Below are 55837 nucleotides of genomic sequence, written 5' to 3'. Positions count from 1 at the left end.
CGGGCCCAGGCGCGCGGACGGCACGCCGCCGATGTGGTGCGGCGAGTCCTGATAGATCACCAGCAGGCGCGGGCCCTGCACCGCGTCGAGCAGGTCACGGGTCCAGTCGAGCGGGCTGAGCTCGTCGTGCTGACCGGCGACCGCCAGGAAGGGCATCCGGATCCGCTCGGCGCGGCCCTGCCAGGTCAGCGTGGGGCTGAACCGGTCGAACTCGGCCTCGTCGGTGTGCCCGGTCATGTACATGAACCGCATCTTGTACGTCGGCGACGCCTGCTCGAACACGGTCGTCCAGCCCGGCTCGTGGCAGACCTCGACGACCGCGCAGGCCAGGAACCGGGGCTCGTGGGCGGCCACAACGGTCGCGGCGAACGAGCCGAAGCCGCTGCCGGTCAGCACGACCCGCTCCGGGTCGATCTCGTCGCGCCCGGCCAGCCAGTCCATGCACGCCGGGCCGACCTGCGCCCAGGCGGGCACGCTGAAGTGGGTGCCGAGCATGGCGCACTCGTACTGGCCGGGCCCCTCCATCGCGAGCACGGCGAAGCCGCGGCTGAGGAACCGGTCGCCGTGCAGGGCCACCGTGGCCTCTTTGCAACTGTCCAGGTCCGCGAGCACGACGGCCACGGGCAGGCGGCCGCCACGGTAGCCGGGCGGCAGGTGCAGCCAGGCGGGCAGCGAGCCGCGGTGGGTGCCCGGAAACGGGATCGACACCGCTTCGACGTGGTGGTCGGCGAGTTCGGCGTAACGGCGGTAGCAGGCGCGTTTGCGCTCGTGGTAGCCACGGCTGGGGGCGTCGTCGGCGTGCGCGGGCCACTGCGCCGCGCTCCAGTGCACGGCCGCCATGAAGTAGTTCTCCCGCGCGGTGACCAGGTCGCCCATGGCTTCGGCGGAGCGGGCCCGGTCCTCGCGGTGGCGGGCCGTCGCCGCGAACGCGGGCGCGATGGCGTCGTAGGTGCGGGCCTGGCGGCGGATGGCGGCGAAGTCGGCGGCGGCCTCGGCCCCGCACGCCGCGTTCCAGTGGACCGAGCGGGGGTGGTCCCAGTCCACGCCGCGCTCGGCGATGGCGGCCGCCCACCGCGGGTGCTCGGCGTGCCAGCGTCTGACCACCGGCGCACTCCCGGCCTGGTCACGCTGGTCCACGGTGCTGTCGGCCGCCCTGGTCCGGTCGGCGAGAATCCTGTCCATCCCGGCTCCTCTCCTTGCGACCAATCTGCCCTGACTCGGCCGCTTAAGTGACGGATTCGGGCATATCAGACGCAAATCGGCACACGGGCGGCGCATGTTGATCAGCAGGTCGTCGCCCGAAGCCGTGCCGGCAGCCGACCGCGGCGGAATAGTCGGTCACACCCCGAAGGGTGCCCGCTGAGCAGGCCGGAACCTAACCGCGGGTGCCCCGGTCCCGGGACGGCGGCCAGCGGGACAGACCTCGGCGGGCGCTCGGCCGACCATCTGATGTGGAGGAACGATTTGGCGACCCGTTGCCCCCGCATGTGAGACTCCAGGGGTGACGCTGCCTCCACCGCCGCATCCCTCCGGCTACCCCGGCGCCGCGCCATGGCAGCCGGGCACCCCGCCGCCACCGCCGAAGAAGAGCAACACCCCGCTGATCGTCGGCCTGATCGTCGGCGTCGTGGTGCTGGCTGTGATCGGCCTGTGCGGCGGCGGAGTTGCTTACAACCTCCTCAACGGGGACACCAGCCCGACGCCGGGACCGTCGCCGTCGGCGTCGGCGCAGCGCACCAGGCCGTCGGACCTGTACTCCCCGGAGGAGCCGATCCCCACGAGCGAGGCCGCGCTGCCCGCGCCCGCCGCCGTCGGGGACTGCATCGCCGTCGACGTCAAGGGCACCTTCCTGGGGCTCGGCAACTGCAACGGCTCGCGCGGAACCTACCGGGTCCTGTCGGTCGACAATGCCCAGGGCACCTGCGCCGACCCCGACGGCCCGTGGATCACCAACTCCGGCTACCGGCTCTGCCTGGAGCTGTATCTGGTGAAGAACTTCTGCTACAAGCTCCCGACGGACACCGATTTCGCCGTCGCCGCGACCAAGTGCAAGGACAAGGGCACCGTGCACATCGTCGACGTCGTGCCCGGCGGGGCCGACGGCGACAAGTGCACCAAGGCCTACAAGTGGAACCACTGGTACCGGTTCGTCCACCCGACGGTCGTGTACTGCGTCATGAAGTACTGACGCACCCCGACGACGAAGCCCGCCGGTGCGTGTCACCGGCGGGCTTCGTCGTGTCACCGATCAGGCGAGGTCGTACCGGCCCAGGTTCATGACCTTGACCCAGGCGGCGACGAAGTCCCGCACGAACTTCGCCTTCGCGTCGTCGGCGGCGTAGACCTCGGCCAGCGCCCGCAGCTCCGAGTTGGAGCCGAAGACCAGGTCGGCACGGCTGCCCGTCCATTTGACCTTGTCCGTGGCGAGGTCGACGCCCTCGAAGGCGTTCGCGTCCCCGGCCACCGGCCGCCACGCCGTGCCCAGGTCGAGCAGGTTGGCGAAGAAGTCGTTGGTCAGCGTGCCGGGCCGCTCGGTGAGCACCCCGACCGGCGACTGCTTGGCGTTCGCGCCGAGCACCCGCAGGCCGCCGACCAGCACGGTCAGCTCCGGCGCGCTCAGCGTGAGCAGGTTGGCCCGGTCGACCAGCAGGTACTCGGCCGGCAGGCGGTGGCCCTTGCCGTGGAAGTTGCGGAACCCGTCCGCGGTCGGCTCCAGCGGTGCGAACGACTCCGCGTCGGTCTGCTCGGCCGTCGCGTCGGTGCGGCCCGGCGTGAACGTCACCTCGACCGCGTGCCCGGCGAACCCGGCGGCCTGCTCGACGGCGGCGGAGCCGCCCAGCACGATCAGGTCGGCCAGCGAGATCCTCTTGCCGCCGGTCTGCTCGGCGTTGAACGCCTGCCCGATGCCCTCCAGCGTGTGCAGCACGCGGGCGAGCTGGTCGGGGTCGTTGACCTCCCAGCCGTTCTGCGGCTCCAGCCGGATGCGCGCGCCGTTGGCGCCGCCGCGCTTGTCGCTGCCGCGGAACGTCGACGCCGACGCCCACGCGACCGAGACCAGCTCGGACACCGACAGGCCGGAGGCCAGGACGCGGGCCTTGAGGTCGGCGACGTCGGCGTCGTCGACGAGCACGTGGTCCACCGCCGGGACCGGGTCCTGCCAGATCAGCGTCTCGGCGGGGACCTCGGGGCCGAGGTAGCGGGCGATCGGGCCCATGTCGCGGTGGGTGAGCTTGAACCAGGCACGGGCGAACGCGTCGGCGAACGCGGCCTGGTCCTGCGCGAAGCGGCGCGAGATCGGCTCGTAGACCGGGTCGAGGCGCAGTGCCAGGTCGGTGGTCAGCATGATCGGGGCGTGCCGGCGGGCCGGGTCGTGCGCGTCGGGCACCGTGTCCGCGCCCGCGCCGTCCTTCGGCTTCCACTGGTGCGCGCCCGCGGGGCTCTTGAACAGCTCCCACTCGTACGCGAAAAGGATCCGGAAGAAGCTGTTGTCCCACGCGACGGGAGTGTCCGTCCAGGCGCCTTCGAGGCCGCTGGTGATCGTGTCGCCGCCCCGGCCGCTGCCGAAGCTGTTCTTCCAGCCCAGGCCCTGCTCCTCCAGCGCCGCGCCCTCCGGCTCCGGGCCGACGTGGTCGGTGGTGCCTGCGCCGTGGGCCTTGCCGAAGGTGTGCCCGCCGGCGATCAGCGCGACGGTCTCCTCGTCGTTCATCGCCATGCGGGCGAAGGTCTCGCGGATGTCGCGGGCCGCGGCCAGCGGGTCCGGGGTGCCGTTCGGGCCCTCCGGGTTGACGTAGATGAGGCCCATCTGCACGGCGGCGAGCGGGTTCTCCAGCTCGCGGTCGCCGGTGTAGCGCTGGTCGCCGAGCCAGGTGGTCTCCGGGCCCCAGTAGACGTCGGTGTCGGGCTCCCAGACGTCGGGGCGGCCACCGGCGAAGCCGAACGTCGCGAAGCCCATCGTCTCCAGGGCGACGTTGCCGGTCAGGATCATCAGGTCGGCCCAGGAGATCTGCTGGCCGTACTTCTTCTTGACCGGCCACAGCAGGCGGCGGGCCTTGTCCAGGTTGCCGTTGTCCGGCCAGCTGTTGAGCGGCGCGAAGCGCTGCATGCCCGCGCCCGCGCCACCGCGGCCGTCGCTGATGCGGTAGGTGCCCGCACTGTGCCACGCCATACGCACCATGAACGGGCCGTAGTGGCCGTAGTCGGCGGGCCACCAGTCCTGCGAGGTCGTCAGGACCTCGGCGATGTCGCGCTTCACGGCGGCCAGGTCGAGCCCGGCGAACGCCTGCGCGTAGTCGAAGTCGGCGTCCAGCGGGTTGGCCACGGCCGGGTTCTTCGCCAGGATCTTCAGGTTGAGCTGGTTCGGCCACCAGCCGCGGTTGCCGTCACCCTGGGTCGGGTGGGGGGCACGCCCGTGCGCCACCGGGCAGCGCGACTCGGCCCCCGCCTCGGCGTCGTGGACGACGGCCTCGTGGTTCTCAGACATCGATTTCCTTCCATGACTTGCGGATCAGGTGATCAGGCCCTGACAGCTAGCCGCCCACCGGTGACGCATGGCAGGCGGCTCGGGCCGCATCCGCTCGGCGTCCGAGGGCGCGGCCACGTCCCGTAGTCTGGTCCGCTTTCTGGAATGAGTCAAGAATATGGAAGAGTGTCCGCGTGTCGCCCGATGTCGGTGGTCACCGGCATGATGCGGCGACCGACTCGATCGCTACAGGGGGATCTCGATGGACGACGGCCGCGCCGACTTCGACTTCATCTTCGGCCGGTGGCAGGTGCGCAACCGCAAACTGCGCGACGTCACCGATCCCGGCTGCGCCGAGTGGGTCGAGTTCGACGCCCGCTCGCACGTCGAGCCGGTCCTCGGCGGACTCGGCCACGTCGACCGCATGTGGACCGAGGCCCCGCCCGGCGAACAGCCGTTCGAGGGATACACGCTGCGGCAGTTCGACCCGCAGGCCCGGCTGTGGCGCATCTGGTGGGCGTCCAGCCGCAACCCCGGCCACCTCGACCCGCCCGTGGAGGGCGCGTGGCGCGACGGGCGCGGCGTGTTCGACTGCGAGGACGTGCTCGGCGGTCATCCGGTCCGGGTCCGCTTCGAGTGGGCCCGCGAGGGCGCGGACGCCGCCCGCTGGCAGCAGTCGTTCTCGTACGACCAGGGCGCGACCTGGCGCACCAACTGGATCATGGAATTCACCCGCGCGGCGTGACCCGGACCGCAGGTCCGGGCGGGGCGGCCCCGTGGCCCGCCCCGCCCGCGGCCGTCAGGCGGCCAGCACCTCGCGCAGCTTGACGGCGAACTCCGCCGGCTTGCCCGGCATGCCGAACTCGTCGCCGAGGAAGCCACCGTGGTTGCTGGGGAACACGACCGCCGTGGTGCCCAGCTTCTCGGCGACCGCGACCCCGCCGCGGCTGGCCATCGTGCCCGCGGACTCCTCACCGACAGCGAGCACGATCCGGGTCGGCGCGGCGCGCAGGGCGTCGAAGTCGTGCTCGTAGTGGGTGCAGCTGATCAGGTTCTGGCCCAGCAGCACGTCGTCGCGCGAGCCGTCGTCCTGCGCGGGCATGCCGAACTGGGCCGGGTCCGGCGCGACCGCGTAGCCGTCTGGGAACTCGCCCTGGTGGCCGACCGCGGCGATGAACGCGGCCATGCCCGCGCCGGAGCCCTTGGCGTGGTACAGGTCGGAGATGAACCGGATCGCGGCCAGCGCCTGGTCGCGGTCGGGCAGCGCCTGGGCCGCCGGCGGCTCGTGCGCGACCAGCGTGCGCACGTCCGCCGGGTGCCGGGCGACCAGGGCAAGCGCGTTGACCGCCCCGCCGCTGCTGGCGAAGATGTCGACCGGCCCGCCGAGCTCGGCGATCAGCCGGTGCAGGTCGTCGGCGTGCTCGTCGGGGGTCGACTCCGTCGCGCCGTCGGTGCGCACACTGCGGGACACCCCGCGCGGGTCGTAGGTGACCAGGGTGCGGCCGGGAATGAACCCGGCGAGCGTGCCGAAGCCCTCGGCGCCCATCGGCGAGCCGATCAGCAGCAGGGCCGGTTCGGTGGTGCCGCCGTCCTCGCGCACGTCGTAGTGCAGGACCGCGCCGGGAACAGCAAGGGTGTACGTCTTGGCCTCAGTCATCGGTGCCACTCCTTCTCGGGTCATGTACAGGCAGACCGCCCCGGCCCGCGAAACTCATCGGTCCGCGGCCGAGAAATTTCCCGGCGTCGCAAAACACGCAAATGCCGAAAAGCATAGTCGCGCGGCGGTACGGCGACCGTGCGGTGAGCGGGATCGCCGCCGCGTGAGGTATCAAGACCCGATGAGATACGTGCTGTTCCCCGGACGCCATCACCTGCTGACCCGCTTCCAGGCGGACCGGCTCGTCGCGCTGGCCGCCCGGCACGGCGCGACCATCGTCTGGGCGGTGACCTCGGCAAACCACGACAACACCCGCCGCAACCCGGTCCCCTACCACCGACGCGAGGCCGCGATCGAGCGGTTCAGCGCCGTCACCGGCCTGCGCTCTGTGGTCGTGCCGGTCTTCGACGCCGCGCCGACCCCGCGCTTCGCCGAGGTGACCCTGAAGAACATCACCGCGGCCACCGGTATCGAGCTGACCCCGCACGACACCGTCGTGGCCTGCTCCACCCCCGACGTCGCCGCGATGTACGAGCGGCTCGGCTTCGCGATCGACCCGGTCGAGGCCGGGCAGGAGCCCGCCGCCGAACGGCCCTGGGATGTGCTGCTGCGCCTGGCCGCCGGCGACGAGACGTGGCGTGAGCTGGCCCATCCCGCCACCGTCGACGTCTTCGACCGCTACCGGCTCGTCGAGACCGTACGCACCGTCGTCAACGATCCGGTCGTCGGCGACGAGGGCGGCCTGACCGCGACCCGCGACTACCGCGCCTACGTGGAGGCGTTCGCCGACAGCGCCGCCCGCAAGTGGGCCGTGGCCCGCGAGCACGTGCAGCCCGGCCGGGTCGTCGACATCGGCTGCGGCGCGGGCGCGGTGCTGGAGCTCGCCGACCGGGAACCGGCCCTGCGCGAGAGCGACCTGATCGGCGTCGAGGTCGCCCGGCACCTGTTCGACGAGTGCGTACACCGCAAGGCACAGGGCGTGTTCGCCAACCCGAACGTGTTCTTCTACCGCCGCAACGTGCTCGGCGGGGCCGTGTTCCCGGCCCGCTCGATCAACACGACGCTGACGTTCGCGCTGACCCACGAGATCTGGTCGTACGGCGACCAGGAGAAGTCGCTGCGCGCCTTCGCCCAGGCCATCTACGAGCACACCGCCCCCGGTGGCGTCTGGATCAACAGTGACGTCTGCGGCCCCGACGACCGCGACCGGCAGGTGCTGCTGCGCCTGGAGCACGGCGACGGAGCCAACCCCGGCGGGCCGCGCCACGACCTCGCCAGGCTGCCGTCCGCGCAGGTCGCCGAGTACGTCGCCGGGCTGTCCACCCGCGCCCGGTTCGACCAGTTCACGGTCGACTTCGCGTTCGGGGTGCCGCACACGGCTCAGGGCGACACGGTCCGGCTGGCGCTCGGCGACGCCATGGACTACCTGACGCGCAAGGACTACCACGCGAGCTGGCTGTCGGAGACCCGCGAGCAGTTCTGCGGCCTGGCGTACGCCGACTGGCGGCGGCTGCTGGACGACGTGGGCTTCGAGCTGGACCCGGCGTCACGGACCAGCCGCAACGACTGGATCGTCGCGAACCGGATCGCCCCGGTCGCCACACTCACCGACCTGGACGGCACCCCGCTGGACTGGCCCGTGACACACCTGCTGCTGGTCGCGCGGCGGCCGCTGAACTCGTGACGGCCCTGTTCAGCGGATCCGGCCACCTGCGGTGACCAGCCACTGCCCCGTCTCCCAGTCGTCGGGGCCGCCGTCGCCGCGGTAGCAGAGGTCGAAGCGGATGCCCAGGTCCGGCCACGGGTGGCGGACCGGCACGACGCGGAACACGTCGTCCAGGCCGGGGAAGGTCAGACCCTCGGGGAACATCAGCTCCAGTTCGGCCCGCGTCAGGTCGGTGAACAGGGCGATCTGCCACGAGGTCTGGGTGAGGTGCTGCTCGTACACCAGCTCGAAGCGCGGTTCCCGGCCGACGACGAAGTCGGTGATGTCGGCGTCGCACTCCTCGGCCGTCGCGGGCAGCACGAACGGCCACGGCTCACCGGTCGGGTAGCGGTAGGTCGCCGACGTCGCGGCGACGTCGCGGAGCAGGTCGTCCCACTGGCCGGGGGCGGTGCCGACGGGCAGGTTCACGCCCGTGTGGTCGACCCGGCGCACGTGCCCGGCCAGGCGGCGGGCCAGCTCGGGCAGCTCGATCCGGCCCGGCAGGGTGACCGCCCCGGTGCCGGGGCCGGTTTTCAGGCCGATGACCTGGCCCGTGTTCAGCGCGACCTCGGGCCCGGGCACATCGGCTAGCGCGAACACCGTCACCGGCAGCGCGCCCTCGGGCACCGGCGGGGTCAGCGTCAGCCGGTCCGGGTCACCGGCGTCGGCGTAGAGGACGTCGGCGAGCAGCAGCCGCAGGCCGTCGAGGAACGCGCGCGACTCCACCGTCGCGGGCAGCCGGAAAGTGATCGCGGAAAGTCGGTCCATGCGCCTGACCGTAACCACGTCCGCGCCGTCGGCGGCAGGACAATTTCGTCGGCGGCCGCGCGCCGGGTCGGTGCTGGACGGCCCGTCTACTGTCGATGTGATGAGACAGCGGCTGGGTGCGCTCTGCTGGATGCTGACGATCGTCTACTTCCTGGTGCAGCCGTTCGTCGCAGCGGCCTGGGATCCGGCGTACAGCTTCAGCGCCAACACGATCAGCGATCTCGGCTACGCCCGGTGCGAGCCGTCCGCAGACGTCTGGCGGCAGGCCACGATGCTGTGCTCTCCCCGGCACGCGCTCATGAACGCGGCTTTCGTGCTCGTCGGCGTGTGTACGGCGGTCGGCGCGCTGGCGACCCGGCGCTACTGGCCGCCGCAGCGCCTGGCCGGGGCGGGCCTGGCGCTGATCGCGGTCAGCGGCGTCGGCGCGGTGCTGGTCGGCCTGGCTCCGGGCGACGTGAACATGCCGCTGCACCTGGTCGGGGCCGGGTTGCAGTTTCCGGGCGCGCTCGGCCCGCTGCTGGTCGGGCTGGCCACACCTCGCGAGCGGCGGCGCGAACGCGCCTTCTCGCTGGCCATGGGCGTCGTCGGCATCGTCGGCTGTGTGCTGTTCGCCAGCGGGCAGCATCTGGGGCTGGGCGTCGGCGGGGCCGAACGGCTCGGCTTCGACCCGCTCACGGTCTGGACGGTCGTGCTCGGCGTGATCGTCTGGCGTGCCCGACCCGCCGGGAACCATTCACCGTCTTGATTGCCATGGTTAGAGTCGGCGCAGCGCTCACGCCGACCCGAGGACGCCCCATGGCCGATCCGCTCGACGACCCCGTACGGTCCGCGCTGACCGGGCCGCATGCCCACCTGGCGCAGCGGCGGGGACGTGTCATGCGCTACCCGCCGGAGCTGTCGCGGTTCATCGCGATCCCCCACCCGACCACGGCCCGGGACTGGGCCGACGCCGCCGCGCTGGTCGGCCCCGAACAGGCCCCGGTCGCCGGGATCGTCGTCGCCCCGCACGACGACTGGAAGGTCACCGGCGTCGGTCCCGGGCTGCAACTCGTCGAGGACGGCGCTGAGCCGCGCGCCGACGCGGACGCGGTGCGACTCGGGCCGGACGACCTCCCCGAGATCGTGGCGTTCGTGGCCCGGCACCGTAACGGCCGCGTGTTCACGCCGCGCACCCTGGAACTGGGCGTCTACCTGGGCATCCGCCGTGGCGGAGTGCTGGTGGCGATGGCCGGGGAGCGGCTGCGGCCGCAGGGCTGGAGCGAACTCAGTGCGATCTGCACCGACCCCGCGCACCGGCGGCAGGGCCTGGCCACGCGGCTGGTCCGGGCGATGACCGCCGTGCTGCACGAGCGCGGCGACAGGGCCTTCCTGCACGTACGCCTCGACAATCCCGGCGCGCTGGCCATGTACGAACGGCTCGGGTTCCGGATACGCCGCGAGATCTCGATGGGTGCGGTCCACCTCCCACCGACCCTCTGAACCTGACTGCGGACAAAGCAGAAAGGGCGCCCTCCGCATCGGAATCGATGAGAAGACGCCCTTTCCTGCGGCGCTCAGCGCCTGGCCCACCTGCGGCAGCTCAGCCCCAGCAGCAAGCAGGTGAGACCGACCAGCAGCAGCGACACGACGCCGGGACCACCCGTCACCGGGAGTACGCCGGTCGCCGCCCGGTCAGCGAACAGCCTGAAACGTCACGTTCCAGTTCGTCGTCCAGGTCATGCCCTGGCACATCAGCGGCGCGTCGCCGAGCCGCACCCCGTCGACGACGTACACGTCGGTGCTGGCGTCCTTGTCGAGAGTCGGCAGCGTGGCCGGGACCGTGTTCTGACTGCTGGCCACGACGTAGTCGTCGCAGGTGTCGACGGATGCGGCCGGGATGTTGCCGATCACGATCGCGCCCGGCGTGATGCTGGTGATCAGGGCACGCACGTTGCCGTTCGGGTTGCGGATGGCCAGTTTCACGTGCGAGGCCTCCCCCGGCAGCAGCGGCGAACTCTGCTGCTGCCCACTGACCGTGATCTCCTGGACGGTCTCGGCGCCGCCGTTGGCCACGGCGACGATCGTGGAACCGAAGACGGCCCACGCCGCGGTGGCGGCCAGTACGGTGCCGATCAGGGCCGCGCCGACGATGGCGGTGGTCCGCTTGCTGTTCCTGGCGTGCTTCATGGTGTCCTCCTGGACAGGCTGCATCGGCCCGCGCGCCCACACGACGCGCCGGTTGCTGGTGACGGGTGTTACGTGACGTGGTGCTGTACCGCGGACCCGGAGGTCGCGGGGATGGTGACGGCGGCTCGACCGCCGAGGTCCGGCCACCGAGGTCCGGCCGCCTAGGTCCGGCCGCCTAGGTCCGGCCGCCTAGGTCCGGCCGCCTAGGTCCGGCCGCCTAGGTCCGGCCGCCGCGACGGGGTCAGCCCGTCGCGGGCTCGGCCGCGCCACCTCCGGCCGGTGTCGGCTCGGTCGGCGCGGGTTCGGGTGTCGTGGATTCGGGTGTCGTGGATTCGGGCGTCGTGGATTCGGGTGCGGGCGGCTCGGGTGCGGGTGCGGGTGCCGGTGGCTCGGCCGGTGCCGCGCTCGGTGCCGGAGCAGGGTCGGCGGGTGACCCGGGGCCAGGTGGGCCGGTCGGCGTCGAGGAGGCGGACGCGCCCGGCGTGCCGGAAGGCGACGGCCCTCCGGAGGCGGAGGGGTCGGCAGACACAGCGGGGGCGGGGGTCGGCGTCGGTGCGGCCGGGTCCGCCGTCGGCTCGGCGCTCGGCGTCGGCCACCGACCGGCGTGGCCGTCGACCGGCGCGTGAGCGGCACCCCGCCAGGCGGGCGAGGCAGCGACGGCACCGGCGGTGACCAGCACGGTGGCTGCGGCGAGCGCGCCCGTGAAGGCGAGCGTGCGCCGGCCTCGCCTGGTCAGCGGCTGGTGCGCCACGGGCTGCCTCCTGTGTCGGGTGCCGCTGCGCGGATCGCCGGGGGGCGTCCGGTTGCGGCCACGCGAACAACCCTGCCGCATCAGCCACGGAAAGGGGCATAGTGCACACGGTGCGTAATCGGCGACAGTTACGGCAGCTCGACAGCCCCAATACGCACCCACCCGCCGCCAGGCGAATTACCCAGAAAGGGTGAACCGCCCCAAACTCCATCCACCATCGACGATGGCACCTTGTGATGATCGTCGTCTATGGACAAAAAGTGATGCCTAGCCGCGGTTTCTGACCTCAAACAGCGATCATCGTCGACTGCCGTACGGCAGGCCCGGGTCCAGGCCTCGCTCCTCGCGTTCGGATTACCTCGTATAGCTACACGAAACGGACATTCTTACTACGCTGGGCAGCACACGTGACGCCGTCTGGCTGTACCGGCCCATCGGCCGAAGGACCCGCAGGAGACCAGGTGGACACGCTGCAGTTGCTGCTCAACGCCGTCACCGTCATCTTCATCTCGGCGACGATGTTCGCCGCCGGGCTGGGCGCGACCCTGCCCGCCCTGCGCTCGGCGTTCACCGACGTGCCGCTGCTGGTGCTGGTGCTGGTGGCCAACCTGGTGGTCGTCCCGCTGCTGGGCTGGGGGCTGGCCGCCCTGTTCAGCCTCGCCGCCGCGCCGGCCGTCGCGCTGATCCTGCTGGCGTGCTCGCCGGGCGGGCCGTTCGGGGCCAAACTCGGCATGATCCAGCGCGGCGACGTCACCACCGGTGCCGCGATGCAGGTGCTGCTGGCCGCGGTCGGCAGCGTAACGTTCGCGTTCACGGCCAACGCCCTGCTCACCGCGGCCGACGTGGGCGGCGGCATCACGCTGGACGTCGCCACGCTGGTCCGTACGGTGGTGCTCCTGCAGCTGGTGCCGTTCGCGATCGGGTTGCTGCTGCGGCACAACGCCGCCGACACGGCGCTGGCCTGGCATCCGGGCGCGGTCAAGGTCTCCAACGTGACGTTCCTGATCGTGCTGGCCGGGATGCTGCTGGGCAACTGGGGCGACGTCGTCGCCCTGCTCGGTTCGCGCACGCTGCTGGCCGGTTTCCTGTTCTCCGTGCTCGCCTTCGGTGTGGGCACGCTGCTGGCGACCGGTTCGCCGGAGCGGCGCACCACGATGGGCGCCGTGTCGGCCGTACGCAACGTCGGCCCGGCCCTGGCCGCGATCGGGCTCGCCTTCAGCGACCAGCCCGCGGTGCTCGGCGCGCTCGCCGCGCTGCTGCTCAGCGGGCTCTGCGCGGCCATTCCCATCACTGCGGCCCTGGGCCGCCGCCGCACCGGCAGCCGAGCCTGATCGAGAGGAACGCACCGATGACCGAGCGCAGTCGCCGCCGTCGCGCCGTGACGGCCGTGTCCGTCGTGGCCGCGCTCCTGCTGGGAGCGTGCACCGTGACAGCGGACGCGTCCACGCGTGTACAGGCACCGTCGCCGCAGGCGGAGGCCATCGCGAAGATCGTGAACGAGGCGATGGGGTCCCAGTCGCTGCGCGCCGTGATCGTGAAGGTGACCAAGGGCGACGAGGTCGTCACGACGCAGGCGTTCGGCCAGTCCGTGGAGGGTGTGCCCGCCACGACGGACATGCGCTTCCGCAACGGCGCGGTCGTGTTCGCGTACCTCGGCACGTTGTTGATGCTCTTCGTCGACGAACGCCGGGTCACCCTCGACGACACCATCGAGCGCTGGATGCCCGCGCTGCCCGAGGCCGCCGAGGTGACCCTGAGGATGCTGGCGAACCAGACCTCGGGCTACCCGGACTTCGAGACCGACCCCGCCTGGAACGCGGCCTTCAACGCCGATCCGTTCCAGTCCTGGACGGTGCAGCGCAGGCTCGACTACGCGTTCTCCCGCCCGATGCAGTTCGCGCCGGGCACGAACTGGAGCTACTCGCACACCAACTTCATGGTGCTCGGCGAGATCCTGGCCAAGATCGGCGGCAAGCCGCTGGACGTGCTGCTCAAGGAGAAGGTCCTGGACCCGATGGGCCTGCGGGCCACCACGGCCAGCCAGACCGGGGCGATCGCCGAACCGGTCCTGCACGCGTACGGCTCGGAGCGGCGCGCGGCGCTGGGCATCGCGCCGAAGACCGCGTTCTACGAGGAGGAGACGTTCTGGAACGCCGACTGGGGCACCCCGCCCGGCGCGAACCAGACCTCGACCATCGACGACCTCGCCACCACGGCCGTGGCCGTCGGCACCGGCAAGCTGCTGTCACAGGCGAGCTACCAGGCGATGACCGGCCCGCACCTGCTGGGCTTCGGCCATGCCCAGGCCGACTGCGCGCCGTCCTGCTTCCAGCAGGTCGACGGGTACAACTTCGGTCTCGGGGTGATCCGCTCCGGGGACTGGATCATGCAGAACCCGCTGGTGGGCGGATACAGCGCGACGGAGGCGTACCTGCCGCAGGAGAAGATCGGCATCTCGGTGGCGGTCACGTTCCTGCCGGGCGCGTTCGACTGCAAGGGAGACTACGCCGACTCCAGCGACCACGTGTTCCGGCTGATCGGCGCGTACCTGGCGCCCGCGTTCAGCCCGCCGATGCCCAAACCTTTCCAGAAAGCCTGCTGACGGCCAGGGGCAGGCGCTCTGCCTGCCCCTGGCCGTCGGGTTCGCCGGTCAGCCGGGGCACCTTGCCGTCAGGCGTCGAGGGCCTTGGTGATCTTGGTGATCATGTCGGCCACGACCGGGCTGGGCTCGCTGCGGTGGGTGGCGGCCCCGATCGCGGTGACGACGGCGCCCCGGAAGTTGTCCGCCTCCGCCGGAGAGTGCCCCTTGAGCAGGCTCATCGACGCGGTCAGCGCCGGCAGCACCCGGTCGGCGATCTCCGCCACGGACTTGCCGTTGAGGTCCTTGGCCTTCGGGTGCTTGGCGAGCACGTGCCCGACCAGGCCGGTGGCCGCGCCGAGCGCGATACTGCCGTTCGTGGCCATCTTGTGAGGCGAACCGCCCGCGGCGCCCGCCGCCGCCAGCAGCGTCACGGCGCCGTACGCGGCCAGCCGCAGCGTGCTCTGGTCCTGCTCGGTGAGGGTGATGGTCATGTCGGTGCACTCCTTCGTACGGATCTGGCCGGAACCGGCGGAACCGGTGTCTGTCATGGCTCCACCATCGGCGGCCCGCCTGACACGGCTCTGCCACCGCGCTGACACGGGCGCTGACACGGCGACGCCGAACCCGGCGGAAGTCGGCCGATTCCGGGCTGATCATCATTCGTGGCAGGATCTGCAGCGTGCAGATCGCGATGCTCGGACCGTTCGAGGTGCGCACGGACGACGGCACCGTCGCCGACGTGCCGGGCGCGCGGCTGCGCGGCCTGCTCGCCGCCCTGGCCCTCGAACCGGGCCGGGTCGTGCCGAAAGGCACCCTGCTCGACTGGATCTGGGGCGAGCAGCCGCCCGCCGAGGCGACGAACGCCCTGCACCGCCTGGTCTCCCGGCTGCGCAAGGTGCTGCCCGACGGCGCGATCGAGGGGCTGACCGACGGCTACCGGCTGGCCGTGCCGCCTGACGCCGTCGACGCGGTGCGCTTCGAGCGCCTGGTGGCCCTGGCCCGTGACGAACAGGGCCCGCAGCGCGTACGGCGGCTGCGCGAGGCCCTGGCCCTGTGGCGCGGTGCGGCCATGCAGGACGTCGGCCTGCCCGACAGCGCCGCCTTCGACGCGGCCGTCACCCGGCTCGACCGGTTGCGCCTCAACGCGCTGGAGGACCGGTGCGACGCGGAGATCCGGCTCGGCCACGGCGCGCAGCTGGTCACGGAGCTGAGCGACCTGGTGGCCGCGCACCCGCTGCGCGAACGGCTCGCCGCCGCGCTGATGCGGGCGCTGGCGGCGTCCGGGCAGGACACCGAGGCCCTGCAGGTGTACCAGCGCACCCGCGAGGCGCTGGTCGACGAGCTGGGCGTCGACCCCTCCCCCGAGCTGTCCGCGCTGCACGTGGCGCTGCTGCGCGGCGAGTCCGGCCGCCGGGAGGGCAACCGGACCACCAACCTGCGGGCCGAGCTGGCCAGCTACGTCGGCAAGGACGCCGACGTGGCGGCCGTCGCCGGGCTGGTGGCCGAGCACCGGCTCACCACCCTGATCGGCCCCGGCGGCTCGGGCAAGACGCGGCTGGCCACCGAGACCGGCCACAGGCTGCTCGGCGACCTGCCCGACGGAGCCTGGATGGTGGAGTTCGCGGCCATCGGCGGCGACGGCGACGTCGCGCAGGCCACGCTCGCCGCGCTGGGGCTGCGGGACGCGCTGCTCGGCGAGCCGTCGAGCCTGGAGCCGCGCGAACGGCTCATCGCCGCGATCCGCGACCGGGAGATGCTGCTGATCCTGGACAACTGCGAGCACGTCGTGGCACCGGCCGCCGAACTCGCCCACCGCCTGCTCGGCGAGTGCCGCCACCTGCGGATCCTGGCGACCAGCCGGGAGCCGCTGGGCATCACCGGTGAGGCGCTGTGGCCGGTCGCGCCGCTGGCCGTGCCCGGCCGGGACGCCGGCCCCGACGAGATCGCGGCCGCCCCGTCCGTGCGGCTGCTGCTGGACCGGGCCGGTGCGGTCCGCAGCGATCTCGTGGTCGACACGCACACACTGGTGACGATGGCGCGGGTCTGCCGGGTGCTGGACGGTATGCCGCTGGCCATCGAGCTGGCCGCGGCCCGGCTGCGCACCATGTCGATCGAGCAGCTCGCGAACCGGCTCGACGACCGGTTCCGGCTGCTGACCGGCGGCAGCCGCACGGCCCTGCCCCGGCACCGGACCCTGCGCGCGATGGTCGACTGGAGCTGGGAGCTGCTCACCGACGCCGAACGGGCCGTGCTGCGCAGGCTGTCGGTGTTCTCCGGCGGCGCGGGACTGGAGGCGGCCGAGCAGGTCTGCGCCGGGCAGACCGTCGCACCCGAGGACGTGCTGGAGCTGCTGACCGCGCTGACCGAGAAGTCGCTGCTGGTCGCCGCGGGCGGCAGCGCGCCGCGCTACCGGATGCTCGGGACCATCAAGGAGTACGCCGAGCAGCGCCTCGCCGAAGCCGGGGAGACGGGCCCGGCCCGCCAGGCGCACCTGGCGTACTTCACCGCGCTCGCCGAGACCGCCGACCCGCACCTGCGCCGCGCCGAGCAGCTGGCCTGGCTGGCCACGCTCGACGCCGAACACGACAACCTCACCGCCGCGATGCGGGGCGTGCTGGCGGCCGGGCACGCGCAGGCGGCGATGCGGCTCGCGGCCGGAGCGGGCTGGTACTGGTGGCTCAGCGGGCACCGGGCCGAGGGCCTGGAGCTGATCACCGCGGCCGCCGCCCTGCCCGGCGAGGTCGACGACGAGATCCGGGCCACCGTGTACGGGCACGCCGTGACATTCGCCAGCTCCGGGCGGGCCGCCGACGAGCACCAGGTCGCGGACTGGATCCACCGGGCGTACCGGTATGCCGTACGCACCAGTTCACGCCACCCCGTGCTGGCCGTGGTCGTCCCGCTGGAACGCAAGCTGACCGGGCCGGACGCGCTGCTGCCCGCGTGGGAGTCGATGCTCGACCACGAGGACCCGTGGGTACGCGCCCTGTCCCGGCTGCACCTGGGCAAGTCACGGATCCTGCTCGGCCACGCCGGAGACGACGCGGACACCGACCTGCGGACCGCCCTGGCCGCGTTCGAGGCGATCGGCGAGCGGTTCGGGATCTCGTTCGCGCTGACCGTGCTCGCCGACCGCATCGCCACCCGGGGCGACTTCGCCCAGGCCTGCGCGTACTACGAGCAGGCCGTCGCGGTCGTCACCGAGGTCGGGGCGGTCGAGGACGTCATCCGGATGCGGTCGCGGCAGGCCCAGCTGCACTGGCTGCGCGGCGACGACGGCGCGGCCGCGGCCGCGATGGCCGAGGCGGAACGCCACGCCGCGCGGGTCACCTGGCCCGAGGCTCTGGCGGAGCTGGCCCTGACGAAGGCGGAACTGGCCCGCTGGCAGGGCGACGCCGAGCAGGCCCGCCGCCAGCTCGACACGGCGACGGCCCTGCTCGGCGACAAGGCCGACAAGCTGCGCGCGCTGACCCACGACATGCTGGGCTACCTCACCGACGACCTGACCGAGGCCCGTGCGCACCGCGCCGCGGCCTACCGGGCGGCGGCCGAGACGGGTCACCTGCCGATGATCGCCCAGGTGCTCGTCGGGCTGGCCGACCTGGCCCTGCGCCGCGACCAGCCCGAGCAGGCCGCGCGACTGCTGGCGGCGGGTGACGCGGTGCGCGGGCTGGCCGACCACGCCCTGCCCGACACGGCCCGGATCGAGCTGGCGGCACGCAGCCGCCTCGGGAACCCGGGGTTCGCCGAGGCGGCTGCGAAGGGTGCTGCGACGAGCTGGGCTCAGCTGGCCGAGGTCACGCTCGCTTCTTGAAGGTGGAGCTCGCCCACAGGTAGCCGGCCAGCGCGATCGCCGCACACCAGCTGACGGCCACGATGGTGGCGGTGGTGTCCGGCGTGCCGTTGAGCAGCCCGCGCATCGTCTCGATGATCGGCGTGAAGGGCTGGTACTCCGCGAACTGCCGCAGGCCTGGGCCCATCTTCTCGGCCGGCACGATCGCGCTGCTGAAGAACGGCAGCATGACCAGCGGCACGGCGGCCATACCGGCCGTCTCCGGCGACTTCGCCGACAGTCCCAGGGCGACCGTGAGCCAGCCGGCCGCGAAGCCGAGCAGCACGACCATGCCGGCCACGCCGAGCCACTGCGCCAGGTTCGCCGCCGGGCTGAAACCGAGCGCGAACGCCACCCCGACCAGTGCCGCGATCGCGATCACGTTGGTCAGCACGCTGGCGATGACGTGGCCGGTCAGCACCGCACCGCGCGACACGTCCATGACCTTGAACCGGTTGATGATGCCCTTGGTCATGTCGGAGTTCACCGCCGTCGCGGTGCCGCCGAGCCCGTAGCACACGGCCAGCAGGATCAGGCCCGGCGTGGCGTAGTCGATGTAGTCGACGCCGACGCTGAAGGCGTCACCGAACATGTACACGAACATCAGCATGATGATGATCGGCATGAGCACGGCGTTGAAGACCGAGGTCGGGTTCCGGGCGATGTGCTTGAAGTTGCGGCGCAGCATCACCAGCGCGTGTGACTTGCTCATTTCGCGTCCACCTCCGTGGTGTGGCCCGTCAGGGCGAGGAAAACGTCGTCGAGGTCGGGGGTGTGCACCGAGCACTCCTCGGCGCTGAGGGAGTACTCGTCGAGCCGGTCGAGCAGGGCCCGCAGCGACTTGGTGCCGCCGTCGCTGGGCACCCGCAGGGCCAGCGCCTCGTCGTCGCGCGTCGCGTCGGTCAGCACCCGCGCGGCGGCGTCGAGTTCGGCGGCGGTGGAGAACCGCAGCCGGATGTGGGTGCCGGGGATCTGCCGCTTGAGTTCGTCGGCGGTGCCCTGGGCGACCAGGCGCCCGGCGTCGAGGACCGCGATCCGGTCCGCGAGCTGGTCGGCCTCCTCCAGGTACTGGGTGGTCAGGAAGACCGTCACGCCGTCGGCGACCAGGCCGCGGATGATCTCCCACATGGTGCGGCGGCTGCGCGGGTCCAGCCCGGTCGTCGGCTCGTCCAGGAAGATGATCTGCGGGTTGCCGACCAGCGTCATCGCCAGGTCGAGCTTGCGCCGCATACCCCCGGAGTAGGTCGCGGCGGGTTTGCCCGCCGCCGCGGTCAGCTCGAACCGCTCCAGCAGGTCCGCGACGATCCGCTTGCCGTCGCCGGTGACCGCGCGGTTCAGGTCCGCCATCAGCTGCAGGTTCTCCTGGCCCGTCAGCAGCTCGTCGACCGCCGCGAACTGGCCGGTGACCCCGATCGCCGCCCGCACCGCCTTCGCCTCGGTCGCGATGTCGTGGCCCGCGACCCGGATCGTGCCGCCGTCGGCCTTCATCAGGGTGGTGAGCACGTTTACCGTCGTCGTCTTGCCCGCACCGTTCGGGCCGAGCAGGGAGAACACCGTTCCCGCGCGGACCTCGAAGTCGATGCCGTCGAGCACGACCTTGTCCTTGTACGCCTTACGCAGTCCCGAGACCGCGATCGCTGCAGCTGTCATGACGGCAACTATCGAGAGCCGGCCTGTCACCCCTCTGACATGGCTCTGACACGGCCGCTGACACGACGGGCTCACCCGCGAGGATGATCACCCGGACCGTTAGGCCGATCCGCGTACACCCGAGATCATTTACGCTTTCGCGGGTTCACGACCTGGGAGGTATGGCGATGCGGGGACGCCTCACGGCCGGTGCGACGCTGGTCGCGCTGCTGGCGACGCTGGCGCTGGCGGGCTGCGGGCAGGCGCTGCCCGCGGAGGTCGACGCGGCGCTGGTCGACGACTGGAAGCCGGTCGCCGAGGTCACCGGCTGGACGCCCGAGGCCGGTGCGTGCCTGGCCACGGTGTCCGTCGACATCGCCCTGCGCAGCGCCGCCGTGAAGGACTGCGCCGAACCCCACTACGGCGAGGTGGTGCACGTCGGGAAGTTCCCCGGCGACACCTACCCCGGGCCCAAGGAGAAGGCCGCCGCGCTCTACGAGTGCGACCTCAAGGCCATGCTGTACCTGGGCCGGGCCTGGGGCCACGCGGCGAAGCTGGAGCTGCGGCTGTCCACCCCCAAGGTCGACACCTGGACGAGCGGGGCACGCTGGTATCGCTGCGAGATCAGCGAGCAGGCCAGCACCGAGGACGCCGAGCGGTTCGTCCTGCGTACGGGCAGCCTGAAGGGCGCCATCCCGCCCGCGCTGCTGAACAACTGCGTCAAGGCGGTCATCGCCGACGACGCGGTCTCCCGGATGGACGACATCGCCTGCACCACCGCGCACAACGCCGAGTACGTCGGGGTGTTCCGCGAGCCCGCGACCGCCGCCTACCCGGATGGAAGCGCCAAGACGTGGGACCGGCTGCACAAGACCTGCGGCACGCTCATCACCCAGTATCTGGGCGTCCCGGCCTCCCGCGCCGTGTACTACGGCTCCATCGCCCTGCCTGCCTCCGGCGAGCGCTGGGCGGCCGGCGACCACACCGTGCAGTGCGCGGTCTTCTTCGACAAGACGCTGCGCAAGTCGGCCCGCGACAGCAAGGGCAAGGGCCTGCCGTCCTGACGGGACACCGGCCGCCCTCACTCGTCTGGCCGGGTACGCCGAATAACCATTGCCGACCGCCTTTTCGTGCAGTCCGGCCGACCTTCCCGCTGCCTGGAACCGGTGGTCGGGCGGCTACTGCGATGTGGACGGCCATAAAGCATCGATGACGCTGGACGGCGCAATGCCGGGTGCCGCAGGGTGGGAATCGCGCCATGCCCCACCCGGCTGCCCGGTGGCCGGACGAGTGCTCCGCACCCGTCGCGCCGCGCGTCAGCCGGATCGTCCGCGCCCCGATGGAGTTGCCCATGAGTCATCGATCGTCCCTGCCCCGCCGCGCCCTCACGGCGCTGGTCGCGATCGCGGTCACCGCCGCCGGTCTCGGCACCGCGGCCCCGGCGTCCGCCGCGCCCGACCACACCACGATCGTCACGGCGGTTCCCTCCGCCGCGTCGCCGGACATCAAGGACGGCACCGTCTACGCCATCCACGACGCCGGAACGAAGATCATCGCGGCCGGTGACTTCACGACCGTACGCAACCGCGGCACCGAAGTGGACATCACCCGCAACTTCATCCTCGCCTTCGACAAGGCCACCGGCACGGTCGACACCGCGTTCGCGCCGACCGTCAGCGACCAGATCGAAGCGGTGATCGCCGGACCCACGGCGGGCACGGTCTTCATCGCGGGCAAGTTCAACACCGTCAACGGGGTCACCCGGCGCAAGGTGGCGCTGCTCAACGTCAGCAACGGCACCCTGGTCACGAGCTTCGCGGGCCCGGCCTTCAACGGGGCCGTCAAGGACATCGCCCTGGCCGGCAGCCGGCTGCTGGTCGGCGGCATCTTCACCAACGCGGGCAACGCCACCCTCGCGCGCGGCGGCCTCGCCTCGGTCAACGCCAGCACCGGCGCGCTGGACAGCTACCTGACCACGGCCCTGACCGAGAACCACAACTACGACGGGGTCAGCGGCGCCGTCGCCGGGGTCGGCGCCAGCAAGCTCGCCCTGGCCCCCAACGGCCAGCAGCTCGTGGTCGTCGGCAACTTCAAGAAGGCCGCCGGGGTGCTGCACGACCAGATCGTGAAGCTGACCCTGGGCGCTAGCGCGGCGACCATCACCGACTGGAACACCACCCGGTACACCCCGCGCTGCGCCTGGGGTGCGTTCGACTCCTACATGCGCGACGTCGCGTACGCCCCCGACAGCAGCTACTTCGTCGTGGTCACCACCGGCGCGGCCAACGGCGGCACCCTGTGCGACGCGGCCGCCCGCTGGGAGAACGACGCCACCGGCGCGGACCTGCAGCCCACCTGGGTCGACTACGCGGGCGGCGACACCCTGCTGTCGGTCGGCATCAGCGAGCAGGCCGTCTACGTCGGCGGGCACATCCGCTGGCTCAACAACAGCTTCGGCGGTGACAGCCCCGCCGCCGGCGCGGTCGGCCGGGCCAGCATCGCCGCCCTGGACCCGCTCACCGGCCTGCCGCTGGCCTGGAACCCGGGCCGCCACCCGCGCGGCGTCGGCGTCGCCGAGATGCTGGTGACCCCCGCCGGCATCTGGCTCGGCTCCGACACCGCCTTCATCGGCAACTACCAGTACCGCCGGGAGCGGATCTCGTTCTTCTCGCTGACCGGCGGCAACGCCCCGCACGCGACGACGGTGGCCACGCTGCCCGGCAACGTGTACCGGGCCGGGGTCCCGGTGCCGACCAACGTGCTCTACCGGGTCAACGCCGGCGGTCCTGCGGTCGCCTCGACCGACAGCGGGCCGGACTGGGCCGACGACGGCGGCAGCCCCAGCGCGTACCACAACAACGTGAGCAACACCGCCGGCTACGGCACGGTGCCGATGATGGACGCCACCGTGCCCGTCAGCACCCCCGCGGCGCTGTTCTCCTCGGAGCGCTGGGATCCGGGTTCGGCCCCGGAGATGAGCTGGCAGTTCCCGGTGCCTGCGGGCACCGAGGTCGTGGTGCGGCTCTACCTGGCCAACCGCTACGGCGGCACCGCGTCGGCCGGTTCCCGGGTCTTCAACGTGACGCTGGACGGGACCACCGTGCTGCCGAACCTCGACCTGTCCGCCACCGTCGGCCATGACGTCGGCACCATGCGCTCGTTCACCGTCGTCAGCGACGGCACGATCGACCTCGGCTTCGGCCACGTGGTGGAGAACCCGCTGATCAACGGCATCGAGATCGTGAAGACCGGGCCGCCGCCGTCGGGCAACGGCGACGAGGTGCAGGTCCGCTCGTACGACGGGAACACCACCGTCGGCGCGGCGAGCGCGGTGGCCAACCCGGACAGCACCGCCTGGTCGACCGCCAAGGGCGGCTTCTGGGTCGGCGGCACGCTGTTCTACGGGCTGAACGGCGCGCTGTGGCGGCGCACCTTCGACGGCTCCACGTTCGGCACGGCGACGCTGGTCGACCCGTACCACGACGCGTACTGGGACACCGTGGCGTCGGGCACCGACGCTCCGACGTACGCCGGGGTGACGGTGAACTTCTACGCCGAGATCCCGAACGTGACCGCGATGTTCTACACCGCGGGCCGGTTGTACTACACGCTGTCGGGCCAGAACGGCCTGTTCTGGCGCTGGTTCACCCCGGACAGCGGCATCGTGGGCGCGGACAAGTTCACCGTCGCCGGGGTCGGCGGCATGGCCGACGCGGGCGGGCTCCTGCTGTCCGGCAGCACCCTCTACAAGGTCAACCGCAGCACCGGTGACCTGTCGGCCACGGCCTGGGCGGGCGGGGCGCCGACCGGGTCGTTCACCGTGCGCAGCGGCCCGGCCGTCGACGGCAACGACTGGCGCGCGAAGGCGGTGTTCGTCGGCCCGTAAGCATCGGCGCAGGTGGCGGGGCCCTCCCCAGGCTGGGGTGGGCCCCGCCACCGTGTCGGGCGCCGGACGGGCGAGCCTGGCTAGGATCCACCAGTGCCCACCTCACCCGTCTTCCGCACCGAGCGGCTGCTGGTCCGGCCGTTCGACCAGGCCGACGTGGCCTCGGCGTACGCGATGTGGTCGGATCCGGAGGTCTGCCGCTTCACCGGCGACGACCCGCCCAGCGGCATCGAGGTGATCGCCGCCGACATCCCGCGCTGGCAGGCGGTCGCCGAGCGCGGCGCGGGCTGCGGCTTCTGGGCCGTCACCACGCTCGACGGCGGGTTCGCCGGTGACGTCTACGTACGGCCGTTCGACGGCCGGGCCGGGGAGCACGAGGTGGGCTGGCATCTCGCCCGGTCCTGCTGGGGTCGCGGCTACGCCACGGAGATCGCGGCCGGGGTGCTCGCCCATGCCCGGCGGCACGGCCTGGACCGGCTGGTGGCACTCATCGACCCCGGCCACGCTGCCTCTCGCCGCGTCGCGGAGAAGGCCGGGATGGTCTTCGAAGGACTGTCGGACCGGTACGACCCGGGCGACCCGCCCGTGGCGGTGTACGCCGCCCCGCTGCCGTGACCGGCAACACCTGGCCCGGCCGACCGTAAGCTATTGCCGTCACGTCGGGCCGGTAAACCTGTTTCAGGCCAGATTCACCCGAACGTGTGTCGCCGATCGTAATGAGACGATGGCACCCTTTCCGGGTGACTGGATTTCTGACCCTCCGCCAGCGCCGCGGAATGTGGGCCGCGTTCCTGGTGATGGCAGCGTATGCGCCGTTCACCGCCTGGCTGTCCGACGACGACACCTGGTTCCTGAGCATCGTCGTCGCGTGCCTGGTCGCCACGGTCTTGATCGCCGACGACTCCGCACGCGCCGCCCGCCGGGTCAAGCGCGACTGACGCCGGGCCGGGACACCGCCGTCCCGGCACCAGCTCAGGTTCTCAGGCCTGCGCATCGCCGCCCGCCGGGTCACCGCCGGGCTCACCGCGCCGGGCCAGGCCCTGCCGTTGCCCGTCGTGCACGTCGGCGACCCACTCCCAGCCGGGCTTGGCCGACGGGCCGACGCGCGGGTCGGCGGGATCGCGGCCGTCACGCAGGGCCAGCACGTACGCCCGGTCCAGCGCGAGCCGGGCGCGTGCCTGCCCCGCCCCGCCGACCGACCCGTGGCCGGGCACGACGGCTCCGGCGTCGTCCACCACCTCTTCGAGCAGCCGCAGCGCCGCGAGGTAGTCCTCGACCGGATCGTCGGCGGCCAGGTCGAGCATCGGCACCAGCACATCGGAGAGCATGTCACCGGCGAGCAGGACACCGCACTGCTCGATGAACAGCGCCGCGTGGCCCGGCGCGTGTGCCCGGTGCTCGATGATCCGCACCTGGGGGCCGTCCCACGGCAGCCGCGCCGCACCGGCGGGCAGGGCGGTGATGAGGCCGTACAGGTCCAGCGGCACGTGCTCGGCGATGCCCGTCGGTTCCAGGTGGGCGGTTATCTCGGCCTTGATCCCCGGGTCGGACAGCTGCTCCTGGACGGCTGCCGCGCACCGGGCCGTGCCGTAGCGGGGGGCTGCGCCGAGCCGCTCGTGCCACAGCAGGTGGTCCCAGTCCGGATGCGTCGAGAAGCCCGCCACCACGGCCTGGCCCAGCTCGGACAGGTCGTCGGCGAGGCAGGTCAGCTCGTGGTCCTGCAACCCGGCGTCGACGAGCAGCACGCCGTCGCGGCCCCGCACGACGATCGCGTTGCTCTGGACGAACTCGCTCTCGTGGACCAGCACACCGTCCGCGACCTGCCTCAGCATGGGGTTGGCTCCTTCACGTCCTGGATGGCGTAGCGATGCATCGTGACGCCCTGGGCGAACGACCGCTGCTCGGTCAGTTCGAGGTCGATCGGCAGGTCGTAGTCGTCGAACAGCGGCCTGCCGAAGCCGAGGATCGCCGGATGGGTCCAGAGCAGCAGCTCGTCGAGCAGTCCCGCCCGCAGCAGCTGTGTCGCGAGCGACGCGCCGCCGACGCTGACGATGCCGTCCGTGTTCGCCCGTACGGCGGCGAGCTGTGCGATCGCGTCGTCGCCGCCGATGACGCGGGTGTTGTGGCCGGCGCTGTCGCGGGTGCGGGAGACGAGCACCTTGGGCTTGGCGGTCCAGATCTCGCCGTACTCCCGCAGGTAGTCCGGCAGCGACGCGTCCTCGTGCGCACGAGGCCAGAACTCTTCCATCGCCTCGTAGAAGATCCGCCCGTGGACCATGAGCGCGAGCTCCTGGCACTGCGCGTTGGCGGCGCGGTGCATCTGCTCGGTGATACGCAGCCACTCACCCGCGCCGTTGTCCCCGGGCACCTGCTCGATGCGCAGGTCGAGGGACACGTTCATCGAATAGACGAAGCGGCCCATCCTCTTCCCATCGCTAGTGGTTGCATTATGCAACCACTATAGTGAGGGCCATCGACCTGTCAAGGAGGACGTGTGGAGCCGCGGTCCGAGTCTCCGATCAGCGCCGCCGTCGAGGTGCTCGGCGATCGCTGGGTGCTGCTCGTGCTGCGCGACGTCATGTTCGGCGACCGCCGCCACTTCCGCGCACTGCTCACCGGGTCGGCCGAGGGCATCGCCTCGAACATCCTCGCCGACCGGCTCGTACGGCTCGTCGACGCGGGACTGCTCGCCCGTGGCACGGCGGTGCGGGGCCAGCGCGCCCGCTACAGCCTCACCGAAGCCGGCATCCGGACCCTGCCGATCGTCTGCGCCCTCGGCGACTGGGGCCTGGACTGGCGGCCGGGCGGCGGCGAACTCCACCACCGGCAGCGCTTCCTGCGCGAGCAGGGTCCGGCGTTCGCCGAGGAACTGATGGACGAACTCCGCGTCCGCCACCTCGGCGCCCCGCCGGGGCCGCACGACGGTCCGGGCCCGTTCGCCCGCCTCGACGCGGCGGGGCGGCAACACACCGATCTGCCGTGACCGCCCCGGCGTTCGATTAGTACACTTGTTCTAATCGATCAGCTGGAGGTGGCATGGAGTTCGGGCTCCTGGGCGAGTTCACGATCGGCGACACACCGGCGGCCACCGTCGCCGACCGGCCGCAGCGGCGGGCCCTGCTGGTCTACCTCCTGCTGCGTGCCAACCACAGCGTCGGCTACCCCGAGCTGATCGACGCGCTGTGGGGCCAGCGCCCGCCGCGTACGGCGCGCGCCCAGCTGCACACCATGACCTCCGCGCTGCGCCGGATCCCGGTCGTCGGCGCGGCCCTGTCCACCCGCGACCACGGCTACCAGCTCGACCTGCCCGCCGACCACGTGGACGTGGCGCGGTTCCGCCGACTCGTCATCCAGGCACGCTCCACCGCGGCCGAGGGCGACACGCAGGCCGCGTCGCAGCAACTGCGGGCCGCGCTGGACCTCTGGCGCGGACCGGCCCTGACCGGGGTGCACGCGCCGTTCGCCGAACACGCGCGGGTCCGGCTGGCCGACGAGCGGGTGGCCGCGTTCGAGCAGCTCGCCGTCGTGGAGCTGGCGCTGGGCCGGCACCAGCAGCTCATCGGGCCGCTCACCGAACTCGCGCGGACCTGCCCGGAGCGCGAGGAGATCGCCCGCTCCCTGATGGAGGCGCTGTACCGGGGCGGCCGGTCCCGGGAGGCCCTGGCCGTGGGCGCCCGGCTGCGCCGCCTGCTGTCGCGGGAGTACGGCCTGACGCCCGGCCCCGAACTGCAGGCCCTGGAGCAGCAGATCCGCACCAGCACACCGGTCGGCGCGCCGGTCTCGTCCCGCACCCCCGCCCAGATCCCACCGGCGGTGCGCGGATTCGTCGGCCGCGACGACGAACTGCGGGCGCTGGAGAAGCTGCGCGACAACACCCACAGCGGCGCGATCGCCATCGTCGCGGGCCCGGCCGGGGTGGGCAAGACCGCGCTGGTGATCCAGTGGGCGCAGACGGCCCGCGAGCACTTCCCGGACGGTCAGGTCTACGTCCGGCTGCGCGGTCACGCCGACACTGCGGCCACCGAACCCGCGGCGGCGCTGCGCCGGATGCTGTCGGCGCTCGGGCGGCCACCCGCCGCAGCCGCTCCCGGCACCGACCCCGCCGAACACCTGGAGGCACTGTCGGCCGCGCTCCGCTCGGCCACGGCGCAGCGCCGGGTGCTGTTCGTGCTCGACGACGCCGCATCGGCGGCCCAGGTGCTGCCGCTGCTGCCCGGCGTGCCCGGCTGCGTCACGGTCGTCACCAGCCGCATCCGGCTGCGCGCCGTGCTGGTCTACACCGGCGCGGTCCCGATCGACGTCGAGCCGCTGCCCGAGACCGACGCGCTGCGGCTGCTCGGACGGGCCGCGGGCACCCACCGCGTCGGCCAGGAACCGCAGGCGGCCACCGAACTGGCCCGGCTGTGCGCCGGGCTGCCGCTCGCACTGCGGATCGCCGGGGCCCGCCTGATCGGGCGGCCGCGCGGCGCCGTCGGGGAGCTGGCGCGGGAGCTGTCCGACGCCGACCGCAGGCTGCCCGGCCTGACCCTGCACGGTGAACAGGTCGGGCTGACCCGCGCCTTCGAGCAGTCGTACCGACGGCTGACGGCCGAGCAGGCCGGGGTGTTCCGCGACCTGGGCCCCATCGCCGAGCTGGCCGGCGAGGCCGGGGCCGCGACCGAGCACATCGCCGAGCGGCTGGCACGGCCACCGGACCGGGTGCGCGCGGCGCTGCGGTCGCTGGCCGCCCGGCACCTGGTGATCGAGTGCCGGCCCGACCGGTACACGATGCACGAACTGCTGCGCCTGTACGCCCGGCAGCAGCCCGCCCCGGCGGAGCCGCCCGTGGTCAGCGCAGCGCGGCCAGGTCGTCCCACCGGGTGACCAGCACCGCGGCCAGTGCTCCGATCCCGACCGCCAGCACCGTGCCGACCGTGTCCGGCGTCCCGTCCGCGACGGCCGCGCACCCCAGCCCGACCGCCGCCACCGCCATCAGCAGCACGTTGCGTGCCACGAACGACCCGGTCGTGCCGCGTCCGGCAGCGCCGAAGCAGTGACAGTCCCCGGCGCTGCCCGACCGGACGGTCGCGACGGTGAAGACCGCGAGCACACCCAGCGCGGCCGCGAGCCCGACAACGTCACCACCGGGCGCGGCCAGCGCCACGACCAGGGCCAGTTCCACGACCAGCACCGCGTACGCCACCGGCCCGCGCCAGCGGAAGCCGACGCCGTACGCGCCGATGCCGTCGACGAACTCCCGGCGGCCCCGACCGGTCGCCAGCTTGCCGACCAGCGCGACCGCGAACACGACACCGAGCACGGCACGGGCCGCCAGCACCACATAGATCATGACGGGACCCTCCGGGACACGGGACGGACCACGACCCCGAGCAGGTCGGCCCGCGCGATGACGCCCAGCTGCGCCGAGCCCAGACTGCGCGGGTTGTCACCGGCGACGGTGAACTGCTCGCCCTCCACCTCGGTCACCCGCTTGACCAGCCACGGCGGATCACTGCGATGACGGCGTACGGCCGCGAACACCACGACCTGACCGGCGTGGATCCGGTGCGACCGGCGCACCAGCACCCGCTCCCCGTCGCGCAGCGTCGGGCTCATACTGTTGCCGCGTACGATCACCAGCGCGAAAGCCGCCCTGGCCAGCACCGCGGCCATGCCCAGAGCCGCCCCGCAGGCGGCCGCCACCAAGAAGATCATCGGCTGGCCTCCAGTTGGAACCCGGCCGCCTGGGCCGTGAACAGCTCGGCGTAGAGCCCGTGCGCGGCCATCAGCGACGCGTGCGCGCCACGTTCGGCGACGATGCCGTCCGCGAGCACCACGATCTCGTCCGCTTCGCGCAGCGCGGCCATCCGGTGCGAGACCAGCACGCTCGTCCGCCCCTGCCGCAGCAGGGCGAGCTGCCGGTGGATCCGCTGCTCGGCCAGCGCGTCCAGGCCCGAGCTCGGCTCGTCGAGGATCAGCAGGTCGGCATCGGCGCGCATCAGCGACCGGGCCAGCGCCAGCCGCTGCCACTGCCCGCCCGACAGCAGCACCCCGTGCTGCTCACCGTCGGCGAACGACCGGCTCAGCAGCGTGTCGTAGCCCCGGGGCAGGGCACGCACCGCACCGTCGATCTCCGCGCGGGCCGCGGCCTGCTCGATCCGCGCCCGGTCCGGCAGGTGCTCCACATCGCCGAACCCGACGTTGTCGGCGGCGCTGAGCTCGTACGTCATGTAGTCCTGGAACGTCGCGCCGATGCGGGCCCGCAGGCTGGCCAGCGTGACGTCGCGGATGTCCACCCCGTCCCAGGTGATCCGGCCACGCTGCGGGTCGTAGAAGCGGCACAGCAGCTTCACCAGGGTGCTCTTGCCCGCGCCGTTCAGGCCCACCACGCCCAGGCTGCGGCCGTGCTCGATGGTGAGACTCACCCCGCGCAGGATCCACGGCCCGTCGGGTCCGTAGCGGAACCACACGTCGTGCAGCCGCACCGCCCCGTGCAGCGGCGCCAGCTCCGCGTCGCCCTGCGCCAGGTCGGCCGGACCGGACAGCAGCTCGTCGAAGTGCCGGAACAGCCGCAGCGACGCGCTGACCCGGCCCAACTGGAAGATGACGCCACGTACGGCGGCCTGCACGCCCGCGACCGCCGCCAGGTAGAGCGTCATGTCCCCGAGCGAGATGCGGCCCCGGTACACCCCCAGCACCACGAACACGGTCACCCCGGCCGTGACCGCGGTGGCCAGGACCGCGAGCCAGGCCTGCGCCACGGTCTCGCGCCGCTCGACCGCGTACCGGACGCCGGAGGTGTCCCGCAGCAGCGCCATCGCGCGCCCGTGCAGCAGCCCGCCCGTCCCGTACAGGCGCAGTTCCTTCGCCGCCCGCAGATCGGTGAGCAGCGAACGGTAGAAGAACTGCCGCCGCTGCGGGGCGGCCACACTCTCGGTCGCGGTCGCCGAGCGGCGGGCCAGCCACAGATGGGTGAGCAGCGCCGGAGCCTCGGCGACCAGCAGCGCCACCCCGAGCGGCGGCCACATCGCCAGCAGCACCGCCACGAAGCCGAGCACCGACACGACACCGACGACGGCGTCGATGACCCCGTCGACGATGTCGGTGGGCGCCGACGTGGCGGCCTCGTCGGCCAGCCTCAGCCGGTCCTGCGTCCCGGGGTCCTCGAACGGTCCCAGCCCGCCGATCGCGTTGACCCTGCTGTACAGCAGATCCTGCGAACGCAGCAGCAGCCCGCGCTGCGCGGCCCCGGCGGCCAGCTGGCGCAGCATCGCGGCCACGGCCAGCGCGCCCGCGCCGAGCCCGGTGGCCACCGCCAGGCCGGCGACGGTACGCGCACCCGCCGGGCTCGGCGCGACCAGCGCGTCGATGAGCAGCTTGGACAGGTACGCGAGCCCGGCCGGTCCGGCACCGGCCACCAGTGCCAGCACCAGCGAAACGCTGACCGCCACCGGCGCCGCCCGCCAGCCGAGGGCGAACGCCCGCCGCGCCAGACCCCACCGGCTCATGGACCCACCCGCCCCGCCCCGGCGAGCGAGCGCAGCTCGTCCAGGTCGTGCGCCGCGGCGCGGATCGTGCCGTCGCGGATCTCCAGCAGCGTCGGATAGCCGTTGACGCCGCCGAAGGCCCGCAGCACCGGGTCGGCCCCGTCGACGACGGCCACCGGGCCGCTGCCCGACAGGCCCGCGACCATCGCCTCAGCCGCCGGGTCACCGGCGTCGGCGACCACGAACCACAGCCGCTCGCCGGACGGCAGATCGTGCTCGCCCGCCGCGATCCGCGCGATCGTGGTCTTGCACGGGGCACAGGACGCGCTGAAGAAGCCGGCGACCACCGCGCCGGGCAGCGCGGCGCGGCGCAGCACGGCCCCGCCCGCCGGGACGGTGAAGTCGCCGACCGCCGTCCCGGCCACCGGCAGGTGCGGGTCCTCGGCCACCCCGGCCGGCGCGGCGCGGAGCTTGCGGATGACGGCCAGGCAGAGCAGCAGATTGAGCACGGTGGCCACCGCCAGCACGGCCACCACGCCCCACAACGAAGCGAGCACGGAATCCTCCTCGGGAAGAACAGAGGGCGGGCATCCGTGGACGCCCGCCCCTCGACAGCCGGGTCAGTGCCCAGTGATCAGCACACTGCCTGGGTCCGCTGGTAGCGGTCGAAGACACCGGTGCTCAGGCAGCTGCCGTAGCAGTTGAACTTCGCCTTGCAGTACTTCTGGTACCAGCGGCCGTCGCTGGCGCAGTAGCCGCCGCTGCAGGTCACGGTGCCGCAGCTCTGCCCGTTCTCCGGCACGCAGGCGCCGGCCTCGGCCGTGCGCAGCAGCGCACTGAGCATCCGGTCACCCAGGCCGTTGATGACTCGCGTCATGGTTGCCTCCTGTGGACTGTGGCGTGGGATCTCCACGCGCTCCGTCGATCGTCGGGCGGCCTGCTCCGCGTCTGCTCCTCACCCGCTACGCGGCGGCTATCCGTGCGCCAGGCGCTTGCCCATGCTGATGTCGTCGACGTAGCCGCCGTCGATGAGGAACTCCTCGGCGTGGCGGCCCTCGACGCCATAGCCGTGCCGCTCGTAGAGCCGTGTCGCGCCGGTGTTGGTCGCCAGGACGCGCAGCCCGATCTTCCTCGCGCCCTGTGCGACCGCCCGGGTCTCGGCGGCCGCCAGCAGGGCCGAGGCGACGCCCACCCGGCGGGCGTGCTCGGCGACGATCAGGTTCCACACGCCGAAGACGTGCGCCCCCTCCGGGAACGGGCTCGCCGGGTGGGTGCTCACACTGCCGACGAGCTCGCCGCCTAGCACGGCGACCAGGTGGGTCTCGGGCCTCCGCCGCTCGCTGAAGTACGCCGTCCGATCCTCGGACCGGGTCGAGGCGAGCCCGGACCCGGTGGTCCACGCGGCATCGTCGAGGGTGAGCAGTGCGGCGTCGTCGTCGGCTGCGGCGGGCCGCACCAGCGGCCGCCAGTCGACGGTGAGCTCGTCCTTGGTCGCGAAGCGCAGCAGGTGGCGGGTCATGGTCTCCTCCACCGCCGCGACGGCGTCCGCCGCCCCGGCTTCGACGATCATGTCAAAGTGGGCGGTGGAGGCCACGAGCAGGCAGCGGCCCAGGCTGAAGGTTATGGACCCGCGCTGCTCGTCGAGTGCGGTGGGCACCTTGCGCCCCATGTGGGAGACCAGTTGCTTGAGGTAGCGGTGCGGGCGGTCGGTGGCAACGCGGGCGGTCGTGTAGAGCATCTGATGCCTTTCCGGCAGTGGTGGCTTCGGTGGGTACGCCGATCAGGCAGGAACGAGTTCGTCGGCGCGGTGCTCCACCGTGCGCTCCCGTTCGGCGCTGCCCCGCAGCGCCGCCTCGACCCGGCGGTTGCCGGTCATCGTCGCCGTGACCGCGGTCATGGCCAGGAGCAGGCCGGCGGCCGCGAACAGCGGGCTGCGTACGCCGTAGCCGGTGGCCAGCCAGCCGCCGAGGAACCCGCCGAACGGGGCGGCGCACATGGCGAGCATCCGGGACGTGGCGGCGACCCGGCCCATCAGGTGCGCCGGGACGATCGCCTGCCGCAGGGAGGGGCCGAGCACCATCGTGGCACCCATGCCCGCCCCGCAGACGGCGAGCGCGAGCCCCGCCAGGTACGGGTTCGGTGCGGCGGCCAGCCCCAGAATGGCCAGCCCCTCGATCGTCGCCGTACAGGTCAGCGCGGTCCCGGTGCCGAGCCGCCGACCCAGGGACGAGGCGACGCCCGCACCGAGCAGGCCGCCGGTCGCCTCCGCTGTCAGGAGCAGACCGAAGCCCAGGGCCCCGACGCCCAGCCGCTCGTGTGCGAACAGGGCGAGCACGGTCTCCACCGCCAGGAAGGCGATGTTGCCCACCGCCGGGCGCAGCGCGAGCCCGAGCAGCAGCCGGTCCCGGAACACGTACGAGGCCCCGGCCCGCGCCTGCCGCAGCAGCGACTCGCGGGCCACGGGCGCGGGCCGGGGCGCGACCGGCAGCGACCGGACGAGCACGGCGGACAGGGCGAACGACACCGCGTCGGCGAGCAGCGGCACCGCCCGGCCGAGCACCAGCAGCGCACTGCCCGCAGGCGGGCCCGCGAAGCCGGACATGGCGGTCTGCGCGCCGCGCAGGCGGGCGTTCGCGCGCTCCAGGAACGCCGGATCGCGGCCGAGCAGGTCCGGCAGGTAGGCCGAGGCGGCCGTGTCGAAGAACAGCCCGCCGAGGCCGAGCAGGAACGCGACCGTCGCGAGCAGCGGAATGCTCAGCACGTCGAACACCGCTGCCGCCGCCGGTATCACGAGCAGGCCCGCCCGCGCGGCGTCCGCGATCCACATGGTGCGCCGCCGGTCCCAGCGGTCCACCAGCGCGCCGCCGAGGATCCCGAACAGCAGCCAGGGCAGGGTCCCGGCGGCCGCGACGACGGCGAGCGCCATCGGATCGCGGGTCAGCGTCAGCGCGAGCAGCGGCAGGGCCGCGTGCATGACCCCGTCGCCGAGCGAGGACACCGTCTGCGCGCTCCACAGCCGCCCGAACCCGGCGGGCAGCTTCCTCCCGCCCGCGCTCATCGGGCGTGCCCTGCGGCCCGCCGGTGCGCCCTCGCAGGGCCTGGTCGGTGCGGTAACGGGTGATCGCCGGGGTCGCGGGTGGCCAGGGCCTGGTCGGCGACAGAGATCTTGAGAAGACCGAACATCGTTGCTCCAGTGCGTGAGGCGTGCTGTCACGTGGTTGCTACGACGATCGCGGTCTGTCCTGTCACGGGGCCGCCACGGCGCTGTCATGACCTCTGACACGGCTCACAGCGCATCGGCCGGGACAGCCACAGTGCCCCTTCCTCCGCCCGCAGGGGAGGAAGGGGCACTCAGTTCGCCCGCGGCGATGCCAGGTCAGTGAGAACCCGACGACTCACCTGCGGCGACGCCAGGTCAGTGAGAACCCGACGACACCGGCAGCGGCGGCCAGCACACCGCCGACGGTGGTCCAGATCCAGCGGGCGGACAGGTCGGGCAGCCAGTCCAGTGCCTCGGCCGCCTCGCCGGGGTTGGCGCTGGGGCTGGCCGAGGGGTCCTCCGAGCCGGACGCGGCCAGCACCCCGCCGGGCTTGACCTGCGGCACGAGCGGCGCCTTGAGTTCACCGTCGTCCGCGGTCACATCGCCGTGCGCGCCGAGCAGCATGTCGACCTGAACCGGCAGGCCCAGATCCTGCTCGGGCAGGTCGGTGACCGACAGCCGGAGGTAGTACGTGCCGGGCAGCGGGTCGCCGGACCACGGCTCGGCCCACGATCGCACCCGGCGCAGCGTGCAGCCGAGGCTCACCTCGGCGGCCGTGGCGGAGGCGACCGGCGTCTGCACGCCGTCGGTGCAGGCCTGGCGGCGGCGCAGCCCGTCGAAGACGTCCACGGTCCACGTCGACGCGCCGGTCCGCTTCGTGGCAGGCGGCAGTGTGACGGTCAGCGCGATCTCGGTGATCTGCCCCGCGGTGGCATTGAACGACCAGTAGAGGTAGTCACCGGTGGAGGCGGTGACCCGCACCGGCTGACCGACGCTGACCACGGTGGCGGTGAGGAACGAGGTTCCCGACCGGTTGACGGCGGCCGACCCCGGAGACGGACTCGGTGCCGCCACCGCCGCGGCGGCAGGCAGCAGGGCCGCGAATGCCGCGGCGAGCACCCCGGCCGCGAGGCGGTGACGCGTACGGGCAGGTCCCTGACGGTGATGGGTCAGCATTAGTTGGTCCTCCAGGTCGCGATCCACCAGCGGGTCAGCCAGCCGCCGAGCAGGCCGGTGAGCAGGCCGGCGATGGTCAGCACCAGCAGCAGCAGCCAGCCTCGCCCCAGCCCCGGCGCGTCCGGCGCGGGCGAGGTGGCGACGACGTCGATGGTCAGCTCGAACGGCATTCCCGGCGCGTCGCCCGCCGTCGAGCTGGCGAACGAGTTGCTGATCACCAGACAGACGTGGGCCGGGGCGGTGGAATCCGCCGCCGGGTCCGACTCCTCGTCGGGTTCCAGGGCCGACCAGCGCAGGCCGGTGGACAGCACGTCGGTGCGCCCGCTGCCCGCGTCGGTGCCGCGGACGAGCTCCCGGCCGTCGGCGGCGGTGGCCCTCAGCAGTACGCCGTAGTCGGGGTTGACCTGGCGGTCCAGGGCGATGCTCACGGAGGCGCGCAGCTCCTGGTCCTCGCGGACCGGCACCCGATACCAGCGGTGCTCGGAGATCTTCTCCCGATCCGTGTAGACGCCGGGTGCCAGCAGCGGCGCCCCGGCGCACTCCTTGCCGCCCGCCACGATCGCGGGAGGCTTGACGGCGGTGTCCTTCGCCCGGTCGACGAGCTGCTGGATCCGGTCGGTCAGCTCCGCCGGGGTCTGCGCGGAGGCGTACGTCCCACCGGTCGCCGCGGCGATGCAGAGCAACTGCCGCCGCACCGTGTCGTCCGGCGCCAGGCCGAGCGTGTCCACGACCAGGCGGGTGCCCTTGGCGGCCAGCTCACGAGCGACGTCGCAGGGGTCCGGCGGGGCGCAGGTGTCCTCACCATCGGTGATCAGGATGATCCGGCGGCTGGCGTCACCGGTCCCGAGATCCTCAGCCGCGCCACGCAATGCCAGGCCCACGGGGGTGAACCCGGTGGGCCGCAACGCGGCGATGGCGCTCTTGGCGGCGGCCCGGTCCACCGGAGCCACCGGCACGATCTGCTGGGTGTCCTGGCATCCCTTCTTCTTGTCCTTGCCCTGGTAGGTCGCGCCGAGCACGCGGATGCCGAGCTCCGTGCCATCCGGAAGGGCGTCCACCACCTCGTTGAACGCCTGCTGGGCGACGGAGATCCGCGTACGGCCGTCGATGTCGGCGGCGCGCATCGACCCGCTGACGTCGAGGACCAGCTCCACCTTCGGCGGCGCGGCGGGTTCGGCGGGTTCGTTGTCGTCGGCGTGGGCCGCCGTGGGGAGGAGGGTCGACAGTGCGACCAACGGTCCGGTGAGGATGGCGCGTAACCATCTACTGGTGATCACCGCGGTGATCATACTGACGGCGTATGCCCCGCCAGCAGCACCGTCGATGCAAATCGATCATCCTCAAACGACTGTCGAGAAGCGACCCACCGCACCCACGGATGGGCCTCGTCGTGACCGCGGCCGCGAGTGATGGCCTCGGAGATCCAACCCGGAGCGAGATCTTCGGCGTCTATCCATGGTAAACGCGAAGTTTGTCGTTGCCGCTGTCGAGCATGCGATGACAGACAGACGTGGGACCCTCCCGCGCAGAGCAAAGGATGAGTTCTTGGACGTCACACACAAGCACCGCATTCGCCGGGTCGGCATGCTGCTCACGTCGACGATCATCGCGGCAGGCCTCGGGATCTTCCCGGCCAGCCCGGCGCACGCCGTCGCCAACAGCGACATCGTGCCCAACGGCCAGTTCCGGTTCGCCGTCAAACTGACCATGACCGGGATCCCCACGGCCAACGGTGGCCGCCGCAACAGCGCCTGCTCGGGCGCGCTCATCGCACCGCAGTGGATCGTCACCGCGGGACACTGCTTCCGTGACTTCAACGGCGTACGCGTGGAGCGGCCGGTCGCCGACCTGACCACCGCCACCGTCGGGCGGGCGGATCTGACCACCGACATCGGTCACGTCGCCACGATCATCGCCGTACGCCAGTCCCCCACCACCGATCTGGCGCTGGCCAAGCTCAGCTTCCCGATCACCGACATCCGGCCGCTGGCCCTGAACCACCGCAGGCCGCGGGCCGGCGACGTCCTGCGGATCACCGGTTTCGGCTCGCTCACCAGCTCCAACCCCGTGCCGTCGCCGCAGCTGCGGACCGGCCAGGTCACCGTCGTCACGGTGACCGAGCCCAGCGTCGGGGTGACCGCGCTGGCCCCGGCACCCGACACCAGCGCCTGCCCGTACGACTCCGGCGCGCCGTACTTCATGGAGCACGGCGAGGGAAACCCCACCCTGGTGTCGGTCGAGAGCGGCGGACCGTCCTGCCCGCACTCGCTGGAGGAACGGACCTCCCGGGTGGACAACATCGCCCACTGGATCAAGGACATCATCCGGGGCTGACCGGCACCGACCGGCCGCGTAAGCCGAGGAGACCGCGCGGTCTCAGGTCTGGACGCGCGGTCTCCCCGACAAGTCCTCCCGCAGCGGCCGCGTCAGCAGCCGTCGTCGACGTAGCGCTGGAGCAGGGTCATCGCGGGCAGTCAGGTGCCATGCAGTCACGACGCCAGCGGTGTATGCGCAGGTCGTTCGCGCTGATCCGCACCACGCTCAGCCGTGGGCGCATCGGGCCACGCCGCCAGTAACGGTGATCGGCGAAAGCGGCTCGTATCGCCTCGGCTTCAGTCAGCCGGGGCCGGAGGTACTCGTGGGTGGCCGGATGACGCCAGTCCCGGCGCACCGCGTACAGCACCTGGTTGTCGCGCACGGGCAGCCCGAGCTCGCCCCGCCGGATGCCGCCTGACCATAGGCTTCTCACGCCGACCCCACTTCGCCCCGAGACAGACGAGCATCGGCGGCCCATCTTGTTCGAACACCTGTTCGAACAAGATGTTAGCAGTGAGACCGACGTCTACGTCAATGTCCGGACCGACTCGAACAGCGCTGACCCGCCACGGTCACCTTCCGGCGCGTCCGCTCGACACCATTCCCAGCACGCCTGCCACACCGGTGGTCCAGAGCACCCGGCGTACGAATTCCTGCGCGTCGGAGACCACCAGCGGAACGTCGCTGGAGTGCGCGTAGGCGTTGGCGTGGATCAGGTAGCGGATGACGGTCGAATCGATGAACGGCACCCCACCGAGATCCAGGCTCACGCGACGGCAGCCCGGTGCGTCGATCGCCTCGCAGATCCAGCCGAACATGTCCTCAGCGTTGGACGCGTCGAGTTCGCCCGTCACCGATATGACAGTCGATCCATCCACGGTGTTCAGGGTGTGCGTCGCAGGCATCACAACCTCCTCTAGCGGGTCGTTGACACCGGGCACGAGCCGAGCGGCGATCTGCACGGTTTGACAAGGTTCACGGTACGCCACACGGGCGTGGGAAACGGTCACGGCCAGCTGAGCTCTGCCACCGCAGCGACATCGGCCGCATCGCGCCAAGTATGGCACGGACGGCCCGCCCCCAGGCGGGTGGCGGATCGCGCGGGCCGTAACCCGCGCTACGACTCGGGCGAATTCTTGACAGCCCACCGTCGCAGAACATCCGGCCAGGAAGCTGTTTCGACAACCCGTTTGGAAGATGTTCAGACCGGGTATATCCGTTCGTTATCACCCGGCGGGCGTACCCGTCCCGGTTGTTCGAACGCTGACATGGCCCGGGGCCCGAACGTTGAAGTTCGGGCCCCGGGCCACATCGGACGTTGCTCAGACGGTGCTGCGGCCACGGAAGCCGCTCAGCAGCGCGACGCCCAGCGCTGCGAGGCCGATCTGGAAGGCGAGCTCGATCCAGTCGATGCCGTCGGTGACGGCGACGCCCACGGCCTGCGCGATGGCGGTGCCGATCAGGGCGGCGACGATGCCGACGACGATGGTCAGCCAGATTGGCAGGCTCTGGCGGCCGGGCAGCACGAGCCGGCCGAGCGCGCCGATGACCAGACCGACGATGATGGCCGAGATGATTCCGGCGACAGTCATGACCTTCTCCTTGTCTGCGTGAAGTCTTCTGGCATCCATCTGCCCCCTGGCCCCGTCACGCAAACGCGTGTGCCCGAGCGCACATCCGAGTAGCGCCTCCAGTCTCGGCACCGAGCCGTCGCGCCACGGGGTGTTCGGGCAGGCGGGCTATTCCGCCGGTACGGCCGACTCGTCGGCCGGGGAGGCTGTCGCTGTCGGCAGTTGCGACGGGGACGGCGAGGGCTCGCTCGTCGGCGACGGCTCGGGTGGCGACACCGATGACGCGGACGGCGAGGCGGGCGGCGGGACGGCGGTCGTCACCGTGATCTGGTTGCCCGGCACGGACTCCAGCCCCGCGGCGTTACGTGCCACCACCGCGAAGGTGTACGAGGTCCCGGGCGTCAGGCCGGTCACGGTCACACTCGTGTCGCTGGTCCAGCCGATGAACCGGCCGTCGCGCTGGACACGGTAGAAGGCCACGCCACCTGACCCGCCATCGGCAGGGGCTGACCACAGCAGCCAGACGGTGTGCTCATCAGCCGCGACCGCGGTCAGGTGCCGAGGCGGCGACGGGGCCACCGGCGGCGCCGGCGTGGTCCCCGGCGTCGTGACCGCGGGGGCGGGCGGCGTCCAGGTGGGGGTCGGCATCGGGGCCCCGGAGATGACCGGCGACGGTTGCGGGCTCGCGGTCGGCGGCGTGGTCGGCAGCAGGGACGGCTGACCGGCGTCACCGGACACCGCGCCCGACGACAGGTCGGGCAACGGCATGGCGGCTTGCGCGGGCACCGACGGGTCGCCACCCGGTCTGACGAGCAGCAGTACCACGAATACAGTGACCAGCACGGCAGCCGCCACCGCGACGAGGACCCGGCGATCCGGGCCGGTGCGGTTCTGTCCCTGCGGATCCGGGCCCTGGAGTGCTGCGACGTCGCGGACGGCCTCCGGGCTCCCCGCACGCGGTGCGGCCGAGCGCGGCACCACAGCTGACGGCGTACTGGAGACGACGGTGGAAGACTCGTCGGCGGCCAGTGCGGCGGCGGCGGCCGGGTAATCCGGCACCGCGTCGACGGCGTCGCGCGCGGCGAGCCAGTACGCGGTCGCCAGCTCCAGGTAGATCTTCACGGTCTGGGCGGTGCCGAACACCACGACGGTGGGCAGCACCACCCGTTCCCAGGCTGCGGCGGGCAGGTCAGCGCCGTCGCGCAACGCCGACCAGGTATCGGCGAACACCTGCCGGTCCAGCTCCAGCGGCCCGATGCGCCGGTCGTGCTCGACGGCGTCGAACCGGGCCAGCAGCCGCTGGTGCACCGCGTCGACGTCATGTCCCGCCGTCAGGTCAGCCAGCAGCTGGCCCAGTTCGACGACCAGAGCGCGGGCGTGCTTCACCCGCGTGGATTGCGGCTGCGGCACCGCTGCCTCCCCTTGCACATACCGATCAAGCGGAGGGCCTGACTCGTGCCGACTCCCTACCCGACTTCAGCGTGCCTAACCGGCTTCGGGCCGGAAAGTGCCCGCCGTCGCACCGAGCGGCGTGCCCGCCGGGCCGGAGGTGCTCCCGAAACGCACCGGTTCGATGGGGTGATGGCCCGCTGCAGCGGGCCATCACCCCGTGACGTCGGGAAAGCCCTAGTCGGAGGCCGACTCCGACACATCGGCCGCCCGCGCACGCTGAGCAGGCACCGCTTTCTCCGCAGGCGGGGCGGCCACGGGCACGGCAGGATCGTCAGCCGTGCCGATGCCGCTGCCAGGCCCTGCGGGCTCTGGTTCTGGACGGCGTACGTGGACGATCTTGCGCATCCGCTTCATGCCTGCTTCACCACCGACCGCCTCCATGACCGTCAGCAACGCCGGGGCCAGGATGGAGCGGACCACGAACGCGTCGATCAGGATGCCCACGGCCAGGGCGAACGCCAGCTCCCGGAACGGCCGCAGCGGCACGATCGCCAGCAGCCCGAAGCTCACCGCCAGGGTGAACGCCGCCACCCGGATCGCTCGCGCCGACTGCGGCAGGGTCATCGCCAGCGCCTCCCGCAGCGGCCTGCGGCGGGCCTCGTTCCAGGCAGGGCCGATGCCGAAGATGTTGTAGTCCGACCCCAGTGCCACGAGCAGCACGGCAGCCGCGAACGGCACGTAGAACGTCAGCCCGTCGGCGTCCAGATGGTCCTGGAACAGCCAGGTGGTGACCCCGAGCGTCGCGCCGATGGCCAGGACGCTACAGGCCAGCAGCGCCAGCGGCGCCCACAGCGCACGCAGGTAGAGCATGAGGAACAGCAGGTTCGCCGCCAGTGCCGCGAGCGCGATCCGGCCCAGGTCGGACACGGTCTGGTCGACGATGACCTGGGCCACGGCGGTGTCGCCGCCGACGCTGGTCCGTACCCCGTCGAGCTGTGCCGCCTGGAGCAGGCCGGGAAGCTCGTCCTCCAGCCGCGTCAGGGTCTGCACCGCGGTCGCGCCGAGCGGCTCGTCGGCCAGGATGAGCAGGTAACGTGCCGCGCTGCCGTCGGCGGCCTGGAACACCTTGAGGTCGGAGGGCACGAGCTTGTCGCCGGGCCCCATGACCGCGGCGATGCCGGGCCGCTTGGCCAGCGCCTCCTGCAGTCGGGTCAGCTGCTCGGTGCGTCCGGCGACGCCGTCGCCTTCCAGCAGCACCTCGGTGGGTGACAGGATGCCGGCGGAGAAACCGGCTTCGGCCGCGTCGGCGGCCTGCCGGGCCGGATGGTCGGCGGGCAGCGCTTCGACGAACGACACGCCCAGGGCCATGTGCCGGGCGGGCAGGGCAGCCGCGACCAGGCCGCCCGTACACAGCAGCAGCACCGGCAGCGCCACCCAGGGCCGGGTCAGCAGCCGAGCCCAGCGGCCACCGGTGTGCTCCGGGTCGACCTGCCCGTCGTCGTCTCGCGGGCGGCCCGAGCGACCCAGCGCACGGTGGCCGACGATGGCCAGCAGCGCGGGCACGAGCGTGACGGACACGAGCATGCCGATGAGCACGGCCAGGGCCATACCGGGCCCGAAGGCTCTGAACGCGGCCGAGTCCGCCACGATCAGGGCACCGGTGCCCGCCGCGGCGGTGGCGCCGGCGGTGGCGATGATCGGGGTGAACCGGGCTCCGGCCTGGCGCGCGGCTTCGAGGCGGTCCTCACCGGCGGCCAGCCGGGTACGCATTCCCGACAGGTAGAACACGACGTAGTCGGTGACGACGCCGAGCAGCAGCGCGACCAGCAGCGGCTGTGTCTCCTGCGGCACCGGCACCCCGAACCGGCCGGCCAGCTCGCCGCCGACGTGCATGGTGAGCATGATGGCGACCCCGGCGACGGCCAGCGCCAGCAGCGGTGCGATCAGGGACCGGAACGCGAACGCCACGATGATGAACACCGCGGCGATGGTGATCGCCTCCAGCCATGGCAGGTGGGACAGGACGATGTCGCCCTGCTCGACGCGGGCCGGCACCGAGCCGGTCACGCCGACCACGTGGTCGTCGGCGTCGTAGTGTCTGGCCGCGAAGTCCTGGGCGGCCTTGAGCTGGCTGGCGAAGCTGACCTCGGGACTGGTGAACAGCATGGTGATGACGGTGGTGCCGTTCTCCCGCGAGCCGGGCAGCAGCTGCAGGCTGTTGGTCACCGGGATCGCGGCCAGGATCGGCCCGGCGTCGGGCAGCGTGCCGTCGCTGAGCGCCTTGGCGCGTTGCAGCGCTTCGGCCTGCACCGCCGGGGACAGTCCGTTCGGGTCGCGCTGGACGATCGAGACCCGGCTGAGCAGCGGGAAGCCGAACTTGTCGAAGGAGCGGACCTCACTCTGCACCGCGGGGTTGTTCACCGACACGAGCTGGCCGAGGTCGCTGCCGCCCTGCCCGAGCGGCGGCAGGTAGATCATCGCGGCGGCGGTGGCCGCCAGCCACCCGGCGACGATGGGCCAGCGCAGCGCGACCACGATGCGGGCGTACCAATCCAGCACCAGGCTGGGCCGCCACCGGCTGCGCGGCATCTCGTCCTGGGTCATCGACGCGCTCCTGTGCGACACATGGATGGCATGATCATGTTCCTTCCGCCAGCCCGTCCCGGCTGGCTGTCATGGGTCGAACGGCACCCCGGCGGTGCCTGCCGTGCGGTCGGCGCGACGGCCCGTCGCTGGTAGATCGAGTGGTGGTGGCGAGGCGGCACCCCGGCACGATGCCGTACGGCAGAGCCCGCGCCACCGGCCGGGAGGCACGGACTCCGCCGTACGGACGCTCAGTCCGGCCGGCGGCCGCCGGGCGAGGTGACGCCAGGTGCTCCGCTACGGTCCACGCCCGCCTCGGCCACTGCTCCGCCGACGACACCGACGGGTCCGTACGCCACCGCGTGCTTGTTCATGACCGCCGCATACCCGCGCCGCGACGCTTCAGTCGCCGCCACCGGGATGGCTCGCGCACGCCATCCGCCACCGGAGACGTCGTCGGACGCCGGCGCGGTGCACTCCTCAACGACAGCGCAGTCGAGCACGCGCCCTGACAGAGGCGTCATCTCCTGTGCGGTTGCCTGCCCTTTGCGGCGATTGCTTCCCGCCAGGGTGCATACGGCCCTGTATCGCCCAGGTTGTACTCACGACTCGACAGGCCCAAGCTTTACCAAGGAAACGGAACATCGTGGAGATCAGCGCCGACACCCGGGCCAGGGTCCACCGCTGGTCCTGGACGGAACGCCGCCGCCAGGCCGGCATCCGGCTGCACTCGGACACCAGCGCATCGGCACCGTCAGACCGTCGAACCAGCGCGGCCAGTACCGCTCCGCCGAGCGCGAACGGCACATGTCACCACGATGACCGCGGCCGTCGCAGCGACGGCCCATACCAACAGCTTGACCACCCCCGCCGCAGGGCTCTCCGCCGCAGGGGCGTCCACGACCACGCCGAGCGCTGCACCAAGGGGAACGACAAGGGCCGCGAGGGCGCCCACCCAGCCCGGCCGCCGAATCGCGGCTCCCACCGCCCCGAGGGGCAGTCCCAGCACCACGCTCAGGACGAGCCAGAAGAGCAGTGTCCGTACGCCCAGGGTGACATGTTGGAACAGCGTCTCCAGGATCGAGTAGACCAGCGTCGCGCCCAGGAGTGCGATACACCCGCCCAGTGCTCCCACGAGCAGGGCCGACGCGGGTGACCGGAGGCCCTTGCTCACCAGCCAACCAGCGGCCACGGCGACCGCGGCCCATGCCCATCCCGAGTCGAGGATCAGGCTCAGGAACTCTGCCGTCTGTGACCAGCCACTCCGATTCTCGCGGCTCTCATGCACCTCGCCGAGGAAGATCGGCACGTTGTTCACCAGAGCCGCACCGGTGCCCAGCGCCACACCGACGGCCAGAGCGGTCGCCATCCACCGAATCGATCGCATCGACGCACGATAGCGGTTCGACGAAGACCGGCACGCGATGACAAGCATCTAGGTCGCGCTCCCGGTGACGGGATTCCGGCAGCCGGTCGAGGAGGCCGAGCAGCTCGCCGTTCGGAGCGAGCAGCCCTTGTCGTGTCTCAACCGCCTGCTGTTGGACGTGGCCCGGCACGCGACCCGGTGAGCTGGCGGCCGGAGCCGCCAAGGTGGTCGTCGCTGAATCTCCACCGGGACGCGGTCGACGGGTCGTGGCCGCCGAGGGCGTCACCCACGTGCCCTGATCGGGACTCACCCAAGCTTGACCTGGTACTGGTCGTGCCGGGCCCAGAAGTCAATCCACTCGTCCTCGGTGAGGGTGCGCCCTGACGCGCCGATCTCGGCCAGCTCCCGGAAGAACTTTTCCCGGGGCGGCGCGGGCGCGAACAGCACCAGCATCGAGGCGGTCTCGTCGGTGTCGTTGCGGAAACCGTGCGCCACCCCCTCGGGCACATGCAGGAAGTCGCCGCTGCGCGCGGTGATCCACTTGGTGCCGTCGTAGAGGGTCAGCGCTCCGGCAGTGACGTAGAACGACTCCGAGAACGTCTTGTGCAGGTGCGCGTCGGTTCCGCCGGTGCGGGGCGCCGACACCCACTCGAACAGGCCGAACCGGCCCTGGGTGGCCCCGCCCGGTGCGACGAACCGGGCGATGCTGCCCGTGGTCATCGTCACGCCCTCGGCCGCGTCGGCTGGGTGGAACCCGGCGCTCGTGGCGGGCGAGAGGTCTGTCATCGTGATTCTCCTTCGTCGATCGACTCTGTCGATTGCCGGGGCGCCGGCTCGGCGTCCGCGAGATACCCGGCGATGAGCTCGTCGAGGTGGTCGCGGGCGGCGCGGTACAGGTACGGGCCGAAGCTGACGCGGGCGACCCCGAGCGCGGCCAGCCTGCCCGGCTCGGCACCGCCCCGGGCCAGGATGTTGACCGGCGCCTCGGCTGCGGCGACGACCTCTGCGATCGCTGGCAACCGCGACAGCCCGATCGGGTAGACGCAGTCGGCACCGGCCTCGCGGTAACGCCGGGCGCGCCGGATGGTGTCGTCCAGCACCGACACCGCGTCGCCGGCGGAGCGCAGGTGCGTGTCGATCCGGGCGTTGAGGACCAGGTCCAGGCCCCGTTCCCGGGCGGCGGCCCGGACGGCGGCCAGGAAGTCGGCCTGCCGCCCGGCGTCGACGAGCTCACCCGTGCCCGGGTCGGAGTCCTCCAGGTTGCACCCCGCCGCCCCCGTGGCGGCGAGGCGCTCGACCAGTTCGGCGGGGCTCATTTGGTATCCGCGCTCCAGGTCCGCGGTAACGGGGACTCCTACCGCGGCGGCGATCCGGGCGACCGCGTCGAGCATCTGCCCGACCGGGGCCGCCTCGCCGTCGCGGTAGCCGAGGCTGTCGGCGATCGCCGCGCTGCTGGTGGCCACGGCCGGCAGCCCGGCGGCCACCATGGCGTACGCCGAGGAGCAGTCCCATACGTTCGGCAACACCAGCGGCGCGCCGGGCCGGTGCAGGTCGCGCAGCACCGCGGCGTGCCGGTTGACCGTGGCGGCGGGATCCCTGGTCTGCCCGCGCTCGGCGGCGGGAGACCACCGACCGTGCGACGTCACGACAGCGGCCAGGGCCGGGCGGCGGCACCGAGCCGGTTCCAGGCGTTGATGACCGTGATGGTCCACATCAGCTCGGCCAACTCCACCTCGCTGAAGTGCTCGGCAGCCGTGGCGACGACGCCGTCGCCGACCGGCGCCTCGGTGAGGCGGGTCATCGCCTCGGTCAGGGCGAGGGCGGCCCGCTCGCGACCGGTGAAGAACGGCGTCTCGCGCCACACGGGCAGCGCGTACATCCGGCGCGGGTCCTCGCCGCCGGTGACCGCGTCGCGCGAGTGGGTGTCCACGCAGTACGCGCAGCCGTTGAGCTGGGAGGCGCGGGCCCGGACCAGCTCCAGCAGCCCGGCCTCCAGGCTGACCTCGCGGGAGGCGGTGTCGAGGGCGTTCATGGCCTTGTTGATGTGCGGGGCGAGCGTCCCGACGGCGAGGCGGACGGGGATCTCGGTGTACGTGTCGGTCATGACCATGACGCTACGAGGTAAATGGCTCCCTACTAAGGTCCACTTGTATGAGCATCGAGTGGGCCATTTCCATCGACCTGCATCTGGACCTCGAAGCGGCGGGCGGCCGCCGGCAGGCGCTGGAACGGGCACTACGCGAGGCGATCCGGTCCGGACGGCTGGGCCCGCAGACCCGGCTGCCCTCGACCCGGGCGCTGGCGGCCGGACTGAACCTGGCCCGCAACACCGTCGCCGCCGCGTATGAGCAGCTCACCGCCGAGGGCTATCTCAGCGCCCGGGTCGGCTCGGGCACCGAGGTGGCGGGTGCGCCGCCGCGCCCGGCACCCGCCGCGACCCCCGCCCCGGCCACCGCCCCGCGTTTCGATCTGCGCCCCGGCAGTCCCGAGGTGGGCACCTTCCCGGTCGACGCGTGGCTGCGGGCCGTCCGGCGGGCCCTGGCCGCCGCACCGGTGTCGGCGTACGACTACGGCGATCCGCGCGGCCGCCCCGAACTGCGCGCCGCCCTGGCCGCCTACCTGGGCCGCGCCCGAGGCGTGCTGGCCGACCCTGAACGAATGATCATCTGCTCCGGGTACGTCCAGGCGCTCGGGCTGCTGGCGCGGACGGTCGGCGGTCCGATCGCGATGGAGGATCCGGGACTGGGGTTTCACCGCGAGGTGGTCCGCCATCAGGGCGCGGACGTGCTCGCGCTGCCGGTCGACGAGCTGGGCGCCCGTACCGACCTGCTGGGCGGCGCGGACCTGCCGGTGCGGGCAGCGGTGCTGACCCCGGCCCACCAGTACCCGATAGGGATGACCCTGCACCCCGCCCGGCGCCGGACCGCGGTCGCCTGGGCGCGGACGCACGACGCGATCGTGATCGAAGACGACTACGACGGCGAGTTCCGCTACGACCGGCAGCCCGTCGGGGCGCTCCAGGCCATGTCGCCGGAGCACGTCGTCTACGTCGGCACCGCGGCCAAGACCCTCGGCCCGGCGCTGCGGCTGGCCTGGATGGTCCTGCCCGAACGCCTGGTCGGGCCGGTGTCGGCGGCCAAGCGGTTGGCCGATCTGCACACGGAGTCGATCGGGCAGCTCGCCCTCGCCGACCTGATCACCACGCACGGCTACGACCGGCACATCCGCTCCTGCCGCCTGAACTACCGCCGCCGCCGGGACCTGCTGATCGAGCGGCTCGGCCGACACCACCAGTTGCACGGCATCGCCGCCGGGATGCACGCGCTGCTGGGCCTGCCGCCGGGCAGCCCCGACGAGGCTGCCGTGGTGGCGAGCGCCGGCGCACGCGGACTGGCCGTGGGGACGCTGGGACCGCACTGGCACCAACCGGACCCGGCCGCCGCCCAAGGCCTGATCATCGGGTATGGCACCGCGAGCCGGGCGAGCTACCCGGCCGCCATCGACCTGTTAGCCCGCACCCTGCACGGACTCTGATCCGGATCAGCGCACCCTGCGCACAGATCGTTTGATAGCTGGTCGCGGCGATCGACCAGGCACCACGGCTGCTGATGTATCAGGTCGACAAGAAGCGCGCACAAGGCTGTCGAGCGCCCCGCTCTGCGGCTGGTCAGCCCGCTGTTGCGTCGACGCTGACGGGGGCGGGCGTGCTGCTTCCCACCGGGCGGTGCCCGCCGGTCGGTCGCATCAGGATGATGACGAGCAGGCCGGCGAGGATGCCTACGGCTCCGGCGACGGCGAACGTCGCCTGGACGCCGGCTACCGCCGCGACGTGCGCCGCATTGTCAAAGAGCTGTCGCCCGCTTGGCGGGGCAGCTTGCAGCAGGCCGGGCGTGCGTCCGCCGGCGATGGCGTGAGCGACGTGCGCGGGGTCCGGGATGCCGACTCCGGCCAGGGTGCTCTGTGCTCGAGCGGTGAAGACGCTGCCCAGCACGGCGATGCCGAACGCGAAGCCGAGCTGGCGGGTGGTGTTGACCGCGCCGGCGGCCATGCCGCCGCGTTCGGCGGGCACGAGGGACATGGAGACCGAGCCGAGGATCGGCGTCGCCATACCGACGCCGATGCCGATCAGAGCGAAGCCCGGGATCAGCGCCGGCCAACTGGCGGGACCGCGCATGAGCGCAGCGGTGAGCAGGCCGCCGAGGCCGATGAACAGCAGGCCCGCGCCGATCACCAGATCTGGTCGCCGGCCGTGCAGCACGCGCCCGAGTCCTGCCGAGACGGCGAACGCCGTGATCGACATCGGCAGGCCGGTGAGCCCCGCCTCGAGCGGGCTCAGCCCCACCACCGACTGCAGCCAGATCGAGGTGTAGGTGAATGTGGCGAATGCTGCGAACGTCAGCAGGAGTCCGGCGAGCAGCACTGCGACGAACGCGCGGTTGCGCAGCAGCGCGAGGTCGAGCATGGGGTGCGGCGAGCGCGCCTGTAGTACGGCGAACGCGGCCAGGCCGAGCGCCGCCAGTAGGAGCAGCCACCAGACTCCGGGCTGGGCCCAGCCGTCTTCGTTCGCGCGGATGAGGGCGTACGTCGCGCAGCCTGCCGCGGCGGTGAAGCTGGTTATGCCACCGATGTCCACCCTGCCGCGGGCCACGCCGTGGGCGCGGGCGAGGGTCGTGGCGCACAGCACGATCGCGATGGCGCTGACCGGTAGGTTGACGAAGAAGATCCAGCGCCAGGAGACGCCCTCGGTGAGCAGTCCGCCGAGGATCGGGCCCACCGCGGCCGAGGCACCGGCCACCGCGCCCCAGATGCCGTAGGCACTCCCGCGGTCGCGGCCCGCGTAGGCGCTGTTGAGCAGAGCGAACGTGGTCGCGAACATGGCGGCCGCGCCGATGCCCTGCAGGGTGCGTGCGGTGATCAGCACGCCAGGGTCGGGTGCGAGTCCGCATATCAGTGATGAGATCGCGAAGATCGCGAGTCCGGCGATGTAGACGCGGCGGTGCCCGACGAGGTCGGCTACCGACCCAGCGCCGAGCACCAGTGCGGCCAGCGCGAGGGCGTAGGCGTCGATGACCCATTGCAGCGCCCCGAAGGACGCGCCCAGGTCCCCGACCATGTCCGGCAGGGCCACGTTCACGATCGTGACGTCGATCAGCAGCATGAACGTGCCCAGACAAACCGTCAGCAGGGGCAGCCACCTGCGCATGTCGATACCTGTGTTTCTCGTGGTGGAGGCGGCGGCTTCAGCGGGTGGAGGGGATGAACTCGGGCTGGTCGAGTACGCGAAGCCAGGTTCCGTCAGGTTGGCGCCGGACGACCTGCGCGCGGGCGCCGGCCCCGTCCCTCGGCGGGGTCGAGGTGAGGGCGATGTCGCCGCTCAGCAAGGTCGGCAGCGGCTGTTCCGGCTCGAAGCGGGGACGGTTGACCAGCACCCTCTCCCACAGCGCGCGGATCGCCTCCCGCCCTACCGTCTGGCCGCCGGGCGGGTACGCCATCACCGCGTGCTCTTCGTAAAGTGCGGCGACTCCGGCCGCGTCACCGGCATTGGATCGTTCGACGAACAAGCGGGTGAGGTCTTCGGGCCGCACGGCCTTCTCGTACTCCGGCATGGGTTCCTCCTGGGTCAGACTTGGTCGTCTCCCAGCGTCACCGCACGCCGATCAGAAGTCCAACAGATGGTTCTACTGCTAGCTAGAATCTCCAGTCATGGAATTGAGGCAGCTGGAATACTTCGTCATGGTCGCCGAGGAGCAGAACTTCACCCGGGCGGCCGAGCGGGTGCACATCAGCCAATCCGGCGTCAGCGCCCAGATCCGCCAGCTGGAACGGGAACTCGGCGCCGAACTGTTCGACCGCTCGACGCGCGCCGCCACGCTCACCGTCGCGGGAAAGGCCGCACTCGAACACGCCCGCGCTGCGCTCGCCGCCGCGGGAGCGGTCAGCCAGGCAGTGGGCGAGGTCACCGATCTGATCCGGGGTCGGCTCACCATCGGGATGGTCATCGGCTGCACCGTCACCCCGCTGTTCGACGCCCTCGCCGCATTCCACCGGGCGCATCCCGGGGTGGAGATCTCGCTGCTGGAGGACAACTCCGACCGGCTCGTCGAGGCAGTACGTGCCGGCGCGCTCGACCTCGCCCTCATCGGCACGGCGACCGCCACCCCCGACGGTCTGGACGCACTGACGATCATCAGCGAACGGCTCGTCGCGGCCGTTCCGGCCGGGCACCCCTTGACCAGGAAGCGGCGGGTGAACCTGCGTGACGTAGGCGCCTACCCCCTCGTGTGCATGCCACCCGGCACCGGCCTGCGCACCGTGTTCGACCAGGCCTGCGCGGCACAGAGCATGCAACCGGTCATCGCGCTGCAGGCCAGCGCCGCCGACGCCATCGCCGATCTCGCCACCCGCGGACTCGCCGTCGCCATCCTCAGCGACTCCATGGCCGCACGCCACCGCGACCGGCTTACCGCCATCACCATCGACGACGTACCAACACCCGCTCTGCTCGCCCTGGTCTGGAGGAGCACGCGCAGCCCGATGATGCGCGAGCTACTGGTACACAGCCGACAAGCATTCGCCAAGACCGACCCCGGCAAGAAACAACTCCGGTGAACGCCGGCAGCGTCACGCCGCACCGCGTCGACGAAGACCGTAGGGCTGCCATCTGGACTTGCGGTGCCACACCCCGGCGGTTGCGGGGTGTGGCACCGGTCCCGCGGTCGGGATGGGTCGAGGCCTCACGGTGGCAGGAACGCCGCCTTGCCCGGGCACAGCGACCGGCTTGCCGTGAGACGACGCCTAACCGCGGCGGGTCTGCCAGTCCTGGTCGAAGGCGGTGTCGAGGACGTTGACACTGCGCACCCCGGTCGTCGCCACCAGGGTCCGGGCCAGCGACAGCGGCATCCTCGGCACGACGAACGCATAGACCATGCCCGCATCGGCCGCCTTCTTGATCACATCCGAGGACGGCGCGCCGATACGGTTGAGCTGCGCGTCGTCGGCGGAGGACAGCCCCGCCGCCCATTCCCTCAGCTCACCGAAGCCCGTGCTCGACCAGGAGACCGGCACGCCAATGCCAGTGCCCTCGTGGTACGGATCGGACAGGAACACCGGCGCGCTACGGTTCGGCACCTCGAACACCGAAACGTACTTGTCGAAGAACAGCTCGTACGCCTCCACCGACAGCGGCCCGTCGAACTCGATCAGCGCCGAGGCGATCATCGGTTCCGGCAGCTTCTGCAGGTACGCGGCGGTTGCGGACAGGGTCGGCCGTCCCCGGGCCAGCCCGCCGATCAGCGGAGTGTCCGACGAGTCGATGCTGGCGTGGATCTCGCCGCTGACGTCCCCCTCGACCACGACCGTCGTGGTGCCCACGTGGTTGAGCGCACCGAGCGGCCGGAAACGCAGCGTCATCTCGTTGGCCAGGCCCAGGTTCGTCAACCCGAACAGCGGCCCCGCGGCGCAGCAGTTACCGTCCTGCTTCATCTCCAACTCGGGATGCGCCAGCCTGGTGCCGTAGTACGCGAAGCCGAAGAAGCTGCGGCCGCGTACCCCGCTGACGCCGAACGACACGAGCGTGACCAGCACCATCAGCGAGGTCAGCGCGGCTGTGACGATCGCGGCGGTACGCAGTAGCCCTCTCCACACGGCCCGGCGCATCGCCCGCCGCACGGCCCACTCGTCGAACTCCGGGATGTCGGTCACCTGCTCAGCGTTCATCGGCGTATCCCTGCCGGGCGAGTTCCCGCAGCGTGTCCCGTGCCCGCCAGACCGCGGTGCGCACGGCCGCCGGCGACTGGCCCGTCATCGCGGCCACCTCGGCGTGGCTGAATCCGTCCAGGTAGACCAGTTCCAGCAGGCGTCGGCCGGTTTCGGGCAGCCGGCGCAGCAGATCCCGGACCTCGATCGCCGTATCCGGGAACTCGATCGGCGGCAGCAGCGACTCCTCGATCGCGACCAGCGGCCGCCCCCGGCGGTGATGGTCGACAACGACGTTGCGCGCGATGGCCAGCAGCCACGGCAGCGTGGACTCGCCCCGCCACCCCAGGAACGCCGCCGCCGCCCGCGCGAACGTCTCCTGGCTCAGTTCCTCGGCCAGCGCGCGGTCCCCGGTCCGCCGGCTGACGTACCCGTAGACCGCGCCCCAGTGGGCCCGGAACAGGTCTGCCATGGTCGTGGCGATCGTGACCTCCCCGGCCCGGTAGATGCTCTCTCATACCAGGAAAGACGGAGCCAGACCCCCGAATGTCACACACCCATCGCAGGAGACGACGGCACGATCCCGCGCGGCCGTACGCTCACCACGTAGGCCAAGGCCGCCATACTCAGCAGCAGCACCGTTCGCCCGTCTGCACGAATGCCTCAACCGCGCGGTCACCGCGCTATGGCACGCGACAAGGTGAAGCGCAACGATGTGACGCTGTCCGGCATCCCGAAGGGGCTACCCGGCCGTACGTCGAAGTCCCTCAACCTTGACCAGGCCAAGGCGCTACTCAGGGCTGCCGAGGAGAGCCCGCTGTGCGCCTACATCGTGATCTCACTGCTGGTCGGTGGCCGAACAGAGGAACTGCGCGCGCTGACGTGGGATCACGTCGAACTAGACCGGCCGCCGCACCTCCATGCATCCACGTGTGGCGGTCGGTCCGCGCTGGTGGCGACACCAAGACCAGGAAGTCACGCCACCCCCAGCGCTGCCCCGACGCGGCACCGACGCCCTCGCCCGCCACAAGCGCCAGCAGGACCAGGCCCGCCAGCACGCAGGCGACACCTGGCGCTATACCGGCCTGGTCTTCACCTCCAGCGTCGGCACCGCCCTGGACGCGGCCAACGTCCGCCGCGCCTTCCGCCGCGTGGCGAAGGCCGTCGGACTGGCCCACACCGACTGGACACCGCGCCAGCTACGGCACAGCTTCGTGTCGCTGCTGTCAGACAGCGGGATGCGCCTGGAGGACATCGCCGAACTGTGCGGCCACGCGGGCACGCGGGTAACCGAAGCGGTCTACCGCCACCAACTCCGCCCGATGCTGCTCAGCGGAGCGACAGCCATGGATGAGATTTTCGCCGAAGCGGACAGCGATGAGCACGAGCGGAGAGGCTTAGTCACTCAGTTAGTCACTCGGCAATGAGAAAGGGCACATCCGGCTACCGGATGTGCCCTTTGAGCTGGCGGACCATACCCGGCAGAATCCGAACCGTATTCCAACAGCTCACGGCACGGCCGTGTTCGTAGCGCCGGTTCGAGCCCGACGGATCGGCCCGACCGGAATGCGTTGATGAACGCCCAGCGAACACCACTCGTGCCACCCGCTGCTACCGCCACGCGGCCCACTCTCCAGCATCCGTCCGAATTCGGAAGTCCCCGGCGTGGTGCACCGCGCCCGGCTCGCATCGTGCAGAATCCGCCACGTGCAACTTGATCTGAGCAGCATTGACTGGGCGTCGCTGACGCACGCGTACGGAAGCGCCGAGGACGTGCCCGACCTTATCGGCGCCCTGCGGTCATCTGATGCCGATGTCCGCGGCGAGGCGATGACCGAGCTGTACGGCAACATCTTCCACCAGGGCAGCCGATACGAGGCCAGCGCGTACGCCGTCCCGTTCCTGCTGGAGCTGGTGGCCGACTCGACGACGCCGGACCGGCAAGAGCTGATCCGGCTGCTCGCCAGCCTCGCCGTCGGATACGGGCACCACCACGCCGCGACCGGCTTCCCGATAGCCGCGATGCGCGACACCATGGCCCAGGTTCCCGACCAGACCTGGCAGAGCTGGTCGCAGGCGATGAAGGAATGGTACGACATCGTCAGCACAGGGCAGCGGCAGCCGATCCCGCTCAGCAAGCCGGAACGGCGCGCATTGGAAACCCGGCACGAGCTGGCCGCGTACGACGCCGTCCGGGCCAGCGTCCCGGTGCTGCTGGACTGCCTGGACGACCTGGACGCCGAGGTGGCCGGCGAGGCGATCCACGCCCTGGCCTGGTTCCCCGAGGAGATCACCTCGATCCGCCCCCGCCTGCTCGCGATCACCTCGGACAATCAGCAGCCGGAACAGATCGCTGGAGCAGCACTGGTCGCCGTCGGCCTGCTCGGCGGCACGCTCACCCAGCCTGTATCAGACCTGTTTGACACGCACCTGCGTACCACCGATCCGCACCTGAGATGGTCGGCTGCCGTGGCCTGGGCGCACCTTGCCTTGGAGGACGTGCCGGACACGGCAGTGGCCGAACTCCGCGGCTGGGCGGCCATCAGGGGCCAGGACACCGGCCAGACCGTCTGGGGTGCCCGACGCGGCGATCTGGCGCTCACGATGCTCGACCGCGTCGCCCGGCCGGTAGCCGAAGCGGTACGCGCGGAACACGTCGCCGCCGTACTGGCCAAGCAGCCCACGTCGAACTGGCACAACCACTTCAACGTGGTCCTGAACCGCGCCTTCCCCCGGATGGAGCCGGACCACGGCCGCACCTTCCAGGAACTGGCCCCAGCGCAGCGGGCCGTGGTCATCTGGCTCACGGAGAACCCGCACGTATTCGGCACGTCAGGCCCCGAGGGCCCGCTGCGCCAGCACGGACTTCCGACGACTTACGCGGCGTTGCGGACCTATGCCGAGCTCGACGAGTAACCGCCACGCACCACGCGAACCTGTGGGCTGCTGCCTCCGGGCCGCCGGAGGCAGGATCCCGCCGGGCAACCCCGCATTGAAGGCGGCCCATCAAGCCGGGATCAGGTAGATCTACTCGCCTGCGAGCTCGTCGATGTCAACTGCGGCGACCAGGAGCGCCAGGTCGGGCTCAGCTGCCAGATTGATCGGCGCGAGTTCTCCACTGCGGCCGCGCTCGTTGAAGATTCGGTCCGCGGAGACGTCGTTGACAATCCTGCCCGCGTCCGTGGTCTGCCACTGCACGCCAGCTAGCGCGGCCTTCTGGAACGTGGCCGCCATGATCGCCACGGCCCGCGGCCTGCCGTAGGCGTCGTCCCCGTCATTCCTCAACACCGCAACACGGGCCGTCGTCAGCGCCGGTGCCACGGCGAACGCCTCTCGTACAGTGACCAGCATCTGCCCGCACACGAACACCTTGTAGTAGTCGGCGCGGTCGCGTTGAGGAAGCTTCTTGAACGAGAGGTTCCCTGCCTGGGTAGTCGTGGGCATCTGCTCGGGCACCACCTGGTCGACCGACGGTGCCAGGATCACGATCGAGGTGTCCGCTCCGGTAACGCCCAGGGCTAGCGTGGGGGCTTCGTTGTCCTCGAACGCTAGGTTGAGCGTCTCGAGGACGACGTCGGGATCGTTCGTGGTGAGCAGGTGCCACCGGTGGTCGAAGTACTGCTGCACCTGTGCCCGCTGTTCGCAGGCTGCTGTCCACAGCCGCTGCACTTCTGCTTCTGTCCACCCCGCCGCGCGTTGCTTGGCCTGAGTGCGCTCAGCACGTTGGAAGATGCTCAGCCCGGCCAGCGCATGCTTCTCGTAGTGAACGTAGATCGCTGCGCGGTTCGGCTGCTGCG

The 55837-nt window shown here is 71.8% G+C and carries 51 protein-coding genes and 1 pseudogene (2 of these 52 cut by a window edge); 19 read left to right on the top strand and 33 right to left on the bottom strand.

Annotation, left to right across the window (positions count from 1 at the left end; all coding sequences use genetic code 11):
- Positions 1-1182 carry the 5' portion of an alpha/beta hydrolase family protein gene (locus tag HAV40_RS25910; protein ID WP_166385631.1) on the bottom strand. The gene continues 411 nt to the left of window position 1, outside the view, so only the first 1182 of its 1593 coding nucleotides appear in the window; the start codon lies at positions 1180-1182; its stop codon lies beyond the left edge, outside the window.
- 319 nt (positions 1183-1501) lie between these two features.
- Here HAV40_RS25910 and HAV40_RS25905 point away from each other — a divergent pair, with 319 nt between their 5' ends.
- The gene (locus HAV40_RS25905) at positions 1502-2188 is read left to right on the top strand and encodes a hypothetical protein (RefSeq protein WP_166385629.1); all 687 of its coding nucleotides are present in this window, start codon (positions 1502-1504) and stop codon (positions 2186-2188) included.
- 60 nt (positions 2189-2248) lie between these two features.
- Here HAV40_RS25905 and katG read toward each other — a convergent pair whose 3' ends face one another.
- Positions 2249-4480 (bottom strand): catalase/peroxidase HPI, encoded by a 2232-nt coding sequence (katG, locus tag HAV40_RS25900; protein ID WP_166385627.1) that lies wholly within the window; start codon positions 4478-4480, stop codon positions 2249-2251.
- Positions 4481-4721: 241 nt separating this feature from the next.
- On the opposite strand from katG, the gene HAV40_RS25895 reads away from it, so the two are divergent.
- Positions 4722-5204 carry a hypothetical protein gene (locus HAV40_RS25895; RefSeq protein WP_166385625.1) on the top strand — a complete coding sequence of 161 codons (483 nt, stop codon included), beginning with the start codon at positions 4722-4724 and terminating at the stop codon, positions 5202-5204.
- Positions 5205-5258: 54 nt separating this feature from the next.
- Here HAV40_RS25895 and HAV40_RS25890 read toward each other — a convergent pair whose 3' ends face one another.
- The gene (locus HAV40_RS25890; protein ID WP_166385623.1) at positions 5259-6116 is read right to left on the bottom strand and encodes an alpha/beta fold hydrolase; all 858 of its coding nucleotides are present in this window, start codon (positions 6114-6116) and stop codon (positions 5259-5261) included.
- A 181-nt stretch (positions 6117-6297) separates the two neighbouring features.
- Here HAV40_RS25890 and HAV40_RS25885 point away from each other — a divergent pair, with 181 nt between their 5' ends.
- Positions 6298-7800: a class I SAM-dependent methyltransferase gene (locus HAV40_RS25885; RefSeq protein WP_166385621.1), complete on the top strand. Its 1503-nt coding sequence runs from the start codon at positions 6298-6300 to the stop codon at positions 7798-7800.
- Between the two features lie 9 nt (positions 7801-7809).
- Here HAV40_RS25885 and HAV40_RS25880 read toward each other — a convergent pair whose 3' ends face one another.
- A complete protein-coding gene (locus tag HAV40_RS25880; RefSeq protein ID WP_166385619.1) occupies positions 7810-8589 on the bottom strand; it encodes a hypothetical protein in 780 nt (259 codons plus the stop codon).
- A 100-nt stretch (positions 8590-8689) separates the two neighbouring features.
- Between HAV40_RS25880 and HAV40_RS25875 the strand changes: the two genes are divergently transcribed.
- Complete coding sequence (locus tag HAV40_RS25875; protein ID WP_166385617.1) at positions 8690-9334, top strand: DUF998 domain-containing protein; 645 nt, start codon at positions 8690-8692, stop codon at positions 9332-9334.
- Positions 9335-9384: 50 nt separating this feature from the next.
- Positions 9385-10068, top strand: a complete 684-nt coding sequence (locus HAV40_RS25870) for a GNAT family N-acetyltransferase (RefSeq protein WP_166385615.1) — start codon at positions 9385-9387, stop codon at positions 10066-10068.
- A 192-nt stretch (positions 10069-10260) separates the two neighbouring features.
- Here HAV40_RS25870 and HAV40_RS25865 read toward each other — a convergent pair whose 3' ends face one another.
- Positions 10261-10755, bottom strand: coding sequence for a hypothetical protein (locus HAV40_RS25865; RefSeq protein ID WP_166385612.1), 495 nt, complete (start codon positions 10753-10755; stop codon positions 10261-10263).
- A 1212-nt stretch (positions 10756-11967) separates the two neighbouring features.
- Here HAV40_RS25865 and HAV40_RS25860 point away from each other — a divergent pair.
- Both HAV40_RS25860 and HAV40_RS25855 read left to right on the top strand, forming a co-directional pair.
- Positions 11968-12837, top strand: a complete 870-nt coding sequence (locus HAV40_RS25860; protein WP_166385610.1) for a bile acid:sodium symporter — start codon at positions 11968-11970, stop codon at positions 12835-12837.
- Positions 12838-12854: 17 nt separating this feature from the next.
- Complete coding sequence (locus tag HAV40_RS25855; protein ID WP_166385608.1) at positions 12855-14108, top strand: serine hydrolase domain-containing protein; 1254 nt, start codon at positions 12855-12857, stop codon at positions 14106-14108.
- 68 nt (positions 14109-14176) lie between these two features.
- On the opposite strand, the gene HAV40_RS25850 is transcribed toward HAV40_RS25855, so the two are convergent.
- Complete coding sequence (locus HAV40_RS25850; RefSeq protein ID WP_239086669.1) at positions 14177-14635, bottom strand: hypothetical protein; 459 nt, start codon at positions 14633-14635, stop codon at positions 14177-14179.
- A 131-nt stretch (positions 14636-14766) separates the two neighbouring features.
- Here HAV40_RS25850 and HAV40_RS25845 point away from each other — a divergent pair, with 131 nt between their 5' ends.
- On the top strand, positions 14767-17901 hold the full coding sequence (locus tag HAV40_RS25845; RefSeq protein ID WP_166385606.1) for an ATP-binding protein: 3135 nt from the start codon (positions 14767-14769) through the stop codon (positions 17899-17901).
- On the opposite strand, the gene HAV40_RS25840 is transcribed toward HAV40_RS25845, so the two are convergent.
- Together HAV40_RS25840 and HAV40_RS25835 are read right to left on the bottom strand one after the other, a co-directional pair.
- A complete protein-coding gene (locus HAV40_RS25840) occupies positions 17885-18631 on the bottom strand; it encodes an ABC transporter permease (protein ID WP_166385604.1) in 747 nt (248 codons plus the stop codon). The genes HAV40_RS25845 and HAV40_RS25840 overlap by 17 nt on opposite strands.
- Positions 18628-19569, bottom strand: a complete 942-nt coding sequence (locus HAV40_RS25835) for an ATP-binding cassette domain-containing protein (RefSeq protein ID WP_166385602.1) — start codon at positions 19567-19569, stop codon at positions 18628-18630. Before HAV40_RS25835 ends, HAV40_RS25840 begins: the two co-directional genes overlap by 4 nt.
- A gap of 167 nt (positions 19570-19736) precedes the next feature.
- Here HAV40_RS25835 and HAV40_RS25830 point away from each other — a divergent pair, with 167 nt between their 5' ends.
- The 4 genes from HAV40_RS25830 to HAV40_RS25815 all read left to right on the top strand — a co-directional run bounded on the left by HAV40_RS25830 (position 19737) and on the right by HAV40_RS25815 (position 24372).
- Positions 19737-20612: a septum formation family protein gene (locus tag HAV40_RS25830; RefSeq protein ID WP_166385600.1), complete on the top strand. Its 876-nt coding sequence runs from the start codon at positions 19737-19739 to the stop codon at positions 20610-20612.
- Between the two features lie 287 nt (positions 20613-20899).
- On the top strand, positions 20900-23434 hold the full coding sequence (locus tag HAV40_RS25825; RefSeq protein WP_166385598.1) for a malectin domain-containing carbohydrate-binding protein: 2535 nt from the start codon (positions 20900-20902) through the stop codon (positions 23432-23434).
- 93 nt (positions 23435-23527) lie between these two features.
- Positions 23528-24049: a GNAT family N-acetyltransferase gene (locus tag HAV40_RS25820; protein WP_166385596.1), complete on the top strand. Its 522-nt coding sequence runs from the start codon at positions 23528-23530 to the stop codon at positions 24047-24049.
- A 125-nt stretch (positions 24050-24174) separates the two neighbouring features.
- Positions 24175-24372: a hypothetical protein gene (locus tag HAV40_RS25815; RefSeq protein ID WP_239086667.1), complete on the top strand. Its 198-nt coding sequence runs from the start codon at positions 24175-24177 to the stop codon at positions 24370-24372.
- A gap of 42 nt (positions 24373-24414) precedes the next feature.
- On the opposite strand, the gene HAV40_RS25810 is transcribed toward HAV40_RS25815, so the two are convergent.
- Both HAV40_RS25810 and HAV40_RS25805 read right to left on the bottom strand, forming a co-directional pair.
- Positions 24415-25266 (bottom strand): MBL fold metallo-hydrolase, encoded by an 852-nt coding sequence (locus HAV40_RS25810; protein ID WP_166385592.1) that lies wholly within the window; start codon positions 25264-25266, stop codon positions 24415-24417.
- Positions 25260-25835: a dihydrofolate reductase family protein gene (locus HAV40_RS25805; protein ID WP_239086666.1), complete on the bottom strand. Its 576-nt coding sequence runs from the start codon at positions 25833-25835 to the stop codon at positions 25260-25262. The genes HAV40_RS25810 and HAV40_RS25805 overlap by 7 nt, the downstream gene beginning before the upstream one ends.
- Positions 25836-25928: 93 nt before the next feature.
- Between HAV40_RS25805 and HAV40_RS25800 the strand changes: the two genes are divergently transcribed.
- Positions 25929-26417: a winged helix-turn-helix transcriptional regulator gene (locus HAV40_RS25800; RefSeq protein WP_166385588.1), complete on the top strand. Its 489-nt coding sequence runs from the start codon at positions 25929-25931 to the stop codon at positions 26415-26417.
- A 53-nt stretch (positions 26418-26470) separates the two neighbouring features.
- Positions 26471-28297 (top strand): AfsR/SARP family transcriptional regulator, encoded by a 1827-nt coding sequence (locus HAV40_RS25795; protein ID WP_166385586.1) that lies wholly within the window; start codon positions 26471-26473, stop codon positions 28295-28297.
- Here HAV40_RS25795 and HAV40_RS25790 read toward each other — a convergent pair.
- The 9 genes from HAV40_RS25790 to HAV40_RS25750 form a co-directional block, all read right to left on the bottom strand.
- Positions 28263-28763, bottom strand: a complete 501-nt coding sequence (locus tag HAV40_RS25790; protein WP_166385584.1) for a MauE/DoxX family redox-associated membrane protein — start codon at positions 28761-28763, stop codon at positions 28263-28265. The two genes, HAV40_RS25795 and HAV40_RS25790, sit on opposite strands and share 35 nt — an antisense overlap.
- Complete coding sequence (locus HAV40_RS25785; protein WP_166385582.1) at positions 28760-29128, bottom strand: S24/S26 family peptidase; 369 nt, start codon at positions 29126-29128, stop codon at positions 28760-28762. The genes HAV40_RS25790 and HAV40_RS25785 overlap by 4 nt, the downstream gene beginning before the upstream one ends.
- Positions 29125-30921 (bottom strand): ABC transporter ATP-binding protein, encoded by a 1797-nt coding sequence (locus tag HAV40_RS25780; RefSeq protein WP_166385580.1) that lies wholly within the window; start codon positions 30919-30921, stop codon positions 29125-29127. Before HAV40_RS25780 ends, HAV40_RS25785 begins: the two co-directional genes overlap by 4 nt.
- A complete protein-coding gene (locus HAV40_RS25775) occupies positions 30918-31457 on the bottom strand; it encodes a TlpA family protein disulfide reductase (RefSeq protein ID WP_166385578.1) in 540 nt (179 codons plus the stop codon). Before HAV40_RS25775 ends, HAV40_RS25780 begins: the two co-directional genes overlap by 4 nt.
- 77 nt (positions 31458-31534) lie before the next feature.
- Entirely contained in the window at positions 31535-31777 is a 243-nt protein-coding gene (locus HAV40_RS25770) for a hypothetical protein (RefSeq protein WP_166385577.1), read from the bottom strand.
- 96 nt (positions 31778-31873) lie between these two features.
- A complete protein-coding gene (locus HAV40_RS25765) occupies positions 31874-32638 on the bottom strand; it encodes a GNAT family N-acetyltransferase (RefSeq protein ID WP_166385575.1) in 765 nt (254 codons plus the stop codon).
- Between the two features lie 42 nt (positions 32639-32680).
- The gene (locus HAV40_RS25760) at positions 32681-33958 is read right to left on the bottom strand and encodes an MFS transporter (RefSeq protein ID WP_166385573.1); all 1278 of its coding nucleotides are present in this window, start codon (positions 33956-33958) and stop codon (positions 32681-32683) included.
- 337 nt (positions 33959-34295) lie between these two features.
- Positions 34296-35117, bottom strand: coding sequence for a peptidase (locus HAV40_RS25755; RefSeq protein ID WP_166385571.1), 822 nt, complete (start codon positions 35115-35117; stop codon positions 34296-34298).
- On the bottom strand, positions 35117-36394 hold the full coding sequence (locus HAV40_RS25750) for a VWA domain-containing protein (protein WP_166385569.1): 1278 nt from the start codon (positions 36392-36394) through the stop codon (positions 35117-35119). Before HAV40_RS25750 ends, HAV40_RS25755 begins: the two co-directional genes overlap by 1 nt.
- Positions 36395-36662: 268 nt before the next feature.
- Between HAV40_RS25750 and HAV40_RS25745 the strand changes: the two genes are divergently transcribed.
- On the top strand, positions 36663-37451 hold the full coding sequence (locus HAV40_RS25745) for a S1 family peptidase (RefSeq protein WP_239086665.1): 789 nt from the start codon (positions 36663-36665) through the stop codon (positions 37449-37451).
- Positions 37452-38005: 554 nt separating this feature from the next.
- Here HAV40_RS25745 and HAV40_RS25740 read toward each other — a convergent pair.
- From HAV40_RS25740 to HAV40_RS25705, 9 genes are all read right to left on the bottom strand, one after another.
- On the bottom strand, positions 38006-38338 hold the full coding sequence (locus HAV40_RS25740) for an STAS domain-containing protein (RefSeq protein WP_166385567.1): 333 nt from the start codon (positions 38336-38338) through the stop codon (positions 38006-38008).
- Between the two features lie 417 nt (positions 38339-38755).
- Positions 38756-39025: a GlsB/YeaQ/YmgE family stress response membrane protein gene (locus tag HAV40_RS25735; protein WP_166385565.1), complete on the bottom strand. Its 270-nt coding sequence runs from the start codon at positions 39023-39025 to the stop codon at positions 38756-38758.
- Positions 39026-39172: 147 nt separating this feature from the next.
- Positions 39173-40414, bottom strand: a complete 1242-nt coding sequence (locus tag HAV40_RS25730) for a fibronectin type III domain-containing protein (protein WP_166385563.1) — start codon at positions 40412-40414, stop codon at positions 39173-39175.
- 216 nt (positions 40415-40630) lie between these two features.
- On the bottom strand, positions 40631-43000 hold the full coding sequence (locus HAV40_RS25725) for an MMPL family transporter (RefSeq protein ID WP_166385561.1): 2370 nt from the start codon (positions 42998-43000) through the stop codon (positions 40631-40633).
- A gap of 230 nt (positions 43001-43230) precedes the next feature.
- Complete coding sequence (locus HAV40_RS38975; RefSeq protein WP_275413494.1) at positions 43231-43353, bottom strand: hypothetical protein; 123 nt, start codon at positions 43351-43353, stop codon at positions 43231-43233.
- 380 nt (positions 43354-43733) lie between these two features.
- Positions 43734-44366: a DUF6518 family protein gene (locus tag HAV40_RS25720; protein WP_166385559.1), complete on the bottom strand. Its 633-nt coding sequence runs from the start codon at positions 44364-44366 to the stop codon at positions 43734-43736.
- Positions 44367-44651: 285 nt separating this feature from the next.
- Complete coding sequence (locus tag HAV40_RS25715; RefSeq protein WP_166385557.1) at positions 44652-45131, bottom strand: cupin domain-containing protein; 480 nt, start codon at positions 45129-45131, stop codon at positions 44652-44654.
- Positions 45128-45991, bottom strand: coding sequence for an isocitrate lyase/PEP mutase family protein (locus tag HAV40_RS25710; protein ID WP_166385555.1), 864 nt, complete (start codon positions 45989-45991; stop codon positions 45128-45130). The genes HAV40_RS25715 and HAV40_RS25710 overlap by 4 nt, the downstream gene beginning before the upstream one ends.
- The gene (locus tag HAV40_RS25705) at positions 45988-46449 is read right to left on the bottom strand and encodes a carboxymuconolactone decarboxylase family protein (RefSeq protein ID WP_166385553.1); all 462 of its coding nucleotides are present in this window, start codon (positions 46447-46449) and stop codon (positions 45988-45990) included. The genes HAV40_RS25710 and HAV40_RS25705 overlap by 4 nt, the downstream gene beginning before the upstream one ends.
- Positions 46450-46496: 47 nt before the next feature.
- Here HAV40_RS25705 and pdxR point away from each other — a divergent pair, with 47 nt between their 5' ends.
- A complete protein-coding gene (gene pdxR, locus HAV40_RS25700) occupies positions 46497-47879 on the top strand; it encodes a MocR-like pyridoxine biosynthesis transcription factor PdxR (protein ID WP_166385551.1) in 1383 nt (460 codons plus the stop codon).
- A gap of 133 nt (positions 47880-48012) precedes the next feature.
- On the opposite strand, the gene HAV40_RS25695 is transcribed toward pdxR, so the two are convergent.
- Both HAV40_RS25695 and HAV40_RS25690 read right to left on the bottom strand, forming a co-directional pair.
- Positions 48013-49548, bottom strand: coding sequence for an MFS transporter (locus HAV40_RS25695; protein ID WP_166385549.1), 1536 nt, complete (start codon positions 49546-49548; stop codon positions 48013-48015).
- A 37-nt stretch (positions 49549-49585) separates the two neighbouring features.
- Positions 49586-49930, bottom strand: a complete 345-nt coding sequence (locus HAV40_RS25690) for a YybH family protein (protein ID WP_203671598.1) — start codon at positions 49928-49930, stop codon at positions 49586-49588.
- A gap of 118 nt (positions 49931-50048) precedes the next feature.
- Between HAV40_RS25690 and HAV40_RS25685 the strand changes: the two genes are divergently transcribed.
- On the top strand, positions 50049-50954 hold the full coding sequence (locus tag HAV40_RS25685) for a LysR family transcriptional regulator (protein ID WP_166385545.1): 906 nt from the start codon (positions 50049-50051) through the stop codon (positions 50952-50954).
- Between the two features lie 186 nt (positions 50955-51140).
- On the opposite strand, the gene HAV40_RS25680 is transcribed toward HAV40_RS25685, so the two are convergent.
- Together HAV40_RS25680 and HAV40_RS25675 are read right to left on the bottom strand one after the other, a co-directional pair.
- Positions 51141-52061: a hypothetical protein gene (locus tag HAV40_RS25680; RefSeq protein WP_166385543.1), complete on the bottom strand. Its 921-nt coding sequence runs from the start codon at positions 52059-52061 to the stop codon at positions 51141-51143.
- A complete protein-coding gene (locus HAV40_RS25675; protein WP_166385541.1) occupies positions 52051-52512 on the bottom strand; it encodes an RNA polymerase sigma factor in 462 nt (153 codons plus the stop codon). The genes HAV40_RS25680 and HAV40_RS25675 overlap by 11 nt, the downstream gene beginning before the upstream one ends.
- Positions 52513-52690: 178 nt before the next feature.
- Here HAV40_RS25675 and HAV40_RS25670 point away from each other — a divergent pair.
- Together HAV40_RS25670 and HAV40_RS25665 are read left to right on the top strand one after the other, a co-directional pair.
- Positions 52691-53467, top strand: a pseudogene (locus HAV40_RS25670) (site-specific integrase); the annotation flags it as partial.
- 280 nt (positions 53468-53747) lie between these two features.
- Positions 53748-54956 (top strand): hypothetical protein, encoded by a 1209-nt coding sequence (locus HAV40_RS25665; protein ID WP_166385540.1) that lies wholly within the window; start codon positions 53748-53750, stop codon positions 54954-54956.
- A 111-nt stretch (positions 54957-55067) separates the two neighbouring features.
- Here the strand turns inward: HAV40_RS25665 and HAV40_RS25660 are convergent, their stop codons facing one another.
- On the bottom strand, positions 55068-55837 hold the 3' portion of the coding sequence (locus tag HAV40_RS25660; protein ID WP_166385538.1) for a DUF4236 domain-containing protein. The gene runs 364 nt beyond the window's last position; 770 of the gene's 1134 nt are visible here — the last part of the coding sequence; the start codon falls outside the window, past its right edge — the gene reads right to left on this strand; the stop codon is at positions 55068-55070.

Source organism: Catellatospora methionotrophica (genome assembly GCF_011297335.1).
GTDB lineage: Bacteria > Actinomycetota > Actinomycetes > Mycobacteriales > Micromonosporaceae > Catellatospora > Catellatospora methionotrophica.
Note: the sequence above shows the minus strand (reverse complement) of the source record. Positions and strands in the feature narration are given on the sequence as shown.

Excerpts from the sequence above, each read along its gene's own strand:
- katG (WP_166385627.1), bottom strand. The coding sequence starts at position 4,480 with ATGTCTGAGAACCACGAGGCCGTCGTCCACGACGCCGAGGCGGGGGCC.
- HAV40_RS25895 (WP_166385625.1), top strand. The coding sequence starts at position 4,722 with ATGGACGACGGCCGCGCCGACTTCGACTTCATCTTCGGCCGGTGGCAG.
- HAV40_RS25890 (WP_166385623.1), bottom strand. The coding sequence starts at position 6,116 with ATGACTGAGGCCAAGACGTACACCCTTGCTGTTCCCGGCGCGGTCCTG.
- HAV40_RS25885 (WP_166385621.1), top strand. The coding sequence starts at position 6,298 with ATGAGATACGTGCTGTTCCCCGGACGCCATCACCTGCTGACCCGCTTC.
- HAV40_RS25880 (WP_166385619.1), bottom strand. The coding sequence starts at position 8,589 with ATGGACCGACTTTCCGCGATCACTTTCCGGCTGCCCGCGACGGTGGAG.
- HAV40_RS25875 (WP_166385617.1), top strand. The coding sequence starts at position 8,690 with ATGAGACAGCGGCTGGGTGCGCTCTGCTGGATGCTGACGATCGTCTAC.
- HAV40_RS25870 (WP_166385615.1), top strand. The coding sequence starts at position 9,385 with ATGGCCGATCCGCTCGACGACCCCGTACGGTCCGCGCTGACCGGGCCG.
- HAV40_RS25865 (WP_166385612.1), bottom strand. The coding sequence starts at position 10,755 with ATGAAGCACGCCAGGAACAGCAAGCGGACCACCGCCATCGTCGGCGCG.
- HAV40_RS25855 (WP_166385608.1), top strand. The coding sequence starts at position 12,855 with ATGACCGAGCGCAGTCGCCGCCGTCGCGCCGTGACGGCCGTGTCCGTC.
- HAV40_RS25850 (WP_239086669.1), bottom strand. The coding sequence starts at position 14,635 with ATGACAGACACCGGTTCCGCCGGTTCCGGCCAGATCCGTACGAAGGAG.
- HAV40_RS25840 (WP_166385604.1), bottom strand. The coding sequence starts at position 18,631 with ATGAGCAAGTCACACGCGCTGGTGATGCTGCGCCGCAACTTCAAGCAC.
- HAV40_RS25835 (WP_166385602.1), bottom strand. The coding sequence starts at position 19,569 with ATGACAGCTGCAGCGATCGCGGTCTCGGGACTGCGTAAGGCGTACAAG.
- HAV40_RS25830 (WP_166385600.1), top strand. The coding sequence starts at position 19,737 with ATGCGGGGACGCCTCACGGCCGGTGCGACGCTGGTCGCGCTGCTGGCG.
- HAV40_RS25825 (WP_166385598.1), top strand. The coding sequence starts at position 20,900 with ATGAGTCATCGATCGTCCCTGCCCCGCCGCGCCCTCACGGCGCTGGTC.
- HAV40_RS25810 (WP_166385592.1), bottom strand. The coding sequence starts at position 25,266 with ATGCTGAGGCAGGTCGCGGACGGTGTGCTGGTCCACGAGAGCGAGTTC.
- HAV40_RS25805 (WP_239086666.1), bottom strand. The coding sequence starts at position 25,835 with ATGAACGTGTCCCTCGACCTGCGCATCGAGCAGGTGCCCGGGGACAAC.
- HAV40_RS25795 (WP_166385586.1), top strand. The coding sequence starts at position 26,471 with ATGGAGTTCGGGCTCCTGGGCGAGTTCACGATCGGCGACACACCGGCG.
- HAV40_RS25790 (WP_166385584.1), bottom strand. The coding sequence starts at position 28,763 with ATGATCTATGTGGTGCTGGCGGCCCGTGCCGTGCTCGGTGTCGTGTTC.
- HAV40_RS25785 (WP_166385582.1), bottom strand. The coding sequence starts at position 29,128 with ATGATCTTCTTGGTGGCGGCCGCCTGCGGGGCGGCTCTGGGCATGGCC.
- HAV40_RS25780 (WP_166385580.1), bottom strand. The coding sequence starts at position 30,921 with ATGAGCCGGTGGGGTCTGGCGCGGCGGGCGTTCGCCCTCGGCTGGCGG.
- HAV40_RS25770 (WP_166385577.1), bottom strand. The coding sequence starts at position 31,777 with ATGACGCGAGTCATCAACGGCCTGGGTGACCGGATGCTCAGTGCGCTG.
- HAV40_RS25765 (WP_166385575.1), bottom strand. The coding sequence starts at position 32,638 with ATGCTCTACACGACCGCCCGCGTTGCCACCGACCGCCCGCACCGCTAC.
- HAV40_RS25760 (WP_166385573.1), bottom strand. The coding sequence starts at position 33,958 with ATGAGCGCGGGCGGGAGGAAGCTGCCCGCCGGGTTCGGGCGGCTGTGG.
- HAV40_RS25755 (WP_166385571.1), bottom strand. The coding sequence starts at position 35,117 with ATGCTGACCCATCACCGTCAGGGACCTGCCCGTACGCGTCACCGCCTC.
- HAV40_RS25740 (WP_166385567.1), bottom strand. The coding sequence starts at position 38,338 with ATGCCTGCGACGCACACCCTGAACACCGTGGATGGATCGACTGTCATA.
- HAV40_RS25735 (WP_166385565.1), bottom strand. The coding sequence starts at position 39,025 with ATGACTGTCGCCGGAATCATCTCGGCCATCATCGTCGGTCTGGTCATC.
- HAV40_RS25725 (WP_166385561.1), bottom strand. The coding sequence starts at position 43,000 with ATGACCCAGGACGAGATGCCGCGCAGCCGGTGGCGGCCCAGCCTGGTG.
- HAV40_RS38975 (WP_275413494.1), bottom strand. The coding sequence starts at position 43,353 with ATGAACAAGCACGCGGTGGCGTACGGACCCGTCGGTGTCGTCGGCGGA.
- HAV40_RS25720 (WP_166385559.1), bottom strand. The coding sequence starts at position 44,366 with ATGCGATCGATTCGGTGGATGGCGACCGCTCTGGCCGTCGGTGTGGCG.
- HAV40_RS25715 (WP_166385557.1), bottom strand. The coding sequence starts at position 45,131 with ATGACAGACCTCTCGCCCGCCACGAGCGCCGGGTTCCACCCAGCCGAC.
- HAV40_RS25705 (WP_166385553.1), bottom strand. The coding sequence starts at position 46,449 with ATGACCGACACGTACACCGAGATCCCCGTCCGCCTCGCCGTCGGGACG.
- pdxR (WP_166385551.1), top strand. The coding sequence starts at position 46,497 with ATGAGCATCGAGTGGGCCATTTCCATCGACCTGCATCTGGACCTCGAA.
- HAV40_RS25695 (WP_166385549.1), bottom strand. The coding sequence starts at position 49,548 with ATGCGCAGGTGGCTGCCCCTGCTGACGGTTTGTCTGGGCACGTTCATG.
- HAV40_RS25685 (WP_166385545.1), top strand. The coding sequence starts at position 50,049 with ATGGAATTGAGGCAGCTGGAATACTTCGTCATGGTCGCCGAGGAGCAG.
- HAV40_RS25680 (WP_166385543.1), bottom strand. The coding sequence starts at position 52,061 with ATGAACGCTGAGCAGGTGACCGACATCCCGGAGTTCGACGAGTGGGCC.
- HAV40_RS25675 (WP_166385541.1), bottom strand. The coding sequence starts at position 52,512 with ATGGCAGACCTGTTCCGGGCCCACTGGGGCGCGGTCTACGGGTACGTC.